Source organism: Sporosarcina sp. Y352 (genome assembly GCF_056786535.1).
Map to the genome: position 1 here is coordinate 1 of NZ_JBXCJE010000011.1, position 57,671 is coordinate 57,671.

The following is a 57,671-nucleotide window of genomic DNA, read 5'->3' on the forward strand; positions in this document are numbered from 1 at the left end:
AAATCGACTTACTTCGAAACGTTTTGCTCAAGTGCGTTCACACTCTCGCGATATCTCATTGATGTTTTGCTGTTCAGTTTTCAAGGTTCATTTGGCGAGGAACTAATTTGCTTTCCTCTTTATTTGCTTGCCGCTTGTTTCAGTGGCAACTCTTACATCATACCAAGTTGCGTCGTCCGTGTCAACAACTTTCTTTAACTTATTTTAAGTTGTTTTCAATATGTCGGATGTGCAACGTTATTAAATATAACATCTTATCTTGTTAATTGCAATGCTAGATTTAAAATAACTACACTTTCTTTTTAAATGGTACTGCAATGCGCTATCTAAAGGGTTTTTCGAGTCTACTAATCCAAAAACTTAGTACTCTCTTCTATTAGAGTACTTTTTCTATAGCTAGATGACGATTGATTGTTAAATCTAAAATAGAATTATCTTCAGTTATTTTAAGCATTGGCCGCAGTCTCGCATCTCGGTGGACAAATATAACCTCTCCTACCACGTCATTTGTCAGTTGTACTTTTGCTCCAATAGATAGATTCCCTACTATATCAAGTAATGCTTGTACGACTTTGATATCAAATTTTCCAAACTCTTCTTCTTTAATCATTTCAATTACCTTAAAAGGTGATTCCTTTGATCTGTATATCCTTTCAGATGTCATTGCGTGAAAGACGTCCGAAACGGCAAGGATTTGTGAATGAACAGAAACTTGATTCATCTTATCACCTCGCGGATAACCGCTACCATCCAGACGTTCATGATGTTGAAGAATCGCCAACTTCATTTCATGACGCAAAAGTGGCGTATCTTGAAGCATTTGATAGCTGTATATTGTGTGTTTTTTCACTTCATTAAACTCATCCTTCGTAAGGAATACTGCCTTCTCAGTTATTGACACTTCAATTTTTGACATTCCACAATCGGCTAACGTACCCGCAAGGCCCAGCTGTAAAATCTCCCCTTTGGGGAATCCGACTTGGGCACCAATGGCTGAAGCTAGTAACCCTACGGCTATAGAATGATGATACATATAGTCATCGGGATTTGAATGTTCATTTAAAGCTGCTAATTTACCTTTCTGTTCACTCCACCTTTCCAATAAAGGTATGACCATTGAACGGACTTTTGCTATATCAGGACGAATGCCTGCACGCCATCCAAGAAATTCTTTTTTATACTTTTGGACAGCTTCACTATACTGTGTTTGTAAATCTGTCTGCTTCAAAGATGTTATCGTAAGAATTTCATCTGGATCCACTGTACCTTCACTGTCGTGTTCAAGCATTTCTTCTTTTTTAACGATTAAGCGTTCTTGAATTTTTACTTTTTTCACGCCAAATGCATTCAAAACTTCCAAGTGCTCTAAGGAGAGTTCTGTGCCCTTCCTAACAATCGGGTATCTCGTATTTACAAATATATCTTCACTTAGGATAATACCTGGACGTAGGTCACTTGTTTTTATATACGTTTCTGTCATTGATGTTACCCGCTTTCATCAGATAGTTATTTCTATTGTACTTTAAATATTTCAAACAAACGATAAAAATAAAAAGGTTATTGGAATGGCCAACTTGGCCATTCCAATAACCTTTTGCTATTTCTAGCTTTTTCACTCATCATCCTCTATAGGCGACGATATTTCATCTTCTGGTATTTCAGAAGGAGCTGTGCCTTCTTCCGTACTACTGTTGTCGTTCTCTAGTTCTTCAAGTTCCTCTTTTTCAACTTTGGCAACAGTCGCAACAAGTTCATCTTCCCCTAAACGGATTAAACGAACTCCTTGTGTACTGCGCCCAATAACAGAAATGTCTTCTATATCCATACGAATCAAAATGCCGTGAATTGTGATTAGCATGAGATCTTCAGTGCCATCTACTGTCTTCATCGAAACAAGTGTCCCATTTCGCTCTGTTACATTTAATGTTTTTAATCCATAACCGCCACGTGATTGGATACGGTAATCTTCTTCAGGTGTCCGTTTTCCGAACCCTTTTTCTGTTACAACTAAGATTTCATCGCCTTCATCCACTGTATCCATACCAACAACGATATCACCTGTTCGTAATCGGATACCGCGGACTCCGCCCGCTATACGACCCATTGAGCGAATATCAGTCTCATTAAATTTAATTAACATTCCATCTTTCGTTCCAATAGCAATGTTTTCCTTACCGCTTGTCAATTTGACTTCAATAAGTTCATCATCACCACGGAGCGTGAGTGCAATTAATCCATTTGAACGGATGTTACCAAATTCATTTATAGGTGTACGTTTAACGACTCCATTACGAGTGGCAAAGAATAAGTAATCATCTTTCTCGAATACATCTACAGGAATCATTGCTGTTACTTTCTCATCTTTGTCGACACCTAATAGGTTAATGATTGGTAACCCTTTAGCAGTCCGGCTAAATTCAGGTACTTGATAGCCTTTCGTACGGAATACCCGTCCTCTGCTCGTGAAGAACAAAATGGTATCGTGCGTGGACGTGTTCAAGAGGTGTTCTACGAAGTCGTCATCATTGGTGCCCATACCTTGTATTCCACGGCCGCCGCGTCGTTGGCTTCGATAAGTGTTAGCAGGTAAACGTTTGATATAACCATTATGTGTAAGAGTCAATACCGAGTTTTCAACTGGGATCAGATCTTCATCCTCAAACATTTCAGCGCCGCCCAGTGTAATTTCCGTTCTGCGTTTGTCCTCAAAACGAGTTTTCACTTCAAGTAATTCCTCACGAATAATCTCTAGCAGTTTTGATTCATCTGCAAGAATGGCACGCATTTCAGCCATAAAGACTAGGAGAGCTTCATATTCACTTTCAATTTTGTCCCGTTCAAGTCCCGTTAATCGTTGAAGACGCATATCAAGAATAGCTTGGGCTTGACGATCAGATAAATTGAATTGATCCATCAATCCTGTTTTTGCCTCATCTGTTGTTTTCGATGAACGAATAAGCGTAATGATTCGGTCGATATTGTCTAGTGCAATACGGAGACCTTCTAGTATATGTGCGCGATCTTCTGCTTTTTTCAAGTCGTACATAGTACGTCTGCGGATAACAACTTTTTGGTGTTCAAGATAATGATATAGAATTTCCTTTAGTGCAAGTACTTTTGGTTGACCATCGACCAGTGCAAGCATATTGACACCAAAGCTTGACTGCAGTGCTGTCTGTTTGTACAAGTTATTCAATAGCACATTGGCATTTGCATCACGTCTGACTTCCATAACAATGCGCATTCCTGTTCGATCTGATTCATCCCGTAAATCAGTAATACCATCTATTTTCTTATCTCGTACTAGTTCAGCAATCTTTTCAATAAGACGTGCCTTATTCACTTGGAATGGCAATTCATGTACAAGGATTGTTTCCTTGCCGTTGGACTGCTGTTCAATTTCAACTCTTCCGCGAATAATGACTGAACCCCGTCCCGTTTCATAAGCTTTTCGGATTCCACTACGCCCAAGAATGATCCCGCCTGTCGGAAAATCCGGACCAGGTATTATTTCCATCAATTCTTCAGTCGTAATAGCGGAGTTGTCAGCCAGCGCCAGGACAGCATCAATCGTTTCTCCAAGATGATGTGGTGGAATGTTTGTTGCCATACCAACGGCAATACCGGTTGTTCCATTGACAAGCAGATTTGGATAACGGCTTGGGAGAACTATCGGTTCTCTTTCCTGCCCATCGTAGTTATCTTGGTAATCCACTGTATCTTTATTGATATCGCGAAGAAGTTCCATAGCAATACGTGACATTCGTGATTCTGTGTAACGCATCGCAGCTGCACCGTCACCATCTACTGAACCAAAATTCCCGTGACCGTCGACGAGCATATAACGGTAGTTGAAATCCTGGGCCATCCGAACCATCGTGTCGTACACAGCACTATCACCATGGGGGTGATACTTACCGATAACGTCTCCGACGATACGTGCAGATTTCTTATGCGGTTTATCTGCGGTATTTCCAAGATCCTGCATTGCATACAGAATACGACGATGGACCGGCTTTAAACCATCCCTCACATCGGGGAGCGCACGTGAAACAATGACACTCATTGCATAATCGAGAAATGAGGTCTTCATTTCTGTACTAATGTTAATCCCCTTTACACCACGTTGAGGCATATCTGCCATGTTATTAGACTCCTTTCAACTCATAAATCCGTAACGATAAACTTAAATTACCTAATGAATCCACTGTGGCGCAAGGGGATGCCTCCCGCTGTAAGCCAAGCAATTTTAGCTAACCCTTGTAAGGCTTTTACGCTATATTTATTTGTTCAACAAAACAAGTTCCATTTGACTTTTGATTTAGCTAACTTATCAGGTATCTATATTTTTCACATACATTGCATTTTCTTCGATGAATTTACGTCGCGGTTCGACTTCATCTCCCATTAGCTGCTGGAACGTCGAATCCGCGTCGAATGCGTCTTCAAGATGAACTTGAAGCAATGTACGTTGATCAGGATCCATTGTTGTATCCCACAATTGTGTTGCATCCATTTCTCCTAGACCCTTATATCGTGTAATGACAGGTTTAGGTATAGCCGGGAGCCGTCCAATAATTTCTTGGAGTTCTTCCTCAGTGTAGCAATACTCCTGAGTTTTCCCTTGTTTCACACGATAAAGAGGTGGCTGGGCAATATACACATACCCCGCCTCAATAAGCGGTCGCATAAAGCGGAAGAAAAAGGTTAAAAGAAGGGTACGTATATGGGCACCATCGACGTCTGCATCAGTCATAATAACAAGTTTATGATAACGTGCCTTAGCAAGGTCAAATTCTTCTCCGATGCCAGTGCCCAGAGCTGTAATCATTGCACGGATTTCCAAGTTACCTAAAATCCGATCTAGACGTGCCTTTTCAACATTCAAGATTTTGCCTCGAAGTGGAAGAATTGCTTGAAAGTGTCGGTCGCGCCCCATTTTAGCAGAACCACCGGCCGAGTCACCTTCAACGATATATAGTTCACTTATAGCTGGATCACGTGAAGAGCAGTCCGCCAATTTCCCTGGAAGGCTTGATACTTCAAGTGCAGACTTTCTGCGTGTAAATTCACGCGCATTTTTCGCCGCAAGACGGGCACGTGCTGCCATGAGACTTTTATCGATGATTTGACGCGATGTTGTCGGATTTTCAAGCAGGAACCTTTGGAATCCTTCAGAAAATAGTGAGTTGGTAATTGTACTCACTTCAGAGTTACCGAGTTTCGTTTTAGTCTGTCCCTCAAATTGCGGGTCAGGGTGCTTAATCGAAATAATAGCAGTTAATCCTTCACGTACATCGTCGCCTGATAAGTTTGGATCGGCTTCTTTCAATACACCGTTCTTCCGTGCATAATCATTGATGACACGTGTCAAGGCTGTCTTAAAACCTGATTCATGCGTACCACCCTCGTATGTGTTGATGTTATTGGCGAATGAAAACAGACTCTCTGCGTAGCCGCTATTGTATTGCATTGCAATTTCAATTGAAATACCATCTTTTTCACCTTCAATGAAAATTGGTTCATCATGAATAGGCTCTTTGTTTTTGTTCAAATGTTCTACGTATGACTTGATGCCGCCTTCGTAGTAATAAACGTCGCTTCGCTCTTCTTCGCTGCGCTTGTCTGTAATCGTGATCCGAAGACTGCGGTTGAGATACGCAAGTTCGCGAAGGCGATGCGCTAAAATTTCATACTCATAAGTTGTTGTTTCCGTAAAGATTTCAGGGTCTGCTTTAAAGCGGATTCTTGATCCAGTTTCATCAGTTTTACCGATTACACTTAGTTCTTTGGTTACTGCACCACGTTGAAACTCGATGAAATGAACTTCACCATCACGTCTAACGAATACCTCTGTTGTCTCGGACAATGCATTTACAACAGACGCGCCAACGCCGTGCAAACCGCCCGAAACTTTATAGCCTCCGCCACCAAATTTACCGCCTGCATGAAGTACCGTCATAATAACTTCAACTGCTGGTCTGCCTGTTGACTCCTGAGTACCTACCGGAATTCCCCGACCATTATCGTCGACACAAATCCAATCATCTTTTTCTATCGTTACTTCGATATGGTCACAGTAACCTGCAAGAGCTTCATCAATACTATTGTCAACAATTTCCCATACTAAGTGGTGAAGTCCTCTAGAACTCGTTGTCCCGATATACATACCTGGACGTTTGCGGACAGCTTCCAATCCTTCTAAGACTTGGATTTGATTTTCATCATAGGCCATCTGCATATCTTTCTCTTCCATTGCCAAACTGTTCACCTTTCCTTTCAGAACGTCTAACACTTTTATAACCTGAATTTATAAAACAGGATTACTGCAATTGTCAATCATCTTTTCTGGCCACTTCACCCGCTGTTACTTCAAATATATCTGCTTGGCGAATTGTGTCATGGTCGATTCCCGCTACGTTCGTCGTAGTAACAATTGTCTGCACTTCTCCTTGAATTGTGTTTAGAAGATGAGATTGTCGGTAATCGTCAAGTTCGGATAAGACATCATCCAGAAGAAGGATGGGTGTTTCTCCGACTTCTTGCTTGACGAGTTCGATTTCCGCAAGTTTAAGGGACAGTGCTGTTGTCCGCTGCTGTCCCTGCGATCCATACGTTTGAATGTCATAACCGTTGACAATAAAGTGGAGATCATCTCTGTGCGGTCCAATTAATGTCATACCTCTATCCAGCTCGCGTTGTCTCACTTCAAGCAAGCGCTGGCCTACTATTGACTGCATCTGTTCCACAGTCTGTCCGGAATCGAGTTCTTTTAGCGTTCCATATGAAACTTTAAGAAATTCGATACCACGGGAAATGCCTTGGTGGATCGGTTCAGCCCATTTCTGTAAAAGTTCCATAAAATAAAACCGTTTGCGAATAATTTGAACGGCCAATTGAATATACTGTTCTGTATAAATATCAAACATGACATCGTTGAGTATCGATTTACCCCGATTGTCTTTTAAAATGGCATTACGTTGTTTCAATATCTTTTGAAATGTTAAGAGATCGTGTAAATAAGTTGGCGAAATTTGTCCGATTTCCATGTCTAGAAACCGTCTTCTCACCTGGGGACTGCCCTTTACAAGATTCAAATCTTCCGGAGCGAACATGACGACATTTAATTGACCGATGTACAAGCTAAGGCGTTTCTGTTCAAGATGATTAACTCGCGCTTTCTTGCCCTTTTTAGAAATAACTAATTCCAACGGTAGTCGTCCGTACTTACGCTGTATGTCCCCTTCTAGTTTACCATATTCTTGTTCCCAACGTATCAATTCACGATCATTGGATGTTCTATGCGATTTTGCCATGGAGAGGACATAGATCGCTTCCATGATGTTTGTTTTACCTTGGGCATTTTCGCCGATTAATACATTAATTTGCGGTGAAAATGAAAGTTCGAGTGATTCATAATTCCGGTAATCAGTTAGTGCCAGACGTTCAATATGCATCCGTTTGACCGTCTAATTGTCCAATTACTTTATATGTGCCTACATCAGGGATTTTGATAATATCTCCGTCACGGAGTTTCTTTCCTCGGCGCTGTTCCTCCTCACCGTTGACATAAACAATGTTTTCTTCTAGGAACCATTTGGACATGCCGCCGGAACTGATTAAGTCAGTCATCTTTAATAATTGTCCAAGTGTTATATATTCTGTATCGATCGTTACATTTTCCAATGCTTCTCAACCCTTCGTCAGTTAGTTTATCCTTCTATTTTAGCTGATTTTCGACCGTAAGTAAAAAGGATAGTCAAATTAGTGACTATCCTTCAAAAATCAGTATGTCCTTACAGGGAGTATTAATTGCAGAATCGAGTCGTCGTCAACCGATTTCAAGATGAATGGGCGCATCGCCCCTGTAAATTGAATGGTTACATCCTGCCCATCGATTGCTTTCAATGCATCCATCATATATTTGGCACTAAATGAGATATTCAGTCCTTCGCCTATTACTCCGATTGCTTCTACCAATTCTTCAACTTTCCCCACTTCAGGAGAATTCGAAGAGATTTCGATGACTTTCCCTTCATCTGCTGAGAAGCGGACAATGTTATTCCTTTCTTCTCGTGCGAGCAGTGATGCCCGATCAATCGCTTGTAGAAGAAGTTTCCCATTCACCGTCACCGATGTTTTGTATTCCAAAGGGATCAGTCGTGAAGTATCTGGGTAATTGCCTTCAAGTAAACGTGAATAAAATAATACACCACGTGTTTTGAATAAAACTTGTTGATCGGCAATAACAATTTCCACTAGTTCAGCATTGTCAGGAAGAATTTTATTTAATTCTTGTAGACTTTTACCTGGGATAACTACACTGAATGGAACTTCCGGCATTTCTTCTGGAATTGTCAATCTTCTTGCCAATCGGTGGCTATCTGTAGCGACACAAGCAAGTCCTCCATCTTTCGCTTCCCAGTGAACCCCTGTCAAAATTGGTCTTGTTTCTTGTTGAGAAACCGCGAAAACCGTTTCACGAATGATGGATTTCATTAAATCTGCAGGCAATGAAAACATATACTCATCTTTTACATTTGGCAGTATCGGATAGTCTTCCGGATCTAATCCAATTAGATGGAATTCCGACTTCCCTGATTGAATATGTGTTTGAAGCCCATTAGTCACTTGGATGGTTACGTCATTCGTCGGGAGTTTTCGTACAATTTCGCTAAAAACTTTAGCTTGCAGCACAATACTGCCTTTCTCCATGACTTGAATAATTTGTTCCCCGTTATCTTCAACAGGTATGAATGTACAAATCGTTATATCAGAATCGCTACCTGTTAAAGTCATTCCTTTTTCGTCCACTTCAATTTTGATACCTGTCAAAATCGGGATCGCTACTTTATGACTTATGGCTTTCATTACATCGCTTAATCCGTCAAGCAGCTTGTCTCTCATAATCTCAAATTTCATTCTGTAACCTCGCTTAGTATATATATTATTAGTTATTAATAGATAGTAGTAATAGTAGTAGGGCCTGTGGATATGTTTATAAGTCTCTTTTCCTTAGTTGCTCGAACGTTTTGCACATGTGTATAACATGTGCAAGTTTTGTATTCTCTATTCTACGTTGTCCACAACTCATCCTCTGCCAAGCACATTACGAATATCTTGAACATCCTGTTGAAGCGCTTGTTCTTCTTTCAACATTTTCCTGATTTTCTCATGTGCATGAATAACAGTTGAATGATCACGACCTCCGAATTCAGATCCGATTTTAGGCAAGGAAAAGTCCGTAAGTTCTCTGGATAGAAACATGGCAACTTGTCTTGGAAATGCAATTGCCCGGGTTCTTTTCTTGGCTGTGAAATCCTCTAATCGAATATTGAAATGCTCTCCAACAGCTTTTTGAATATCGAGAATCGTTACTACACGCGGTCGGGAATTGGGAATGATATCTTTTAATGCCTCAGCAGCAAGATCCGTATTAATATCCGAATTAACCAAAGATGAATAGGCAACAACACGTATAAGTGCGCCTTCAAGTTCACGTATGTTTGAATCTATCTGGTTTGCAATGTATAGCATAACCTCATTCGGGATATCAATAAGCCCATCAGCTTTCGCTTTTTTGCGCAAAATTGCAATCCGTGTTTCCAAATCCGGAGGAGCTATATCTGTAATAAGACCCCATTCAAAGCGGGATCTGAGCCTGTCTTCAAGGGTTGGTATCTCTTTTGGAGGACGGTCACTTGAAATGACAATCTGTTTTGACTCTTCGTGGAGAGTATTGAACGTATGGAAGAATTCTTCTTGTGTTTGTTCTTTTCCGGCTAGGAATTGAATATCATCAATTAAGAGCACGTCCACACTCCGGTATCGATCTCGGAATTCAACGGCCTTGTTATCGCGAATGGAGTTGATGAATTCATTCGTGAATTTTTCAGACGATAAATACATAACTTTTGCCGATGGATTTTGTTCAAGCACATAATGACCGATTGCATGCATTAAGTGAGTTTTTCCAAGCCCGACACCACCATAGATAAACAGTGGATTATAAGCTTTTGCAGGGGCTTCAGCCACAGCGAGCGATGCTGCGTGGGCAAAACGGTTACCTGAACCGATGACGAAAGTATCGAATGTATACTTTAGATTAAGCATACCTGGAGCTGAGGTTAGTGGAACCTTTTCTATTGGTTTAACAGTAGGTTTGGGAAGCATAAAATCATTTTCTTCCATATTTTTAGGGACGACAAACTGAATGATCCGGTCTTCTCCGGTCAGTTCCGATAGAATTCCAGTAATTAGATGTACGTAGTGGTTTTCCAGCCAATCTTTAGCGAATGAATTGGGTGCTGCGATGGTGACATTCTCTTCGCCGTAGGACATTAGCTTCGTGGACTTCAACCAAGTTTCGAAACTGGGCCTTGAAATTTTCTGTTCCACTTTTGATAATACTTCAATCCATAGTTCTTCCAAATGTTCCAAACGTGTGCCTCCTTTGCAGTGTAAATAAAAAGCCTGAAGATATGTATTATACACAGTTTCCACTTACGTGGATAACTTTCATACAAAAGTGTTGAAAAAAGTATCCACAATGTATTAACAACTGTGGATAACAAAATCGTTATAAAAATATGTGCACAACAAATACAATTCATTGTAACAGGAAAAACGATGGATTACAAGGAGTCTTAAACCTTATCCACAGCATGTACAGATGTGGATGAAACCTTTATCCACAGGCATTAATATGTGAAAAAGCTGTCGATAAGAAGTGTGCATAAAAATATGTCCTGAAAAACTATCAACACTCAACTTCTCTATGGCCTAGAGAAACCGTGGATAACTTCCGGGACAAAAATCAATAGATATAATTAGGCAGAATCTCTGTTGAATAAAAAAAGGTTGACTTTTGTGATGGAAAACCGATATACTATTCAAGACTGTCACAGCAATTAAAGGACAATCAATGCAGGAGGTGTCTTAAAAGATGAAACGTACTTACCAACCAAATAAACGTAAGCGTAGTAAAGTTCACGGTTTCCGTGAGAGAATGAGCACGAAAAGCGGACGCAGAATTCTTGCAGCTCGTCGTCGTAAAGGAAGAAAAGTGCTATCAGCATAAGGCCACTGACATTCAGTGGTCTTTTTTCTTGTTTATAATGAAGAACTATAATCATAGATGACGGAGCAGGTGGAATAGATGAACAAACGTCAAAGGATAAAGAAAAATGAAGAATTTCAAGAAGTATTTAAAAAAGGGAAGTCGTTTGCCAATCGGCAATTCGTTGTGTATTCCTATAGGAAGGAAGACCAGTCCGAATTTAGGATTGGTTTATCAGTCAGTAAAAAGGTAGGCAATGCAGTGGCCCGAAATAGGATTAAGCGGTATTTAAGACAATCCTTCTTGGAAATGAAAGATGAATTGCGAAATGACATGGATTATGTCATCATCGCCAGACATCAGGCTGCCACATTAGACTTTCACGAAACGAAGAAAAGTTTACAACATGTCTTACGTATTTCAAAAGTGTTAAAGAAGAAGTAGAAGGAAACCAATGGACATGATAAACTGAAATTATTGGCCAATAGGCTATCTAATTGAATAAGATAAGATTTGGGGGAACTGATTTGAAAAAGAAATTAGCGTTAATCCTCATACTGACAGCATTGTCGGTATTTCTTGCGGGATGTTCGGAGTTCCAACAACCTATTTACGAGGACAGTGAAGGGTTTTGGAATAAATTTGTCGTTTGGCCGTTAGTTTCTTTAATAACGACATTCAAAGAGTTACTCGGAACATACGGTTACGGAATTGTTGCGGTTACGATCATCATCCGACTTGTCTTGCTTCCATTAATGATCAAACAGACACAGAGTTCAAAACGGATGCAGGAAATACAACCCGAACTGAAAGCTCTAAAAGAGAAATTCAAATCCAAAGATGCGGTCACTCAACAAAAGTACCGTGAAGAAACGCAAAAACTCATGTCAGAACGAAAAATCAATCCTGTTGCAGGCTGTTTGCCAGTTCTCATTCAAATGCCAATTCTTTTCGGCTTCTATCACGCTATCAGCCGAATGAATGTAACCTATGATATTGGGAACTTTATGTGGTTTGAACTTGCAGCGCCAAGTATTACACTTTCAATTTTAGCTGGAGCCATGCAGTTCATCGTTCTGCGTACTGGTCCTGCAATGGACAACCCCCAGATGAAAGTAATGATGTACATTATGCCGTTCATGATTATGATCTTTGGTGCATTCTTGCCGGCAGCACTTTCACTTTATTGGGTAATCGGTAATATCATTTCAATCATCCAAAATATCTTCATTTACAAACCATTTAAGAAAAAAGAAGTGGAACCTGTAAAAGTGGGAGGGAAACGGAAATGACAAGGATGACGCGAAGGGGAGCCACTGTTGAAATAGCGATTTCATCGGCATTAACAGCACTTGGAGTTACGCGGGATGAAGTAGAAGTCGAAGTGATCAATCAGGGAAAAAAAGGTTTTCTTGGTTTCGGTGTAAAAGAGGCTGAAGTGGCCGTAACCATTATAAATGTTGAAGAACCTTCCGTCCCTGAAAAAGTGACATTGTTCGAGGAAGCAAACCCTATAAAGGATGTTCTGCTGACCGATATGGAACTTACTACCGATGAATCCATTGGTAAATCTGCTATTGAAATAGAAAAAGTACAAGTTGAAGGACTTCCTGATGAAATAGCCGTCGATGAGACGAAGCACTATTTGACAAAGGTTGCGACTGCAATGGGTATAGATGATATTCAAGTAAATCATGTAATTGAAGGCAAATATGTCACTTTCCATATGGAAAGTGCAAAAGCTGCGCTACTTATAGGTAAGCGCGGGCAAACTTTAAACGCAATTCAACAATTAGCGCAATTAGTCACGAATAAGTCATCCAGTCAATTCAAAGTTGTCCGGGTGGATGTAGGGGATTACCGGGAGCGGCGCGAACAATCACTTGAACAATTGGCAGATCGCATGGCCGACAAAGCAGTCCGAACAGGTCGAAAAGTACAACTCGAGCCAATGGCTTCCTATGAGAGAAAAGTAATTCATAATGCTTTATCAAGACGATTGGATATTGAAACATATTCAGAAGGTGTTGATCCTTACAGGTATCTTGTCATTGAATCAGTTAGATAATAAAATAAAGTCCCGCAAAAGACGGATCCTGTCTCTGCGGGACTTTTTCATGGATTCGTTTTAATTTCGAAAACACTTATCCACAAAAAAACACTTACAGCGCTATGAGAATGAGCGGATTTGTGATAATATATTATGTTAGATAGTCGTGTCCGAAATAGGTTATCCACATGTGCGTAACCAAGCCAGGAAGGTGAATTTCATGCATTTTGATACAATAGCCGCCATTTCCACTCCAATGGGGGAAGGCGCAATTGCCATCGTCAGGTTAAGTGGGGATGAAGCTGTCCAAATTGCGGATCAAATATTTCGTTCGCCGTCCGGCAAGAGGCTGAAAGAAGAATCATCACATACAATTCATTACGGACATTTAATTGATCCGGGAACAAATGAAACGATTGAAGAAGTAATGGTTTCTCTTATGAAAGCGCCAAAAACATTTACCCGTGAAGATGTAATTGAAATAAATTGCCACGGCGGAATCGTCGCGGTTACTCGTGTTCTAAGACTTGTTCTAAAAGAAGGCGCTCGTCTTGCTGAACCGGGAGAATTTACAAAACGGGCATTTCTTAATGGTCGTGTCGACCTATCACAAGCGGAAGCGGTCATGGACTTAATCCGTTCGAAGACAGATCGGGCAATGGATGTTGCGCTCAATCAGATGGAAGGTAAGCTTTCACGATTGATCGGGGAATTAAGACAAGCGCTTATCGAAACGTTAGCGCAAGTTGAAGTAAATATTGATTACCCTGAATACGATGATGTCGAAGAAATGACAATTCCGCTTATGATTGAAAAAAGTACATGGGTGAGAAATGAAATTGATAAGTTGTTACTTACTTCATCCCAAGGGAAAATTCTTCGAGAAGGCCTGTCTACAGTTATCATTGGAAGGCCAAACGTAGGGAAGTCCTCCTTGCTAAATAGCATCATTCAAGAAAATAAAGCGATTGTAACTGACATAGCAGGGACAACGCGTGATATTATTGAAGAGTACGTTAATGTACGGGGTGTTCCACTTCGTCTTGTTGATACAGCCGGAATCAGAGAAACGGAAGACATCGTGGAACGAATCGGCGTCGAAAGATCCAGGAAAGTGTTGAAAGAAGCAGATTTAATTCTGCTTGTACTAAACAGTTCTGAAGAGCTTTCTATAGAAGATGAACGCCTTTTTGAAACGGTAAAAGGAATGGATACGATTTTTGTTATTAACAAAACCGATCTTCCGCAAAGAATTGATATGCAAAAAGTGATGGAACATGCCGGAACAGGCAAAGTCGTCACAACCTCCCTTTTGAAAGACGAAGGGGTGGATGAATTGGAAGAAGCAATTGCTGGACTCTTTTTCGAAGGAAATCTTGAGTCAGGCGATTTCACATACGTTTCAAACGCAAGACATATCGCACTGTTGCACAACGCACGTGCCACAATTGAAGACGCACTCGCGGCTGCAGAAGCAGGCGTTCCAGTCGATATGATTCAAATTGATGTCACTAGAACTTGGGAGATTCTCGGAGAAATTATCGGGGATACGGTCCAAGACGGTTTAATCAATGAACTTTTCTCTCAGTTTTGCCTCGGAAAATAAAAAATAGAAGGAAGGAATAGAACATGCCCAAATTTGAAGCTGGCACGTTCGATGTCATTGTTATAGGAGCCGGTCATGCCGGAGTAGAGGCGGCATTATCCGCTGCTAAAATGGGTGCAACGACGCTTGTACTTACAATGAATCTAGATATGATTGCCTTTATGCCATGTAACCCATCACTCGGTGGTCCTGCTAAAGGGATTGTCGTACGTGAAATTGATGCACTTGGTGGCGCAATGGGGAAAGTGATCGACAAAACACATATCCAAATGCGGATGTTGAATACAGGAAAAGGACCAGCAGTACGTGCACTTCGTGCGCAAGCCGATAAAGTCCTTTACCAATCAGAAATGAAACGTCTTCTGGAAGAACAGGAAAATCTGACACTTCATCAAGGTGTTGTGGAAGAATTGATTGTGGAAGATGAAGAAATTAAAGGAGTAATTACACAAGTTGGTGCCGTCTACCGTGCGAAGACAGTTATTATTACAACTGGAACATTCCTGCGTGGTGAAGTTATTATTGGCGACTTGAAATACTCCAGTGGACCGAATAACCAAATGCCTTCAATCAAACTTGCAGATAATATTCGTGAACTTGGCTTTGACATGGTGAGATTTAAAACGGGTACGCCACCGCGTGTCAACAGCAGAACGATTGATTATAGTAAAACTGAAATCCAGCCTGGGGATGATACAGCATGGGCATTCAGTTATGAAACAACTGAATTCATCACGGACCAATTGCCATGCTGGCTAACATATACGTCACCGAGAACACATGAACTAATTAATGAAAACCTCCACTTGTCCCCAATGTATTCAGGGATGATCAAAGGGAAAGGGCCACGTTATTGCCCGTCCATTGAAGATAAAATCGTTCGTTTTGCAGATAAGTCACGTCACCAAATCTTCCTTGAACCGGAAGGCCGTAATACCAAAGAAGTGTATGTCCAAGGATTATCAACGAGCTTGCCGGAACACGTTCAGAAGCAATTGATCGCAAGCGTACCGGGACTTGAAAACGCGGAGATGATGCGTGCGGGTTATGCGATTGAGTATGATGCAATCGTTCCTACGCAACTTTGGCCAACACTTGAAACAAAAAGAATTCGAAATTTATATACTGCTGGTCAGCTTAACGGCACATCCGGCTACGAAGAAGCTGCAGGGCAAGGGATTATGGCTGGTATCAATGCGGCTTCCCGTGCTTTAGGAAAAGAAGAACGTGTCCTGGGACGTGCTGATGCATATATAGGTGTTCTCATTGATGACCTTGTTACAAAAGGGACAAGTGAGCCATATCGACTTCTTACATCACGTGCGGAGTATCGACTTTTGTTGCGTCATGACAACGCCGATATGCGTTTGACCGAAATTGGCTATCAAATTGGGCTGATTACTGAAGAACGACATGATGCACACGTTTTAAAGAAGCAACAAATTGAAGATGAAATAAAAAGACTTCGGAAAATATCGATAAAACCTGACAGTCACGTACAAGAGATTATACGTGAAACGGGTGGTTCTGAACTAAGAGAACCAATGAAGGCAGCTGATCTTCTGAAACGCCCTGAAATAAAGTATAGCCAAGTGGAAAGAATCGTCCCTCCTACGGAAACGGTTTCCGAGGAAGTGAAAGAACAGGTTGAAATTTTCATTAAATATGAAGGTTATATTGAAAAGTCATTGCAACAAGTAGAGAAAATGAAAAAACTGGAGAACAAAAGAATACCTGACAACATTGATTATGATGCAATATCTGGTATCGCAACAGAAGCTAAAAGCGTACTGAATGAAGTTAGACCTTTATCCATAGCGCAAGCGTCTCGTATATCCGGAGTTAATCCAGCCGATATTTCAATTCTTCTCGTCTATATTGAACAAGGAAGAATTGCTAAAATATCAGTTTAAGCTATTTAACTGGTGCGGAATTCAAGTTCCCACCAGTTTTCCTGCTTTTGCGCCTAGAGGCTAGGGTCATAAGTCGATCTGACAAAGGAAGGATTGAACTGCATCCTTCCAAGGCGGAAAAGCACCGCGACGTCAGCCCGTCTTATGCCTGTCGCCTCTTAACAGGCGCATACGCTTTTCTTATTGGGGGGAATATTGATGGATGTTGAACAATTTATTCAAGCTTTGAAAGACAAAGGTATTGAGTTGACTGAAATGCAAATAATGCAGTTTAGCCAGTATTTCAAACTTCTGGTAGAATGGAATGAAAAGATGAACTTGACGGCAATTACTGATGCGCCATCGGTTTATCTGAAACACTTTTATGATTCCATTTCTGCGGCATTTTATATTGATTTAAATGATAGAAAAACAATTTGTGATGTCGGGGCAGGTGCTGGATTTCCAAGTATTCCTTTGAAAATTTGCTTCCCAAACCTTGAAGTAACAATTGTTGATTCGTTAAATAAGAGAATTGGTTTCCTCAAAGCTTTGGCCGAGGAACTTCAACTTGAAAATGTAAACTTTGTCCATGCACGAGCAGAAGATTTTGGACAGGATCAACAATATCGCGAACAATTTGATATTGTTACTGCTCGAGCGGTTGCACGTCTTTCTGTTTTAGCAGAATTATGTGTTCCACTTGTTAAAAAGGGTGGCGTATTTATAGCGATGAAAGGTGCAGCTGCAGATGATGAATTAGCAGATGCGAAAAAAGCACTTTCCGTTCTCGGTGCTTCCATTAAAGAAGAGCATTCTTTCACATTGCCATTTGAAAATAGTGAACGGAATATCTTTGTTTTCGATAAAGATAAAATTACTCCTAAAAAATACCCTCGTAAACCAGGTGTTCCGAATAAAACACCAATTCAGTAAATTGTTTCACGTGGAACAGCGAGAAAAGGTATACTATCACTATGCATAAATAGTAGAAGTAGGGAGCAGTATTGAAAAGGTGGTGCCGGGAATGAAAAGTCCGTTTTCACGATTTTTTGGAAGTGGGGAGAAAGAATTAGAACCACTCGTTAGCGAAGAAATTCAGCATGAAGTAATAGAGCAAGTGAAAATAGATTCTATTAAGCCCAACAAATATCAACCGCGTACAGTTTTTTCTGAAGAGAAGATTGAAGAACTTGCTAGGACAATCCACACGCATGGTGTCATCCAACCAATTGTCATAAGAAAAATTGACGAAGAGCAATATGAAATTATTGCGGGGGAACGTAGATATCGAGCCATGCAAAAGTTGGGATGGTCGGAAGTTCCGGCAATTATTCGAAACCTTGATGATAAAGAAACTGCATCTATTGCTTTGATTGAAAACTTGCAGCGTGAGGAATTGACTGCAATTGAAGAAGCGTATGCATATGAGAAACTTCTGGAACTTCATTCACTAACACAAGAAGCATTGGCACAAAGACTAGGAAAAGGCCAATCTACTGTTGCAAATAAATTGCGGTTATTGAAGCTACCGGATGAAATAAAGAATGGCTTACTGGCAAAAGAAATATCCGAGCGACATGCAAGAGCTCTAATTCCTGTCAAAGATAGTGAATTGCAATCAAAGCTGTACAATGAAGTGATAGAACTGCAGTTGAATGTGAAGCAACTTGAAAATAGAATCTTACAAGTCCTGCATCCAAAAGAAAGTACCAAAGAGAAAAAAGCAGGACCTAAAAGAAAATCTGTCAGTAAAGATGTACGAATTGCTCTAAATACAATTAGGCAATCGCTTGTTATGGTAACAAAAAGTGGAATTGATGTGAAAACCGAAGAAGAAGACTCGGAGGACTTTTACACAATTACTGTAAAAATTCCGAAAAAGAAATAAAGGAAGACTCTTGCTTGACTCATGCAAGAGTCTTTTTGCTACATAATTCTCTACAAAAAATGCTTTTATTGATAGACTAGAAGAAGTAGATAAATTGATATTAAAAGTGCAGGAAGCAGGTGCAGATTTGGGCAGAATTATAGCAATTGCAAATCAAAAAGGGGGCGTCGGAAAAACGACAACATCCGTGAATCTAAGTGCTTGCCTTGCTCATATAGGCAAAAAAGTTCTTTTGATTGATACTGATCCGCAAGGGAATGCAACGAGCGGAGTAGGTGTCAATAAAGGGGAAGTCCAGCAATGTATTTATGATATTTTAATAGATGATGTTAATATAAAAGATGTAATTCGCTCTACTAAAGTGGAAAATCTTGATATCGTTCCTGCAACAATCTCTTTGGCAGGAGCGGAAATTGAGCTAGTTTCAACGATTTCAAGAGAAGTTAGGATGAAGCATGCCATCCAAGAAGCGAAAGATATATACGATTACATTATCATTGATTGCCCGCCTTCCCTTGGATTACTCACTATAAATGCCCTAACTGCATCAGATTCAATTATCATACCTGTTCAATGCGAGTATTATGCACTTGAAGGGTTAAGCCAACTGCTAAGTACGATTCGACTTGTACAGAAGCATTTAAATGAAAATCTAATGATTGATGGCGTTTTACTGACAATGTTCGATGCAAGGACAAATCTAGGGATTCAAGTGATTGAAGAAGTGAAAAAGTACTTTCAAGATAAAGTATATAAAACCATTATCCCAAGAAATGTTAGGTTAAGTGAAGCACCGAGTCATGGTGAACCGATTATTGTCTATGACTCCCGATCACGAGGTGCTGAAGTGTATTTAGAGCTGGCAAAGGAAGTGGTACTCAATGGCTAAGGGTCTTGGAAAAGGGTTAAATGCTTTATTCCCTGGAGAGTCACTGACAAAGGCAGAGTCGGTCGAACATATTCATGTAAAAAGTATAAAAGCGAATCCATACCAACCTAGGAAAATATTCGATGAAAGCGCTATTCAAGAACTAAGTGCATCAATTAAAGAACACGGTATCCTTCAACCAATCATTCTAAGAAAAGTCGGTACAACATACGAAATCGTAGTGGGGGAAAGACGATTTCGTGCAGCACAAATGGCGGGTCTGTCAGAAATCCCTGCAGTTGTCCGTACTTTAACTGACGTAGAAACAATGGAGTTTGCCATACTTGAAAACTTACAAAGAGAAGACTTAACCCCAATTGAAGAGGCTGAAGCTTATCATAATCTAATGGAGAATCTGGGCCTAACACAGGAGCAGCTCGCATTTAGACTTGGGAAAAGCAGACCTCATATCGCAAATCATGTACGATTGCTATCACTTCCAAAAAAAGTACGAAACTATATTACTGAAGGGAAACTTTCAATGGGCCACGGACGTACATTACTTGGTCTACGTAAAAAAGAACAAATTGCAATTGTGGCAGAACGGGTATTAAAAGAAGGTCATAATGTTCGACAACTTGAAAAACTTGTCCAAAGAATGAATGAAGAAGTTCCACGTGAAACAAAACCGGAAAAAAACAAAGATTTGTTCCTAGCTGAAAGTGAATCTAATCTTAGGGATTATTTCGGTACAAATGTATCAATCAAGAAAACAAAGAACAAAGGAAAAATTGAAATTGAATTTTTCTCAGAGGATGACCTGGAACGTATTCTTGAACTATTGAATGAATAAATATGTACCTATTTTGCCAACTGTGCAAAATAGGTATTATTTTTAACGGGCGGAAGTGAGAATGTGGTTTTGTTCGGAACAATTGTAAATGTCATTTTAATCGTTGCAGGTGCATTCATTGGACGATTTTTACACAATATACCAGAACGAATGAAAGAAACAGTCATGTATGGAATCGGGCTGGCAGTTGCAGTTATAGGTATACAGATGACCTTTGAAAGTACGCAAGTTTTGATTGTTATTATAAGTATCGTCCTCGGGGCTGTAATTGGTGAATGGATGAATTTAGAAAAGAAAGTGAATGACTTAGGTTTATGGATGGAAACTAAGATACCCGCTGGTAAAAAAGGTCCGGGTATTGCACAAGGGTTTGTCACTGCTACGCTTATTTTTGTTGTCGGATCGATGGCGATTATTGGTGCCATTGACAGTGGACTGAGAAATGATCATGATGTCTTAGTAATGAAAGGGATTATTGATGGTTTCACTGCTATCATATTAAGTTCTACACTAGGAATCGGTGTTGCTTTTGCTGCAATTCCTGTACTCCTCTACCAAGGAATTATCACTCTGTTTTCCACTCAAATCAGCAGATTCGTTCCTGATGAATTGCTGGCGTTCTTCATTTCAGAAATGACGGCAACGGGTGGATTAATGATTCTTGCAATCGGGTTAAACTTAATTGGTCTGACGAAAGTGAGAGTTGCAAATCTAATTCCGGGTATTCTTGTAGTAGGTGTAATCGTTACAATCATCCACTATCTATGATCTGTGACGACCATGTGCTAACTGCAAAGCACGAGAAATAATGCGACTCATTTCGAATGGCAGGTATAGTCGTGTACTCTGAAGAACAGCATGTTCCATAAATCCGGCAATATTGACGATGCCTTTAATGGATACATCTCCAACAGGAGGTAAAACTTTACCTACAGCTTTGCCAGGATGGATAGGTCCACTATTAAATAGTAATTGTCCAATGGAACCGCCTTGTCCAAGGCAAGCATCTATTGCTACGATAAATGCAGAAGGATTAGAGCTTCGGGTTTCATCGATATGTTGTTGTAGATTAAGGGCATGTAACGGACTTTCTAACGTTCCGATTACGGTGAATGGGAACAGGGGAGACTCTGATAGAAAAGAACCGGTCAGTGGACCTAATGCGTCTCCCGTGGAACGGTCAGTTCCGATACAGAAAAAAATGAGATCTTGAGCATCAAACGGAATGCGTTCGAGAAACAAAGAACTAAGTTTCCAAACAGCGCCCGTTTCCTTGTAATGAATTCTGTAGTCGTATGGTAATGGAAGAGGATCTCGCATGAAAAAACTCCATTTCTTTTTTTATAACTCAGTCTACGCTCGCAAGTGATTTATTATACGAAAGGAAGAGGATTGTGGCAGTAACCTTAAATGAGGACATTGAAAAGCTGAAAGAAGAAGCTGAAGAAGTAGGACAAATACTGTTTAATACAAAAACTTGGATTGATATTGGTATGCTGGGACTTAAAGTTGTCTTCATTATCCTGCTATCCATCATTGTAGTCAAAATAGGTAAAAGCGTTATTAGCCGCGCATTCAAGGTCAAACTGAAAGGTGCCTTGCGCCATACAGAGCGCCGAGAAACAACGTTGGTTAAGTTGCTTCAAAACACATTGTCATATGTCGTCTATTTCGCAGCAATACTAGCAATTCTTTCCGCATTTGAAATCAATGTTGCAGGAATTCTTGCGGGGGCTGGAGTATTGGGCTTGGCAGTCGGATTTGGTGCCCAAAGTCTTGTGAAGGATATCATCAGTGGATTCTTCATTATTTTTGAAGACCAATTTTCAGTAGGCGATTATGTTGAAATTGGGGCAGCGGTTGGGACGGTCGAAGAAATCGGTTTACGTACGACGAAAATAAGCGCATATGGTGGGGAAATACATATCATCCCAAACGGAAATATTACAGAGGTCGTGAATTATTCAATTAATAATTCACTCGCTATAGTGGATATTAGACTAGGATATGAAACGGATATTGCCAAAACCGAAAAACTGTTGGAAGCGTATCTTGCAAACTTATCTGTTGGATATGAAGCACTGATATCACAGCCGACTATCGTAGGTGTACAAGATTTGGGAGCGTCTGAAATTATCATGAGAATTACAGCAGAAACCCAGCCTGTGATGCAATATGCAATTGCCAGGCAATTACGCAGAGACTTGAAAGTATTCCTGGATCAAAACGGTATTGAAATACCATACCCGAAAATGATTATGCATCAACCGAAAAATGAGGTGTAGATAAATGGTGGAAAAAGTTTATGGGTTAAATGACATTGTTGAGATGAAAAAGCAGCATCCATGCGGAACGAACGCATGGAAAATCATTCGGATGGGGGCAGATATCCGCATTAAGTGTGAGGGATGCGGTCACAGCGTTATGATCCCCCGCAATGAATTTACAAAGAAAATGAAAAAAGTACTTGTCAAAGCGGAGTCTTGACCTTTAACTAGGACCTTGTTCCTCAGGCAGATGGACAACTGAGCCTGCTGTCCTTATAATGGAAGAGTTGCATACAGCATAACTTGATTCAGCAGAAGTCCCCACTTCTATTAGTGGCGTAATTGATATGAATGAGTGAATGAACATATAATGGAGGCTTCTTTAAGCGAAAGTACCGCTTAAAAAGCTCAATGAAAGGTTGTGGGATGAATGGCATTAACAGCTGGAATTGTCGGTCTACCAAACGTGGGCAAATCTACATTATTCAATGCGATTACAAAAGCAGGAGCAGAGGCGGCGAACTATCCGTTCTGTACAATTGATCCGAATGTTGGCATCGTAGAAGTTCCTGATGAAAGATTAGACAAACTAACGGAGCTAGTGACACCGAAAAAAACAGTACCAACGGCTTTTGAATTTACAGATATCGCAGGAATTGTTGAAGGGGCAAGTAAAGGCGAAGGATTAGGAAATAAATTCCTTATGCACATCCGTGAAGTGGATGCAATTTGTCAAGTCGTCCGTTGCTTCGTTGACGAGAATATTACACATGTATCCGGTAAAGTAGATCCAATCGATGACATCGAAATCATTAATTTGGAATTGATCCTTGCTGATATGGAAGCCGTTGAAAAACGATTGGCTCGTGTAACAAAAATGGTGAAACAAAAAGACAAGGTAGCAATGGCAGAAGAACCTATCCTGATTAGATTAAGAGAAGCATTTGAAAACGAAAAGCCTGCACGTTCAATTGACTTCACAGATGATGAATTTGTCTTGGCTAAAGGAATGAACCTTCTCACTATTAAACCGATGCTCTATGTTGCAAATGTTGCGGAAGACGAAGTTGCAGACGCGGAAAACAATGAAAATGTTAAAGCCGTTCGTGAATTTGCTGAAAAAGACAATGCGCAAGTAATTGTTGTCTGTGCAAGAATCGAAGAAGAAATGGCTGAACTTGAAGATGATGAGAAAGCGATGTTCCTTGAAGAACTTGGTATCAAGGAATCAGGACTCGATCAACTCATTAAAGCATCATATAAGCTACTTGGCTTTGCTACCTACTTTACGGCGGGTGTACAAGAGGTTCGCGCTTGGACATTCCGTAAAGGGATGAAAGCACCACAATGTGCTGGTATTATTCATACTGACTTTGAACGTGGATTTATCCGTGCAGAAACAGTTGCATATGATGACCTGGTTGCTACAGGGTCTATGACAGCTGCCAAAGAAGCAGGCAAAGTCCGCCTTGAAGGTAAAGAGTATATTGTTAAAGACGGCGATGTCATGCTGTTCCGTTTTAACGTATAATAACTGAAAAGCCACATTGGGATAATTCATATCCCAATGTGGCTTTTATTAATTTACCAATTCGCTCGACTTGTTGGGCGAATAGACATAGAGCTTTGGCAATTCAGGGTCGTCCTTGACAACCCAGTCGTCTGGTAGCTCCTTCAATTCTTTATACATGGCAAAGTCACCAGCTGCTCCGCCTATCAATAAAGCAGAGAGACTGATTAACAAGCCGCTCCCCATATAAAGGCCGACAACGGCAGGTAGAATACCTGTCATCCAAAAAGGAAGTAGCAGTGCTTTGCGGATAGCCCGATTCGTCATAAGTTGAGTGGTGGTTGCGTATGCAATGCCCAATTTCAGATTGACTCCGACGACCATCTTTCTCCAGGGGACACCTCCGAATAACCGAAAACCTAAAAGATGAAAAAATTCATGCAGAATAATTAGTAAGATATATCCGATAATGAAGAAGACAATCGCCCACCAGCTGAATGAAGAAGGAAAGCTTCCCTCTATACCAATTTTAAGAATCCACAGTAGTAAGAGAGCGGAACCGGTTAAAAGTAAGCTGTTTTTTGCCACCTTAGGTAAATCAATCTCGATTACTTTATCGGGTTCAGGAAATTCAATCAAAAATATCACCTCTTTGTAAAAGTATACAAGAAAATAGTTGAAAGATGAATGAAGTTATGCTAACATGTACTGATGTGAGTAATATAATTACTTACTCCTTGCCCGCTGACATCAGCAGGGCCCAAGTCCATAAGGAGGTGACTACAGATGAGAAAGTACGAAATTATGTACATTATCCGCCCAACAGTAGAAGATGAAGCGAAAAAAGCGTTGATTGAACGTTTTGACGAAGTCCTAACTACAAATGGTGCAGAAAACATCGAGTCGAAAGAGTGGGGCAAGCGCCGTCTTGCTTACGAAATCGACGATCTACGTGAAGGTTTCTATCAACTAATTAAGTTGAATGCTGAAACTATAGCAATCGATGAATTTACACGTCTTGCGAACATCAACGAAGATATCATTCGTCATATGATCGTTCGTATTGAAGACTGATCCATATATAAGTTGAAATCTACAAAATAATGAGGGAGGTTGAATTCTAATGATTAACCGAGTTGTTTTAGTAGGACGCTTAACGAAAGACCCTGAGCTTAAGTATACACAAACTGGTATCGCTGTAACACGTTTTACGTTAGCAGTGAACCGGGCCTTCCAAAGCGCTTCAGGCGAAAGGGAAGCTGATTTTATCAGTTGTGTAGCTTGGAGAAAACAGGCTGAAAACGTTGCGAATTTCTTGAAAAAGGGAAGTCTTGTCGGAGTAGATGGCCGTATTCAGACGGGTAGCTTTGATGGACAAGATGGAAAGCGTGTTTATACAACAGAAGTTGTAGCAGACAGTACGCAGTTTCTTGAACCGCGCAATGCATCTAGCGAAAATAGAGCGGGAGCTGGCGGAGCACCTTACCAAGGTTCTCAACAAAGCGAACAACCGAGCTATCAAGATAGACAGCCAAACCAACAATATCAACAACCGAATCAGCAAAATTACACACGTACGGACGATGATCCATTCTCGACAGGCGGAGGTCCGATAGAAGTATCAGACGACGACCTGCCATTCTGATGATCAAACCGTTTTAAAAAACATCGATAAACTGAAAATGACTAACGTTAGGAGGGGAACAATTATGGCAGTACGTCGTGGAGGAAAAAGACGCCGTAAGGTTTGTTATTTCACATCAAATAACATTACAAAAATCGACTATAAAGATACAGATATGCTTAAGAAATTTATTTCTGAGCGTGGAAAGATCTTGCCTCGCCGTGTAACAGGTACAAGCGCGAAGTATCAGCGTAAACTGACACTTGCAATCAAACGCTCACGTATCATGGCACTTCTTCCATTCAGTTCGGAAGAAAGATAATTTTATTTAGATGACCGCCTTGTCAAACCGGCACAACCGGGATGGGGGCGGTTTTTTTATACAAACGAATCTAGTACATATGTTCCACTTTTGGTCTAAAAACAATAATCATGATACAATTGAAGCAACTGTCCATCTAGAAAATTGGATTAGGAACTTAAACAAGTGGATAGAAATCATCATCCAGTGAAAGACCGGAGGAATCTTATATTATGCAAGACAACTCAAGAAAAATTACGTACGGAGCAATGATGATTGCATTGTTTGCAATCTTACTTGCAGTATCGCTATATGCACCGCTAATCGGTAATATAACGATGTTTTTCATACCGTTGCCAATTATTCTTTACAGACTGAAGTATGACCGCGCCTCGTCTCTTCTTGTGCTTGCAACCGGAGTCATACTGTCCTTACTAATTGGAGGCATCTTGCTTGTACCTTTCGCTCTCATCCACGGGCTCTTAGGCTTTGTTATGGGAGAAACTGTGAGATTGGGAAAAACAAAACTTTATATCTTTATGGCTTCTGGCCTGACACTGCTTATTACATCGCTCGTAATGTACGTGGGTGCTGTTTTGTTATTCGGCATCAATATGATTGAAGAATTAATGAAGGTCATGGAGAGTACGCAAGAGCAGGTAACTACATTTATGAAGCGAGCTGGTGGAGTACCAGACAATTACGATGAAATTGTTGCTTCAACATTTACAATGTATGAAAACACGATTCCTTCCATTTTTATTTTAAGCATCTTTATGTTGGCGTTTATCATTCTCACTTTGAATTTGAGTGTTGCCAAACGGTTGAAATTCGATGTTCCAAAGTTTCCACCATTACGGGAAATGAAATTACCAGTTATAACAGTAATTTTGTACGGAGTCATTCTTCTGACATCCCTATTTGTAGAAATGAAACCGGGTACGAATCTATTTTTAATTACCAATAATGCCACTGTTATACTAAGGACCTTGTTTCTGCTGCAAGGGATTTCATTCATTTATTACTATGTAAATGAAATGAAGTTACCGAAAGTAGCGACTGTCGTTGCCACAATTTTTGCATTGCTATTGACCCCGGTTACAACGTTAATAGGAATACTAGATGCAGGAGTGAATATACGTGCCTGGGTCAAAAAAGACAAGTCGAAGTAAGGAGATGGGACAATGACGTCGTTTTTTAGAAAAAGAGCAATACGTTATCCATTGACAGTATTGTCGATTCTGGGCTTATTGGCGGCAGTGCTCCTGCTTTTATCTCATTTTTGGTCAGGACTTATTTTTGCCGTTTTATTCACGACTGCGGCAGGGATTGCGTGGAAATTAGAAGAACAAACCTATATAGAAACGGAAAAACATATTGAAACGTTATCCTATAGGTTGAAGAAAGTCGGAGAAGAAGCACTTCTTGCATTGCCAATTGGCATCATTCTGATTAACGATAAAAACGTTGTTGACTGGGCGAATCCGTATGCGGCAAAGGTATTCGAACGACAGGAGACTTTAATTGGGAATGACTTGTTTGATCTATCAGAGCAATTTCGCGCGATTGTAAAAGGTGAAAGTCTTGAAAATGGTGTACTGACAGTGGGGGAACAGTCCTATAAGGTCTTTTTCAAAGCTGAAGAGAAACTCATTTATTTGTTCGATATTACAGAACAATTGGTGATGGAATCACTTTACTATGAAGATCGCACGGTTCTCGGTATTATTCTAGTAGATAATTATGATGAACTTTCACAAGCAATGGATGATCAGACGAGAAGTCAGCTTAATTCCCTTGTTACCTCACTTATTAATAAGTGGGGAACGGAGAATGGAATCTATGTAAAACGGATTGCAACGGATCGCTTCCTGGCAGTATTCAATGAAGCAACACTCGTTACCTTGGAAAAAACAAAGTTTTCGATTCTAGATGATATTCGTGAAACAACGGCTAAACAGAGTACTGCACTAACGTTGAGTATTGGTGTAGGAATGGGATCAACTTCATTAATCGAATTAGGGGAACTGGCACAATCCAGCCTGGATTTGGTTCTTGGTAGGGGTGGTGACCAAGTGGCTATTAAGCGATTGGATGGCAAGTTGAAGTTTTTCGGAGGGAAAACAAATCCTGTCGAAAAAAGGACAAGGGTTCGTGCTCGAGTTATATCTCATGCTTTGCGTGACCTTATCCAAGGCAGTGATAAAGTTTTTGTTATGGGTCACAAAATTCCGGATATGGATGCCATCGGAGCCGCCATTGGCGTTCAAAAAATGGCACGTATGAATAATATTGAAGGATATGTCGTCGTTAATTTTAATGAGCTTGACGGAAGTGTAACACGGCTTATGGATGAAATTAAGCGCGATGAGGAACTGTTCAATCAATTCATAAGTCCTGAAGAATCGCTTGCTATGATTACAGAAAAGTCATTGATTGTCGTTGTTGACACACATAAGCCGAGTATGGTCATTGATGAACGTCTCATCGAGAAAGCAGAGAAGGTTGTCGTAATAGATCACCATCGTCGCGGGGAAGAGTTCATCAACAATACGATGCTTGTCTACATGGAGCCATACGCGTCATCTACGGCTGAACTCGTTACAGAATTAATTGAATACCAGCCGAAACATGAAAAACTAACAATGCTTGAGTCAACAGCACTGCTAGCAGGTATTATCGTTGATACGAAAAGTTTTACACTCCGTACAGGGGCTAGAACGTTCGAAGCCGCATCGTATTTACGAACAAATGGAGCGGATACCATACTAGTCCAGCGTCTCTTGAAAGAGGATATTGACACCTATGTTTTGAGGGCAAAATTGATTGAGACTGTTGAATTGTCCAATGGCGGTATTGCAATTGCAAAAGGGAAGGACCAAACTGTTTACGGCACTGTTCTGATTGCCCAAACTGCAGATATTCTACTGACGATGCAAGGGGTTGCAGCTTCGTTTGTCATTGCGTCTCGTTCAGATGGTAAAATAGGTATAAGCGCCCGTTCCCTAGGTGAGTTGAATGTTCAACTTGTTATGGAGGAACTTGGGGGTGGCGGCCATTTGACAAACGCGGCATGCCAGCTCGACGTTGGGTCGGTAGAAGAAGCTGAACAAATGCTAAAAGATGTATTAAATACAATGATAGAGAGGGGAAATTCATAATGAAAGTAATTTTTTTGAAAGACGTTAAAGGCGTAGGTACAAAAGGCGACGTGAAAGAGGTATCTGTGGGGTATGCACAGAACTTTCTATTGAAAAATAAGCTAGCGGTTGAAGCGACTGCTGGTAATATTAGCAGACTTGAAGGACAAAAAAACCGGGTTGCAAAAGATGCTGCTGAAGAGTTGGCTGAAGCAATCGTCTTGAAGGAACAAATCGATAAAATCACAGTTGAAATGAAAGCAAAATCAGGTGAGGGTGGCCGTCTATTCGGTTCAATCACTACTAAACAAATTGCAGAAGCCTTGAATAAAACAGAAGGCATTAAAGTGGACCGACGTAAAATGGACTTACCAGATGCAATTCGTGCACTAGGTTTTACAAATGTGCCAATTAAAATTCACCCTGAAGTTACGGCAACACTTAAAGTACATGTAATTGAAGAGGGATAAGGAGAGATTGGATAGATGAACCAGATGATTGATCGCATCCCACCACATAATAATGAAGCGGAACAATCGGTCATCGGTGCTATTTTTCTTGAACCGCAGGCACTCATTACGGCAGCAGAGCTTCTGATGCCCGACGATTTTTACCGGATGGCGCACCAAAAAATCTTTCAAACGATGATTAGTCTAAGTGATAAAGGTCAAGCGATTGACGTTGTCACGGTTACGGAAGAGTTATCCGCTAAAAAAGAACTCGAAGACGTCGGCGGCATTTCATATTTGTCTGAAATCGCAAGCTCTGTTCCAACCGCAGCAAACATCGTGCACTATGCGCGTATCGTGGAAGAGAAAGCACTTCTGCGACGTCTAATACGTGTTGCGACGTCAATCGTAGAAGATGGTTATGCACGTGAGGATGAAGTAGAGGCACTCTTGTCTGAAGCGGAAAAGAAGATGATGGAAGTATCCAACCGGAAGAACGCCGGCGACTTTCGTCATATTAAAGATGTCCTCGTTGAAACGTATGATAATATTGAACTTCTTCATACGCAAAAAGGCGACGTTACAGGAATTCCAACGGGTTTCCGTGATTTAGATAAAATCACAGCCGGTTTCCAGCGTAATGACTTAATCATTGTTGCTGCAAGGCCTTCTGTTGGTAAGACAGCATTTGCTTTAAATGTGGCGCAAAACGTTGCAACTAAAACCGATGAAAATGTTGCCATCTTTAGTTTGGAGATGGGTGCGGAACAGCTTGTCATGCGGATGCTTTGTGCAGAAGGAAATATCGATGCTCAGGTGCTTCGAACAGGTGCGCTTGAAGCTGAGGATTGGCGTAAACTTACTATGGCAATGGGTAGCCTTTCAAATGCAGGTATTTTCATTGATGATTCGCCTGGTATCCGTGTCAATGAAATTCGTTCAAAATGCCGTCGATTGCAACAGGAACATGGACTGGGCATGATTATGATTGACTACATGCAGCTGATAGCAGGAAGTGGTTCTAAGCCTGGTGAAAACCGTCAGCAGGAAGTATCGGAAATTTCTCGATCGTTGAAAGCACTCGCCAGAGAATTGAAAGTACCTGTAATTGCCCTTTCACAGCTTTCCCGTGGCGTTGAACAACGTCAGGATAAACGCCCTATGATGTCCGATCTTCGCGAATCAGGGAGTATCGAGCAAGATGCTGATATTGTTTCGTTTCTTTACCGTGAAGACTATTATGATAAAGAGACGGAAAATCAAAACATGATTGAAATAATTATTGCAAAGCAGCGGAATGGTCCAACTGGAACAGTTACTTTAGCTTTTGCTAAGGAATATAACAAGTTCGTTAATATCGACTGGAGTCAGCATGAATCATCCGCTTATTAATAAAAACGAGCATTATGAGTTTGCAGACTCATAATGCTCGTTTTTTGTGTTTGATTGACGAGGCAAAACATTTTAAAAGAGGTGTAGATCAACTCAATAGTATTAGGAATTGAAAACCCTGTAGGGAGACGAAGGCAATGGGAAAACTACCAATTTCCATTTAAAGCGTAGACCAATGACTCTGTTGTCTAGTACTGAAGGTATACATGTAGGAAAAAAACATCTCAGAATACCGGGAACTTCCGGTGCTCTGAGATGTTTTTTTTACTTGAACAATCAAACAAAAGAATATTGAACAGTGAAATGTATGAAAAAGTGAAGAAATCGACATTTATTTCATGAGAAAATGATAAAAAATCAAAATATGTCTATTTTATGTTTTAAGTGGTGGTATTTGGATGTAATTCTACAATCTCGTTACAATTGCCTATAATTCTACAAGAGTACATTAGGATATGTTAGATTAGATAAGCATGTAAAAAATAAACTGTAATCGGTCATTCGATTTGAAATTTGGAAGGAGTTACACATATATGTTTTTCAAAAGAAGCAACCAGGACAAGCTTAAGAAAGTCCTGCCAAACTTCAAGCATTCTATCAAAAGGATTCAACTGGTTTCCATCATTACTTTATTGCTGTCAGGCGTTGCAGCACAACCAGGTTATGCAAATAAAACTGAAGATTTATTGACTATATTCCACATCTATTCAAAAGGGGAATATGTAGGGGTTATATCCGACGAGGAGAAGCTTGAACAAATGAAAGAAGATGAGATTCAAAAAACGTCCTCTGAATTTCAAGATCTCCCTCTTATAATAGGAAAAGATTTATCCGTAATTCCTGAAATGGTTTTCACAGCAGAAACGGACGATAGCGAAGTCTTAGAAAAAGTTCAAACCATGATATCGGTTGAAGCGGAAGCGGTTGGTGTTTCAATTGACGGGGAACTGGCATTATACGTCAAAGACATGGACACATACTATGAACTAATTCGTCAACTGAAGATGCAATATGTCACCGAAAAGGAACTCGATGAATTCGAAGCCCGTACAGCATCTACTGAACCTATACCCCCGCTTAAAGAGGACCAAACCCGTATTACAAACATCGTTATCAGTAAAGGTATAGAGGTAGCGAATGGGGAAACAGATCCTGAAAAGGTGAAAAACGTTGAGCAAGCAATAGATTTTCTTGAAAAAGGAAAACGTGTACAAAAGAAATACAATGTAATTTCCGGAGATATTCTAGGAACAATTGCTGCGGAAAACGAAATGACTACATCTAAACTACTAGAACTAAATCCAGGTATGACACATACAACAATTCTCCGTTCTGGTGATGAACTGAATATAACAGCTGTCGAACCGTATATCGAAGTGGAAGTTCATTATGAAACAAAAGAAAGAAAAGTTATTAAACAAACAAACAAGGTTGAAGAGGACGATAGCCTTTTTAAAGGGGAAAAGAAAGTTATAGCCAAAGGTTCGGATGGAGAAAAAGAAGTAACGGAACTTATCCGAAAACGGAGCGGTCAAATTATCGACAAATCTATAACTGAAGAAAGAGTCATTTCTGAGGCGAGTGACAAAGTGACAGTTGTAGGTACGAAAGTGATACCATCAAGAGGATCAGGTACATTTATCAGACCTGTGTCTGGAGGATATATTTCTAGTAAAATGGGCACCCGATGGGGAAGAATTCATCAAGGAATTGATTTCGCCCGTCCGTCGTCCTATGAAATTGTAGCTGCAGATAATGGCGTAGTCACAACTGCAGGGAACCATAGCACATTTGGTAATCGAGTTGTTATCACGCATAACAATGGTTATGAAACGCTCTATGCTCATCTATCTTCAATAGATGTCAAAGTAGGACAAACGGTACCACAAGGAACTAAAATAGGAGTAATGGGATCAACCGGTCGTTCGACAGGTGTCCATCTTCATTTTGAAGTATTCAAGAACGGTTCAAATATCGATCCTATGAACGTGTTAAGATGAATAAACAACTACTGACGGTACACAATGTTGTACCGTCTTTTTTATTAGTTATTCGACAATATCCACGAAATATTGCCCGGGAAATAATTTGGGAAATATAGCCTTAGAACGAGTGAAACGTGCGAATTAGCGACAAGAATGATAGAGTAAAAGGACAGATATAGAGATGCCAACTGGGCTGGAAGGGGAATGTAACATGCAAGATAAAGTAATATTAATAGTCGATGATGAGAAACCAATTGCAGATATACTTGAATTTAATTTGAAAAAAGAAGGATTTACTGTTTACTGTGCATATGACGGAGAAGAAGCGCTAGAAAAAGTTGAAGAAGTGAAACCCGACCTAATGCTACTCGACATTATGCTACCTAAACGGGATGGTATGGAAGTATGTCGAGAAGTCCGGAAGAAATATGACTTTCCGATTATTATGCTGACAGCGAAGGACTCTGAGATTGATAAGGTACTTGGTTTGGAGCTTGGAGCAGATGATTATGTCACAAAACCATTCGGAACCCGTGAACTAATCGCACGAGTCAAAGCTAATTTACGGAGACATATGAAATCTGTCGAAGAAGAGGCGGAAGGTGGGACAAACGATATTACAGTCGGCCACTTAATTGTTCAGCCAGATGCCTACCTCGTGTTAAAAAGAGATGAAAAAATTGAATTGACGCATCGTGAATTTGAATTGCTTCATTATCTTTCAAAACATATCGGACAGGTTATGACACGTGAGCATCTCTTACAGACAGTATGGGGCTATGATTACTTTGGGGATGTACGGACAGTCGATGTAACGATTCGTCGCTTGCGCGAAAAAATAGAAGATACACCGAGCCACCCGACGTGGATAGTCACGAGACGCGGAGTAGGCTATTACTTACGGGATCCAGAACAGGAGTAACCATCATGCAAAAAGTCGGTTTTTTTAGATCTATTCACGTTAAATTTGTTCTAATTTATGTGATGCTTATTCTAATTGCCATGGAAATAATCGGACTCTATTTTGCACGTGAACTCGAAGAAACATTAAAAACAAATTTCACAAACTCAATTTCCGACAGGATGAGTTTGATTGAATTTAATGTTAGTGAAGAATTGATAAAGAAACGATCCCCAGACGACCCGGTGACACTCGAAATGAGTCTCCAGGCCGTCCTTTCGGGTTTCACTTCGGAAGACATCAATGAAATCAGGGTTATTAGCGCAGGGAAGATTATCCTTGCTACATCCGCTCTGGACAAAAAGTCGATGGTAGGACAGCGAGCGATGGACGAAATTGTTAGAAAGGCGACTGCCTCAAAAACCGAGAATGATGTTATCAATTTAGATCGGAAAACTAGAAATCGGATTTTGGTACGTGCAAAGCCTATTCTTACTACTGAGGATGAATTAATAGGGATCCTCTATCTAGAGGCAGACATTGAAAAGGTGTTTACACAGATTGATGAAGTGAATCGGATTCTAGCTGGTGGGGTAGCCATATCGTTGACGATAACAATCATTTTGGGCATTTTAATTGCCCAGACAATGACGAGGCCGATATCTGATATGAGACGCCAGGCGCAGACGATGGCAAAAGGAGATTTCTCCAGAAAAGTGCGTGTGTATGGTAATGATGAATTGGGCCAGCTGGCGGTCGCTTTTAATCACTTAACAAACCAGTTGCAAGAGTCTTATTCAACGACCGAAAGTGAACGACGGAAACTGGCTTCTGTCCTGGAAAATATGACGGATGGTGTCATAGCTACCGATCGAAAAGGGCGTGTTAGTCTTATTAATGACTCCGCTCTTGTGATGCTGAGGCTGACAAGGGATCTTGTCCTCAATAGACCGATTTCTAGCATTTTGGGAGTTGAACAAGAATATGCTTTTGAAGATTTAATACAAATTAGAGATTCAATTGCATTGGACTTTAGTACGAACGAACAGCCTTATATTCTGCGTGCCAATTTTTCAGTCACGCAGAGAGAGACTGGATTTGTGAATGGTTTAATCGTTGTTTTACATGATAATACGGAACAAGAAAAAATTGATATGGAGAGACGAGAGTTTGTTTCAAATGTTTCGCATGAGTTGCGTACGCCACTAACGACAATGCGCAGTTATTTAGAAGCATTGGCTGATGGTGCTTGGAAGAATGAAGAGATTGCTCCATCCTTCCTCCACGTAACACAGACCGAAACTGAACGGATGATTCGTCTTGTAAATGACTTAATGAAGTTATCACGAATGGACAGCAGGGATTATGATTTGAATAAAGAATGGGTCGAATTTAATCACTTCTTCAACTCAATCATAGATCGCTTTGAATTTTCAAAATCTCAAAGTGTTCAATTTATAAGACTGTTGTCTGCCTCCGATTTGTTCGTTGAAATTGATACGGATAAGATGACCCAGGTCCTCGACAATATCATTTCAAATGCACTAAAATACTCTCCAGACGGGGGAAATATCCGCTTTGGAATAATGATGTCTGATGACTTCATTAAAGTAATGATTTCTGATGATGGAATGGGTATACCACAAGCGAACGTGAAGCGGATATTCGATAGGTTTTACCGGGCAGACCGTGCACGATCACGTGCAATGGGTGGAACGGGACTAGGACTAGCAATTGCCCGCGAAATGATTGGAGCGCATGGTGGAGAGGTATGGGCGGAGAGTGTAGAAGGAAAAGGGACGACAATCTTCTTTACGTTGCCGTTTGAAATCCAAGAGGACGGTGAATGGGAATGAAATATATCGAGATTGTCAAGACAACAGTACTTACCTTACTCGTCGCCTTAAGTATGGTATTGACCTTTTCCATTTGGACATACACTCCCGGTTATGACACGATTGAGCAATTGGCGCCTGTAGACGTAGCCATCGCAGATAAAAAGAAATACAATGAAATTATTAAACCATACAAAACTATATTTAACTTCGGAGATGCATTAAAAGGAACCACCAATCCAGTTGAAATCAATAGCTTTGTAGAAGAGTTGTCTGAATGGAAAATAGGTGATATTAGATCACTTAATAATAACTTTAGTACAGATAATCTGAATACCCTCTTACGGAAACCGAACCGATTTACATTATTCTTTCACGGTGAGGTCCCTTTGACTGTCTATGATAATGTCATAAACATTGATGAACCGATACCGACAGTGCCAGAAATTAGTTTCGATCGGATTGTCGTTGATTGGAATACGGACAATAGTGACATGGATATTTATTTTGTCAGCAGGGCAAATAAGAAAATCTACAGTGCAAAAGCAAAACCGGATGACAATCATAAACTTCAACAATCCATATTAACGGACGCACGGGAACTCGCCGATTATAAGGAGGTAGCCCCTGAAAGCTCTTCTTATATCGTCGTTCCAGTTGAACCTGTAGAAACAACCAAGTATACGTTTATTGAAGGTGATATTTCCCCGAATCGATTCCGGGATGCATTGTTCAACGATCCGAATGCAGTGCGGAGTAGCCAAGTGGGACCTAAGATGGAAGAACTAGGGGATAACCATGCAATAATGAAGATTGATAAGGAAAATAAGAAGTTTGAATATGTTTATCCTACTGCCAAAATTCAAGAACTAGCAATTCCATCTGAATTACTCTCGAACACAGTCAACTTTGTTAATGAACATGGCGGTTGGACAGATGATTTCAGGTATACGTACATGGATCCGAAAACAAGGACCGTACGATTCCGCTTATTCCTGGAGGGGCTTCCCGTTTATTCAGACTCGAGTACCACCACAGAAATTGTACAAAAATGGGGAGATAAACAGATATTCAATTATAAGAGACCCTACTATCGCCTTGATTTTTTTATTGATGATGAACCTGCAACACTCCCTTCAGGCGTAGAGATTGCCGAAAGGCTTATTGACTCGAAAATGCTGGATTTTGAAACTGTTGATGAAATTGCTCCAGGGTATTTTATGAAGCGAAATACTGATAGAGGAAATATCATAATGGAACCGGCGTGGTTTTACTTGGTGAAAGGAAACAACACTGAAAATTGGCATCGTTTTTCACCTGAAACTTTAGGAGGTGAGCTGATTGGATTGGAATAAGACGAAAACGATATTCATCATCGTATTTTCAATAGTGAACGTTTTTCTGTACACGCTTTACCTCAACAAGGTTACGCAGGCACAAAATGTTCAAGTGCTGGGTGAAACACCAATCGAGGAATTGCTGAAGATGGAAAACATTACGTATGATAAACTACCACCTTTTAAAAATGAACCCTTTTATGTGTCTGCAAAGCCTATGATATTATCCGATGCAAAACTAGCAGAACTTGAAAATCAAAAAGGCGAAGTTGTCGATGAAACACTTCTAAAATCGACTTTGATAGAGCCGTTCAGTCTACTGAATGTAAAAGGGGAAATTGAATTCACAGAGTTCCTGTCAAAGCATGTAATGGGCGGAGAAAGTTATGTCCAATGGGAAGTTAATAAAGATGAGAGAAAAGCTTTACTCTTCCAAAAGGTCGACGGAGATCCAATTTACCATAGCCTCAATGCGATGTTGATAATCTATTGGAATGAGGATGGGGAAGCGACGAAATACGAGCAAAGTATGCTCGGTGAATTCGATCGTTTCAACCGGAAAAATGATCTTCTATCACCCATTGAAGCAATCGGTAACTTGTATTCACGGGATTATTTGAAAAAGGATTACAAAGTAAAGCAAATGACGCTAGGTTATTCCAGTCTTGTTCAAGTGACAGAAACCCAAGTGTTTGCTCCGACGTGGCATGTTCGTGTAGAATTAAAGGATGGCGAAATTGAAGATTACTTCATTAATGCGATCGAAGGTATGATTATAGAGTTTCAACCTGAACCGCTCGAAGAAGAGAATGAATAAGGAGTTTTTTTAATGCGTTTTAGCGTACTCGCAAGCGGCAGTAGCGGCAATGCGGTTTTTATAGAAAATGACGAACATACATTTATTGTAGACGCGGGATTTAGTGCAAAGAAAATGGATAGTTTAGTTGCTGGCATTGGTCGTTCTATGAAAGATGTCGATGGTATTTTTGTCACACATGAGCATAGTGACCATATAAAAGGGATTGGTGTTGTTGCGCGTAAATACGGTATGCCCATTTACGCAAATGAAAAGACATGGGCGGCGATGGATGGACTCGTAGGCAACATACCTCTCGATCAGCGTTTTCAATTTGATATGGAAACAGTTAAATCATTTGGTTCACTCGACATTCAATCATTTGCTGTTTCACATGATGCAGCAGATCCGATGTTTTATGTTTTCCATGAAAACGGTCGAAAACTTGCGGTTATCACGGATACTGGTTATGTAAGTGACAGGATGAAAGGCTTCATACACGGAGCAGATGCTTTTGTCTTTGAAAGCAATCATGATGTCAGTATGTTGCAAGTTGGCCGTTATCCTTGGTCCGTCAAACGGCGGATCCTGAGTGATGTCGGCCATGTTTCTAATGAAGACGCTGCAGTAGCAATGAGTGAAGTTGTTGAGCAAAAAGATACGAAGATCTATCTATCACATTTAAGTAAAGACAATAATATGAAAGACCTTGCAAGGATGAGTGTTTCACAAACGTTGGAAACATGCGGAATTAGGACAGGTGAATTCGTTCATCTATACGATACGGATGCTGACCAGCCAACTGAACTCGTCACCGTGTAAATAATGAAATAACCTTACCTTCAAGGGATTTTACCTAAATCCTCAATAGGTAAGGTTTTTTATATTGAAATATATGAATTAGGGTAATGTTAACTACAACGTTCTTTTCAGAAAGGGAGAGGTAAATGGATGAATTCAATCAAAATCCAGATAATAGGGAGTTGAGGCCACCTATAGAAGAACCTTCACAGCAGCCAGTTCCACAGCGACCCAGAAAAAGAGGTGGTTTCGTATCGGGGTTTTTGGGTGTACTACTAGGTGCATTGATCGTCTGGTTCATCATGCATAATGGAAATGACATCGCGGAAGACACAGAGAGTGCGACAACTGCCCAGAAAGCTGGTGAGATAGGAGCAGAGCGTGTGTCCTTCGATGTGAATAATGATGTGACAGATATTGTCGAAAAAGTGGCAGATTCGGTTGTTGGTGTAACAAATTTGAAAACGGACCGTGATATCTGGTCGACAACTGAAACAACGATAGAAACAGGGTCCGGTTCGGGTGTCATTTATAAAAAACAAGGGAATACAGCATATATAGTTACAAACCATCACGTAGTAGAAGGCGCAACTGAAATCGAGATATCCTTCGATGATGGCTCAAAGACAGCGGGAAAGATTGTAGGAAGCGATATGTGGACAGATTTGGCTGTTATTGAAATTGATGCTGCAGTTGTAAAAACAATTATCGAGTTTGGTGACTCGGATGCTTTGAAACGTGGAGAACCTGTTATCGCAATCGGTAATCCGCTCGGGCTTGGTTTTTCAGGTTCCGTAACTGTCGGGGTCGTATCCGGGAAGGACCGTTCAATTCCAATCGATTTTGATGGTAATGGATCAGTGGACTGGTTTGCGGATGTTATGCAAACGGACGCTGCCATTAATCCCGGGAACTCAGGAGGAGCGCTTATTAATCTTGCGGGTCAGTTAATTGGCATCAATTCCATGAAAATATCAGAGGCAACTGTTGAAGGAATAGGACTTGCGATTCCAATAAACCTTGCTATGCCTATTATTGATCAACTAGAAAAGTTTGGTGAGGTAAACCGCCCAACGATGGGCGTTACATTACTCGATCTCCGAAGCATTCCAGCACAACAACAGCGGGAAATGTTGAAGTTACCCGAAAGTGTAACAGATGGCGTAGTTATCAATGATGTCATAGCTAACTCTTCTGCTGAAATTGCGGGTGTGAAGCAGTACGATGTTATCGTCGAAATGGACGGCGAAAAGATAGAAGATATGGTCAGCCTGCGCAAACATCTGTATAATGCGAAGGATGTAGGTGACACAATGCAAATGAAAGTATATCGGCAAGGGAAGTTACTTGAAATTGAAATGGTTTTAAGAGACGGAAACTCGTTCTAGTAATAAAAGTTACAAACAATTTACATTTTAGTTTATCCACAGTAGGCGAGGTAGCTAGCTGATAGCTATTTTGCCTACTTTTTTTATTATATTCACTATTTGTGGATAAATCTAAAAATTTGTGAATAACTTTGTGTGTTAGAAAAAGGATGAAAGTAGGGATGAAAAATGAAGATATATAGCTGTGAAACCCATATAAACCATGCACTTGACGTTTTTGTGGCAGATCAGGTAAAGTTTCCAGTAATGGAAGCTGTACGAGATGAAGAAAAGTTATCCACAAAATGCTCCTATTGTGAAGAGCCAGCATTGTATGTTGTGGCGAACGATTAGTCGAACACAACATGTAGATAACTCCTGTGGATATGTGTATAAGTTTTGTTTATAACAAATAAAAAAAGGTGGATAACTTGTGAATATTACAATTGTGACAGTGGGAAAACTAAAAGAAAAGTATTTGAAGATGGGGATTGAAGAGTTTTCAAAAAGACTCGGAGCTTATACAAAAATACAGCTCGTCGAAGTGGCAGATGAAAAAGCACCCGAATCATTAAGTGATGCCGACATGGAAATTGTAAAGAAAAAAGAAGCGGATCGTATTTTGTCGAAAATAGGGACAGATGCGTATGTGATTGTACTTGCGATTGATGGGAAGATGAAGACGTCGGAGGAGTTATCGGCAGACCTAGAGTCATTGATGACTTATGGAAGAAGCAAAGTGACATTTGTTATTGGAGGGTCACTTGGACTCCACGAAAGTGTGATGAAACGCTCGGATGAATCGTTGTCTTTTTCGAAAATGACCTTTCCCCATCAAATGATGAAGCTCATATTGCTGGAGCAAGTGTATAGGGCTTTTAGAATTATGAAGAATGAACCGTATCATAAGTAAATCATTAAATTACCATTTGTGTTGAAAGAAAGAATTTTAGTGAACATTCTAGGTGGCAACTAAAGGTTGCACCTAGATGCGCCTATAACTAGCTTTACTTTATCTACTTACTTCTGAAATACTGTAATTGCTAGGAAAGGCGATGAAAAGTATGATTTTAAGTGATCGTTTAAAAAAGGAAAGAGAAAAGCAGGGTTGGTCACAAACAGAACTCGCTGAAAAGCTTCATGTTAGTCGCCAATCGGTTTCCAAATGGGAGACAGGAAAAAACTATCCGAGTATCGAGGTAATCATCGATTTGAGTGATTTATTTGGTATTACGATAGACGAGCTATTAAGAAGTGATGAAGAGTTAAAAGAGAAAGTAATTCAAGATAGTAAGCAATTGGCATATCCAAAGTGGAAAGTTTTGTTCGACAGTATGTTTTTGATAGGTGTATTTTTATTAGCGTCAAAAGTAATTATTATCGTTTTAAATAACTTTGTGGGTACAAATATTCTTTTACTAGAAGGTTTGCCGAAAGTAGTCACCAACTTTTTACCACTACTTTTAATGGTATTTGGCGGTATTGGCAGTGATCAGTTAAAAGGTAAATATAGTTGATTTTTCGAATCACAGCGGACACTTGGAGAGACATGGTAATAAATTAATGCAATAATAGGGTAAAGGATACACTGATAATGACTATGCAATTAGGAAAGGTTTTGAGGGATAAAAATGACTAATAACGATATATTAATTAGGTTAAGATATGCGTTGGATATAAAGGATATGGATATGGTTGAAATTTTCGGGCTAGGCGGCATTCAAACAACGAAAGAAGAAGTACAAGAAATGTTATCAAAAGCAAAAAATAGTAGTACGAATGAAGTGCAAGACGATGAATATGTTAAAAAAATCGACAACATTACGTTAGAGTCCTTTTTAAACGGTTTAGTTCGTTTAAAAAGAGGAACACAAGATACAAAACCAGAGGATTCCCAAAAACAATTCTTAATGGCAAATAACAATCGGAATGTTAATAATATCCTGCTCAAAAAAGTGAAGATTGCACTTTCACTTACAAGTGAAGACATTCTTGATATCTTAGAAGACACAGGAGTTAATATTTCTAAAAGCGAATTGAGTGCAGTTCTTAGAAAAGAAGGACAACGAAATTATAAAGAATGTGGCGACAGATACGCTAGAAACTTCCTAAAAGGATTGGCAAGTAGATATCGTCAATAATCAATAAATTACATTATGAAAGCACATCGATGGGACTAGTTGATGTGCTTTTTTGTCTGAATTTTTTAGAAATAGATAAGGTCAATTATCTTTTCTCATAATAAAACTAAGATGTCTCCCGCTCTTTTTGTCTTGACGGTACGAAAAACCATCTGAACTTACATACGTACAGGTCTCGTCAATTGTAATCTGCTCAGTCGGAATGCCTGCCAACTCACATTGTTTTTTCACGACTCGCTGATTGTCAATGTGATACTTGTGGGTTTGATCATTGTAATAGATAAAATCATCCGTATAGCCTAGCTCTTTGAATTTTAAGTATACATCTTCATCGACTTCAAACATTTCTTGGCTCAGTGCTGCACCAATCTGGACACGAAAATCACTCGGGTTGCATTGTTTATCCAGTTTCAAATGCTCGAAAACTTTCAAGGAGACTTCTTTTACTGTACCTTGCCATCCTGAATGAATCACACCAATCACACCCGATGCATCATTGTGGAAAATCAATGGAACACAATCGGCAGTAAAGCTACATAATACTAGATTCGGCTCAAATGTGTATAAGGCGTCTGTATCAGCAATAGCGGTATCCAATTGATTTGCGCCTCGCCCTTTGTCATGAAGTGTCACTTCATGGAAATTGGAGCTATGTGTTTGATTGGCACAAACAAAAGCTTCCAACTCACAATTCAAGAAAGTAGCTAATTTTTGCCGATTTTGTCTTACATCATCAGGGTTTATACATGCGTGGAGAGCCATATTATTGTTATCAAGCTCGGTCTCATCCTTCATGGTAATGCCCGCGATTAGTTTTTCATTATTTGTATACAATTTTGTATTCATGTAATCACCTTTTTCTACTATAGGATAATGGGCTATGAAGAGAATTAGAAATCCTGCTATTACCGCTTTTGCGCTTTGTGGATGCCTCCCGCGATAAGCCGGAAAGGAGAGCACTTTCAGTCTTATCGCTCAGGCTACCACGAAGTCGCGCCTTCGCTGGATGACCCAGGTTAGAAATGGAGAGAATTAGAAATCCTGCTATTACCGCTTCTGCGCTTTGTGGATGCCTCCCGCGATAAGCCGGAAAGAAGAGCAGGGAGGGATTGAACTGTATCCCTCCATCAGTCTTATCGCTTCGGCTACCACGAAGTCGCGCCTTCGCTGGATGGTCTTTTTAAGAAAGCATACTTCATTGTTAGGGAGTAGACCTGCAATCTATAGTACGTCTTTCTACAATGAAATTAGTATCAAATAGTAATCACATTATAATCTCAGTGCACACATCTTTGAATTACTTTCAATAATGGGAAACTCCAGCGCAGGGAGGCCACTGAAAAAGCTCTTTATTATAATAAGAACTAGTTGATTGTAGTGGAGAGCGGCGACTCCAGCGGGACCGGCTTTTGCGACCAAAAGCGTTAGCGTTGGGAGCACGAGGCAAGAATGCCTTAATTTCTGCAAAGAACGCAGAAATACGGCAAATCGAACCCTTTGCTGTTCGATTGGCTGAAGCCGTGCCCGCGGAAAGCGTCCGCTCGGAACGGAAATCAACGGGATTGAAGGAAATCCGGCTTTTTCAGTGGCTTCAAAGGCATCCCCAAAGCGCCAAGCGATCTACTTTCCACACTCCGCCTCACAATTCGCTCTCAATAATGAACTCTAAAATGGCTAGCCCGTTTTTTACTGTCTACTTTTCTTAGCCCTTTGGCTGAGATAATACAACAACTCCAAAAAGAGCGCGGTTAAAATCCCCATAAGCATCCCGTTTGAGAGGATTGGTCGTGCCAGTAGTGGAATTGTTGTAAAAACGGTTGCGGGGAGTGACATGATTGACAGTCCCAGTAACGCAGGAATTGCAATGCGGTAGACGGTTCTTGGCTCAAATGTCAGGCCCTCGATATTACGGATTGCTGAACGGAATAGCTGGATATAGGCTACAAAAAGCACCGTATTTCCGACGCTTTGTGGAATGGTCGAAAAAAATGTACTAAGCATTGGATTCATCCCCAGAAGAATGAATAGAGCAGAACCTATGAAAAATGGTGCCCTGTCACGAATCCCGGACGACTGTAATAAACCTAATGAAGAAGTATAGGGTGCATAAGGAACGAGGCCAAGAACACCTGAAGCAGTTGAAAACAGTCCTGTTAGTAGGAAAGAGGACCGATATTGTTTTGGCGTCGTTTCTTTTTCGAAAATATCTTCTGCCCCTTTTAATGTGGCTATCGTATTTGTTGTGTTTAATAGTCCAGTGATAATAACAGTAATCACTATGCCCCATTCGAACGTAGTGGGGGAACCCCATGGAAACCAAGTGAGGAAAGGTTTCGTGTTAATTGTTTCTGTGGCCTCCACTGGAAATAGAATTACAGCACCAATCCAACCGACCGTCATCCCGATGAGAAGGTTCAAACTGCTGATGATTCCTTTTCCTAATACATGAATCAGAATCGTAAGTGTAGCGAGTAGAAACGAAAAAACTGCAACTTTTACATCGATAGAATCTCCTGTATTTAGACCAATCATTCCTTTTAAGAAAACAGTAATAAGCTGATTGGCTAACAACAGAAGAAAAACAAACATCACTACAGGTGTAAACCATTTTTTTAGGACTTCCCCGATGCCGAGCAATCCAAGAAGGGCAACGATTACACCAGAAATCATGACTCCAATTGCAATACTACCGCCAACCGTTGTTAGTTCTAGATTCATTGTACTAGCGGTTGCTGCCAGGCTTAAAATGACGCCCCACCAAAGACCCGATTGGCCCTCCATTAATGCTAAGCGATGCCCGAAGAGTCCCTGCAGAAGACAGGCTACTCCTGTAAAAATGAAAGAACGCTGAATAGCTGATACTATTTCAACAGACTCCAGCTGAAAAGCACTGCCAACTGAGATTGGAATGACCACCGTATTAGCGAACATAAAGAAAAGCCATTGAAATCCAGCTAACACAGTGACAGACATTCGTAATTGTTTTGTGTCCAATTTACCCACCGCTCCTTAACAAAAAAACGTCTTCTGTTCCAATTCCTAAATTTTAAGACGCATAGATAAAGGCGAGTATACCATTACCAGTTAACTAATAATACAGTTAGTTGAACCGAGAAAGAGAATTCAATCAACAGTACCATTATCTTGACTGATATTGATAAAAACGTTAAAACAGAACTATAGCGTTTTTATCGAAAATGCGACTATGTTTATAACAATGCGTAAATCATAATACCAGGCAATGTTTGTTTAACGAAAAAAGGTTGAGTGCTTGTGAAAACATGCTGAATAAACAATGAAAACAAAGACTTTTAAAGTTATCAGGGTTTTTTTCTTATGTTTTGATACAATGTATGTAAACAGGCGGGAGGACTTCTTATGTATGATAAAAAATGCGATCGATCGCTACGTATTAATACCGTCGGTACCCGGGAATGGTTGCATCAGTCCTCTCATTATAACCGGTACGAAGCGACGCCTTATGATGCCTTGGATCAGTTTTTTCAAGTCTATGAACTGACCAAAACGGATAGCGTTGTAGATTTTGGATGTGGCAAAGGCAGACTGCCTTTTTACATACATAATCGATTTGATGTTTCAGTGACGGGGATTGAAATGAGTGGGCAGCTGTATACAGAAGCGCTTGAAAATCAGGCGAGTTACATGAAAAAGGTTAAGCGGACAAATGCATCTATCTATTTTGAACGCTGTCTGGCAGAGGAGTACGAGGTCGATGCGGGAGATAATCGGTTTTATTTCTTCAATCCATTTTCGATTCAAATCTTCATGAAAGTCGTTGATAATATTCTTCTTTCTGTTGAAAAGAATCAGCGGTCTGTAGATATCATCCTTTATTATCCCACTAGTGATTATATTGAATTCCTTGAAAATAATACTCCCTTTGAACTCATTAAGGGAGTAAAAGTATCCGGTATGCGCGAGAAAGATCCCAATGAACTTTTTCTTGTGTTGCGTTTCGGGACCGACAAATGAAAGAAAACCCGCATTCATAGCAGTTGAATGCGGGTTTTCTTGTCATCAATCAGATTATTTCACTGGATTTAAATTCGACATCGTGAATAGGGTAGTGACTTGCTCCTTGAGCAGCGGCCTGTAATAATAGTAGCCTTGTACTTCATCGCAATCCAAGTCTTTTAAAAAACGTGCTTGTTCTTCCGTTTCAACGCCTTCTGCAATAACTTTTAAATTCAAGTTTTTTGCCAGACTGATGATGGTTTTAACAATGGCTTTGTTGCTTGTACTCGTACCTTGTACAAATACCTGGTCGATTTTCAAGTGGGTAATCGGAAAATTACTAATATAACTAAGTGATGAGAATCCAGTCCCGAAATCATCGATGCTGATATTGATGCCGATTTTTCTAAGCTGATAGAGCGTTTTCTGACAGTTCAAAGCGTCTGACGTCATGCTTTCGGTTATTTCCAAGTTTAGATAGTGCGGCTGTAGCCCTGTTTGGACAAGTGTTTCTTCTACTTGCTTGGCAAAATTGGTTTGCATGAACTGGATAAATGAAACATTGACACTGATCTGTAACTTCGGGAAATCAGTTTCTTGCCACTTCTTAGTCTGTGCACACGCTGTTTCGAGCACCCATTGGCCGATTGGGACAATCAAACCAGTCTCTTCTGCAATCGGAATAAAGTCAGCGGGTGAAATTATGCCTTTCGATGGATGATGCCACCGGATAAGAGCTTCCAATCAGGTTATTTCACCTGTGTTGATATCGATTTGCGGTTGATAATAGAGCAGGAACTGATCTCTTTTTAGTGCATGCCGAAGTTCCATTTCCAGTGTCATTTTTTCGACGATGTCACGATGTAAATCCTCTGTGAAAAATTGATAGTTATTTTTTCCTTTTTCTTTTGCAAGGTACATTGCTGAATCAGCATTTCTAGTTAAGGTCTCATAATCATGTCCATCTTCCGGAAAAGTGCTGATGCCGATGCTTGAAGTGACATACAAGTCCATGTTCTGAAGAGTCAGCGGGTGTGTTAGTTCATCGACGATTCGTGCAGCTATTGTATCCGCTTCCGATGGCTGGCAGAAAGGAAGTAAAATGATATACTCATCTCCACCATGGCGTGCAACAAAATCATTTTTCCGAACAGATTTCAGTAATCTTTGTCCTACGGCTATTAGTAGCTGATCTCCGATTGGATGACCCATAGAATCATTGACATTCTTAAAGCGATCGAGGTCGATAAACATAATTGCAAATTGAGTATTTTCTATCTGTGCTTGTACAATTTCTTCATTTACTTTTTTTTGAAAAAGTCTTCTATTTGGCAAACCCGTCAAATGATCATAAAATGCCATATGTTCAACAAGTTTTTCCGCTTCTTTCCGTTCGGAAATATCGATGGCGGTACCCACTACTTCAACCACCTCGCCGTCTACAGAAATCGGTGACAAATAAACTAGAAAAGTATAACCATAGAGAAGCAATTCAAATTGAACAACCTTACCTTCCATCCCTTTCGTTAGATCACGGAATATCTGAGCAAGTTCCTTTTTTGAAAAAGAAGATTCCACTTTGCGCAAATTGATTTTTTCCACAGTAATGCCGAGTTCTTGTGCAATCTTACCCTCCATAAGTGTGAATAGGATTTTTCCTTTGTCATCGTATGTATACTTAAAAATTGCATTTTGTAGGTTTTTTACAGTCTGGCGGAAATCATTTTCTAAAGCAATTTCAAGTGATTGCTCCGCTTCTTTTCTAGCAGTGATATCTGATCGGATGGCGATGTATTGATAAGGTACTCCTTTATTATTAAGAAGGGGGACAATTGTGGTGTTCACCCAATAGCTTTTTCCATCTTTTGATCGGTTTTTCACATCACCCGTCCAAATTCTCCCCTTTCCGATTGTCTGCCACATTTCTTTAAAGAAGCTTTTAGGGTGATGAGCTGAGTTAACGATTCGGTGAGTTTGTCCAATTAGTTCTTCAAGCGGATACTGAGACAGTTCACAAAATTTATCATTTGCATAAGTGATCAATCCTTTTCGATCAGTGATGGCAACAATGGTAGATTGATTGAGTGCATTTTCGATATTATGAAAGTCTAACAGTGCTTTTTTATAATTGTCATCCATCAGTACTTTGCTTGTAATGTCCATATCGAAAGAAATATACTGTATGATTTGGTCATTATCGCCAAGAACAGGGACGATGGTTGCTTGGATCCAGAATGGAGTTCCGTCTTTGGCGTGACTCTTTATTTTTTGATGTGATACTTTATGGTTCATTACTTCATTTTTTATTTCGAGAAGGGTAGTCTCATCGGAGTAGTCGCTATTGAGAAATCCATATGTTTTCCCAATTAACTCTTCTGCCTGGTATTTTGTGATATCGCAAAAAATTTGATTCACATAAGTGATAAATCCGTTAGCATCTATAATAGAAACAGCAAAATTCTCCTCTAGTAGCAGAGATACAGATGAGAGATTTTGAATTCTTGATAACATTATGTAATAGTTCCTTCCCATCCGTCATTTATTTTAATCAGCATTTTTAAGTGCGAAAGAATAGTCGTTCTCCACATAATTTTGATAATCATACAAGCTTTTCTATCATCTATCTATTAGGCATAACCCTATACTATTTCAATACTTTTACATTATAAACAATGCATGGCATTCTCCGCTTCATCCCACGGGACAGGATAGCCTTTCCCTTTCGCACAGAAAATAGAGGTGGATGAGTATTCGGGATCCGCCTCTTTATTATAACCAATTTCATCTATGATGTGCTTCTCATTATGACATTCATCATAGCCACCGAATAACAGACTTAATGTCCCTTTTCCATGCGTAAAAGAAGCTAAGGTGGTGCTGTAATTCATGAAAGTAGCGACGGGAACTCGTCCCTTCACAATCACCAATCCGTGTGTGGTTTCGGGCGGGTCAAAGCTGCCGGATGCCTGTTGAATATCTGACAATACGCGTCCCATATGATCCAGATCCACTTTTAGTTTGAAATTGTAATAAGGTTCCAGAAGCCTATTCTTGGCTTTCTCCAAGCCTTGCCGCAATGCACGGAAGGTTGCCTCTCTAAAATCGCCGCCAGACGTGTGCTCATTATGTCCACGTCCAGTCAGTAACGTTAGTTTCACATCAGTGAGGGGAGAACCCGTTAGTAAGCCGTTATGATCCCGCTCGAATAAATGGCTACGTACTAAGTTTTGATGGCCAATCGAGAGGTCGTTTGCATGGCACTTATTTTCAAATTGGATGCCACTATTTCTAGCTGCAGTTTCGATTGATAGATGTACTTCGGCGTAATGCTTCAACGGTTCAAAATGGCCGTACCCTGTAACGGTCGTTTCAATGGTTTCTTTATACAGTATTTTGGGGTCACCAAAAGAAACGTCTAGGGAAAAACGTTCTTTGACAATTTGCTGAAGGACTTCGAGCTGGATGGTGCCCATGACATGGACGTGTATTTCTTGAAAGTGTTCGTCCCAAGTCACGGCTAGTGAAGGGTCTTCCGCATCCAATAAGTTGAAGCATTGCAGTACTTCTTTGACGTGGATGGATGAATTGAAAATGACTTTCGATTTGAGGGTCGGAATCATATCGTATATCGACTTTTCTGTAAGCGTACCTATCCCGTCGCCGATGGATGCCTGCGTCAATCCTGTAACAGCAAATAGTTCACCTGCATGAATTTGTTCAACTGTCTTAAACTTATTACCATTATAGATACGGATTTGTGTTGCTTTTTCGGTGGTATTGCCATAGTTCACCTCATCTCTAACACTTAGCGTGCCACTCAGGGATTTCAGGTATGTGACTCGATTGCCATTTATATCATGACGGATTTTATAAACGCGTGCAGCGAATTCACTGTCATCGTTGTAAGAAGTAGTGGTCAATAAATCGAGTTTCCTCCAAAAATCAAGAATACCGATGTCTTTTAGTGCTGAACCGCTGGAAACTGCAAAGATGCTGTTTTCTTTAATCATCGTTTGTAGCGTTTCAAGCCATAAGCTCAAATCATAACCGGAATTCATGTAGGTTTCCAGCAATTCTTCATCCCGCTCCGCTACAAATTCGATGAGTTCTTCTTGCATGATTCCTTCATTAAAAGAAGTCGTGAGATCACAAATGTCTTCCGATAGATTGGTCCGTATTTCATGTATGATGTTGTCGACGTTCGTTCCTTCACGATCGGTTTTATTGATGAAGAAAAATGTAGGGACTTGATGTTTTCGAAGCAGCTGCCACACAGTATCAGTATGGCCTTCCACGCCGTCGCTCGCGCTAATGATAATTATGGCGTAATCCATTACTTGAATGGCACGTTCCATCTCGGGAGAAAAGTCGACATGTCCAGGCGTATCGATAATCGTATACATGGAGCCATTATAGGAGATAGATGCCTGATCTGCGAAAACAGTAATTCCTCTTTCTTTTTCAATGGCGTGGCTATCGAGGAAGGCGTCTTTGTGGTCCACGCGTCCTCTTTGTTTAATGCGATTTGTATGATAAAGCAGTTGCTCAGAAAAAGTCGTTTTTCCTGCATCAACGTGTGCGAGTATACCGATTGTTTTATACATGTTGTCGCTCCTGTCCGTTTCTTGCTTCTACCAGTAGTATAGCAAATCTGAATTGGGCGAATGACCTTAAATAGGTGGTATAATGAAAAGACAAATTTAGTGCGAGGGAGGAATCAGTTTATGAAATATTCAAAAGCAAAAATGGAGAAGCTTGTGAAGAACGATCCAGAGCTGTCAAAACGTCTGAAACAGATAATGGCAGAACTTGACTTGGAGAAAAGTTTCGCGTTAAAAGCGTTGTATCATGCAGATGTAAAAGACGGTGGCAACCATCAAAGAAACTATCAAGAGCTGTAATAATTTTGAAAGCGTGTAGAGCGAAATATGGCTCTGGACGCTTTTTTAATTAAAGGATAATAAAACAGCTGATTAATTCGCCGAAAGCGAGCCGGAAATAGTCCAGAGAAAGTGTTGGTATTCAAGCCCTATAATTTACGTACGGTTAAATGATTTACTTGAAAACAAAGGACATTTGTATCATTTAATAGAATACAAATACAGAATAGGCGGGCATAATAACTTACTTGGTATCACAATTAAACAAGTTGAAAGTGGGTGAAACAAATGGATTTTCAGCAATCATTAGATTCAATTAATTATTTTGCAGTGTTAGTATCAGCATTATCTGCTTTCATCATAGGGGGTATTTGGTATTCTGTTTTGTTTACAAAAGCTTGGATGGTTGAAAATGATTTTAATGAAGAAATGTTGAAAAATAGTAATATGGCAAAGATTTTTGGAGGTTCATTTATTTTATCTTTAATCATTTCGTTTATGTTGGCGTTGTTTCTAGGACCTGATAGAAACGCGTTAATTGGCACTTTTACAGGGTTCATGATCGGACTTTTTTGGGTTGCAACTGCAATGGGTATCACTTATTTATTTGAAAGAAAGTCAATGAAATTTTTTTTAATTAATGCAGGATACCATGTTGTCACATTTACAATAATGGGCTTTATATTAGGTGTATGGAAATAAGTATACTTAGTTTACAAAACTGTTTACAAAGAAAGAGGTGTGCATATGAAAGACCACGCGATTACAACCCATGGGGTAGATATTGCGTGTCCAGATTACGGTGCCCCGATAACGCTAGGCGATTCCGCCCGTTATTTACAGCAGTCGAAGTTAGGGAAACAGCTTAAAATGGAATTTAACGTTGATGTTTTATCAATGGAGAATGATTTTCCTGAAAATAGTTTTGACTATATTGTTTTCTCCCATTGTTCCTGGTACTTAATATCAATTGAGGAATTAGAAGACATTTTGAAGAGGGCTAGAAAATGGGGCAAGATGCTTTGTTTTGCTGAATGGGATTCAAGGATTCAAATGATTGAACAATACCCGCATTTCTTAGCCGTGCTTATTCAATCCCAGTATGAATGTTTCAAAGAAAGCAGTCTTTCGAATATACGTACACTGTTTACGCCGACGGATGTTAAACGGGTTGTAGAAAACGTGGGCTGGACCGTTACAAATGAACAATCCATTCATTCACCTCAGCTGCAAGATGCGGAATGGGAAATCGCTATGACGGTAAATGATTTTAAAGAGGAAATTAATACCCTTGTTGATTTGCCTGACAAACTAAAGTCGCTCATTCAATCTGAAGTAATTTTGTTAGAAGAAGCACGAAAGAGTACTGCAGTTCTGCCGATGTCGACATATGTATTCATCGCAGAATAGTGGGTTTACCCCAATTGTAAAATTTAGATTAATCATTATTTTTCAACCTTTCTTATTGTACACTGTACGTAGGGAGCGAAGGGGGATGATGGCATGAAGAAGTACAGCAAACAGGAGAATAGCTGGATTTTCTATGATTGGGCGAACTCGGCATATTCAATTATTATTACGACTGCGGTGTTTCCGCTTTATTATAAGGCGGTTGCTACGGATGCTGGCGTAAGTATGTCAAACTCTACCGCATATTTGGGGTATACGGTCGCCATTGCCACATTCATACTGGCAATGATTGGTCCGCTGTTAGGAACGATTGCCGATTATGAAGGTTTAAAGAAAAAATTCTTCTTGTTCTTTTTCATGATGGGGACGGTAGCAACGGCTTCATTGGCGTTCGTTCCGGGCGATAACTGGCTATGGTTATTAATTATTTACACCATCACCGCCGTCGGTTTTCACGGGTCGAATATATTTTACGATGCATTTTTAGTAGACGTTACGCCGGAAGAACGAATGAACAAAGTATCTTCACGTGGTTTTGGACTCGGGTATATTGGGAGCACGATTCCGTTCATACTTAGTATTGCAATTATAATTCTGGCTCAACAAGAGCTAATCCCGCTGGCAACAGGCACGGCAAGTCGAATTGCTTTCGTTATTACGGCAATTTGGTGGGCTGTATTCACGATTCCTATGGTTAAAAATGTCCATCAAATTCACGGCATTAAACGTGAACCAAATCTAGTGGCGAGCGGTTTTAGGCGTCTTGGTGGCACATTCAAAGAAATACGCAAATACCGAACCGTTTTTTTATTTTTGTTGGCTTATTTCTTCTATATAGATGGGGTTGGGACGATTATTGCGATGTCGACGGCGTACGGAAGTGATTTGGGAATTAGTGCGACGAATCTGCTTATTATCCTGTTTGTCACACAAGTCGTTGCGGCGCCGTTTGCAATTCTCTACGGAAAACTGGCACAGAAATTCACCGGAAAAAAGATGTTATACGTAGGAATCTGTGTATATATCATCGTATGTATTTATGCATTTTTCATGAAAACGACGATGGATTTCTGGATATTGGCAATGCTCGTTGCAACTTCACAGGGCGGTATTCAAGCGCTAAGTCGTTCGTACTTTGCAAGGCTTGTTCCGAAAGAAAAATCCAACGAATTTTTCGGCTTCTATAATATTTTCGGCAAGTTTGCATCAGTTATGGGGCCTTTACTTGTAGGGGTGACTGCGCAGCTAACTGGAAGTTCTGCATACGGAGTGTTCAGTCTTGTTATTCTGTTCATCATTGGTTTGGCAATTCTATCACGTGTTCCAGAACCGGATTTAAAAGCCGTATAAAATAAATGGAAAACGACGTTCACTTTATAGAAAGTGAACGTCGTTTTAAAATAGTGTACTTAGTTGGCTTTTTCAATTTTATCGATTTGTAGAATACGGAATCCTTCTTTTTCAAGCTTTCCTTTTAACTTTTCGATTTCAGCATCCGTTTTGCCATCTTCAAGCGTAATGACAACTCGTCTAGCAAGGACAGAACCATTATCTAGTGTAAACATGCCTTCAATCAGTTCACCACGTAGTGTTTTCGTAAGTTTTTCAATCATACCCTTCGCTTCTGTTGAAGAAATTGTAAGATTGATTCCCCCTGTTTTTAAACCGAAAGCATCACCGAGGACACTTTCCACTTTATTATGCGTTAAAATACCGACAAGTTTCCCGTGTTCAACAACGCTTAGAAAAGGTAGTGCTTTAATTTTTATGAGTGCGCTTAAAAAGGAAGAGCGTTCAGTTATGAATGTATCTTGGTGCATCAGCAAGTGATCAATCTTTTCGCTTTTATCCCCATTTTCTTCATATAGATATTCAATCAAGTGTACCTTATAAATCATTCCTTTATAGTTGTCATCCTGGTCGACAACAGGAATGCATCTGTAGCCGCTTGCGTTAATCGCATCCAGTGCTTCCCCCACAGTTTGATTGATATTCACCGTAGATACACCAAGTCTTTCCATCAGTAAGTCTCTAACGTGCATGTTTAATCCCCTCATTCTTAGGTTTTTCTATTATCACAATTTTTAGTTTATGATAAATTTCATTATAATAGAGATATATAAAGTTGTACAATTAATTATACAGCAAAACCTATAGGGCATGATATACATTGACCACAAAAGCGGTATCAACCTACTTTACTAGACGAATCCGGTATAATAAAAGGAAAGAATCGTTATATGTGAATAAAGGGAGCTATGGAAATGGAGAAGTTAAGTCTTGGTGGACTACTAGATGTTATTGGTGAATTATTTTCTGATGAAATCTCGATTGCGGTGTCGAACACGGAAAAGTACCTTTACTATCTGCCCAGCAAACGAGTGGATTTAAAAATTAGACCGGGTGATCTATTGAAAGAAGGAACGATTGCATATAAGGCAATCTCTCAAAAACAGAAAGTATCTGAGTTTATCAACCGTGATGTGTTCGGCGTTCCTTATCATGGGATGGCTGTCCCGTTTTATAATGGTGAGGTGCTCGAAGGGTGTGTGACCGCAATTTATCCGGCTTACACGGACGGGAAATCTGTGGTTACGGTGAAAACGCATGATGGATGGATTCCTGTGCCTTTTACAGATGTGAAATACGTTGAAGTGAAAGATCGAAAAACGTATGTAGTGGCAGAAGGTTTTTTAGGCACTCATAAAAATACATTGCAAGAATTTGAATATTTATTGCCGCGTGATTCCTTTGTACGCTGTCATCGCTCCTTTATCGTCAATGTCCATCATATTAAAGGGATTTACCCAGACATGCACTCAACTTTTGTATTAGAAATGGATAACGGTACCAAGATTCCAGTCAGTCAAACGTATTCCAGTTACTTCCGCAAACTATTAGGGTTTTAGCAGGGAGGAATGAAGGTCAATTCAGTATCTTGACGCAATCACACCGAGGCATGTTTGAATGATGCTGTTTCAGTCGGATATTTGAATGCCTTAACCGATTATTCTCTTTCCAAACCATAAATGCTCGCTCGTGTTGGCGTGTACGCTAGAATTAACAAAAGGTTATGAAAAGGGGCAGTTGAAGATGGGCAGTCAGATGGATCGAATTAGAAATGTTCAATTGAGGGACGTTGTTGTCTCACCAGAAGAAGCGGCATCTTGGATTGAAGATGGTATGACCCTCGGATTGAGCGGTTTTACACGTGCGGGTGACGCCAAAGCAGTTCCGTTGGCATTGATCAAGCGTGCAGAAACAGAACAATTTAAAGTTAATATATATACAGGAGCTTCTTTGGGCTCGGATATTGATAAATTGCTTGCGGAATCAGGTATTGTCAATAAACGTGGACCATTCCAGGCAGACCCTGTAATGAGAAAAAAGATTAATGATGGTGAGCATTTGTTCGTAGATCATCATTTATCACATACAGCGGAACTCGTCCGCTCAGAAATAATAGGGCCAATTGACTTTGCGATTTTGGAAGCGGTTTCAATAACGGAGGACGGAATGATTATTCCAACGACATCTGTTGGAAACTCTTTATCGTTTGCAAACCATGCAAAATCAATCATTATCGAGATTAATACGGCGCACTCTTTACAGTTAGAAGGGTTACATGATTTATACGACCCCGGCATGCAGGGCGAAAGGACTCCAATTCAGTTAACGAAAGTCGATGACCGTATCGGTACAATGGGTATCCCAATTGACATGAGTAAAGTAAAAGGCATCGTATTCACGCATCAGTTGGACTTTCCTTCAACAATCGATGCACCTGATGATGAAACGGAAATTATGGCGGAGCATTTACTGACATTCTTGCGCAGTGAAGTTCAAGCAGGCCGTCTGACAGAACGTCTTGCACCTTTACAATCAGGAATTGGATCGGTGGCAAATGCGGTTCTGCACGGCATGATTAACTCTGAATTTAAGGACTTAGAGGTGTATTCAGAAGTGTTGCAGGACGCAGTCTTCGAATTAATTGATGCGGGAAAAGTACGTTTTGCTTCTTGCGCCTCGATTACATTGTCTGAAGAAAAGATGAAGCATGTCTATAGTAACTTCGAGCAGTATCGGGATAAATTGATCATGCGTCCACAGGAAATCTCCAATCACCCAGAAATTATCCGCCGTCTCGGCTTGATCTCCATTAATACTGCACTTGAATTGGATATATACGGGAACGTCAATTCAACGCATGTTTCGGGGACAAGGATGATGAACGGCATCGGTGGATCAGGTGATTTTGCCCGCAATGCACGCCTTGCTATTTTTGTTACGAAATCGGTGGCAAAAGGCGGCAAGATATCAAGTATCGTTCCGTTTGTATCGCACGTGGATCATACTGAACACGATGTTGATATTATTGTGACTGAACAAGGATATGCCGATTTACGCGGTCTTGCACCGAGAGAACGTGTCGGGCTCATTATCGAAAATTGCGTACATCCACTGTATCGTGAACAGCTACGTGCGTATTATAGTGAAGCGCTTGAAAGAGGCGGACAAACGCCACATATTCTTGAAAAGGCATTCTCTTGGCATACGAATTTTGCGAAGAACGGTACAATGCTTGAGCTAGTTGAAGAGCTAGTTTAATGAAACAAAAAGAGGGTTACCCAATTAGGGGTAATCCTCTTTTCGTTTTTAGAGCGTTGTTGGTCAATCATACAAACAGTGATCAAGTGAATGAGTGAACAAGTGAACAATAGGGAGTTATAAGAGAAATAATGAATGGTAGTTAAATATTTCCAGATAGTATAGCCTGAAATATAACGGTATACAAGTTTCTGGTATACTGGAGGTGAAATGGTGAAGAAATGAGCATTCTTTATAGTTATAAAAGAACTTTCTAACAAAATGTTAATGAGGTGGTTGGGATGAAAATAGCACTATTTGGTGCCACAGGACGTATAGGCGGAGATGTACTAAAACGCGCTCTTGCGGAAGGTCATGATGTAGTGGCACTTGTTCGTTCGCCAGAGAAATTGGCATCGTCAGACCAGTTAACGGTCATTCAAGGGGATGTCTGTGATGCTGAAGTAGTGTCGCGTGCCGTTACAGGCGTCGACGCGGTATTTAGTGCTCTAGGTACGGATAGAACGACAACGTTGACTGAGGCGGTCCCACATATGATTAAAGCGATGGAAGAGAATGGCGTCAGTCGAATAGTCACAATCGGGACGGCGGGTATCTTACAAAGCAGAGACAATCCTGCAAAGCTACGCTATGAAGCGGGGGATTCGAATCGGAAGCTGACTTTCGCGGCTCAAGAGCATCATAAAGTATATGACATGCTTCGGCAGTCTGGGCTAACGTGGACGATTGTTTG

55 protein-coding genes (1 of these 55 running past the window's edge) are annotated in these 57,671 nt (G+C 40.3%); 40 read left to right on the forward strand and 15 right to left on the reverse strand.

Annotated features, from left to right (window positions below; all coding sequences use genetic code 11):
* Positions 1–376: 376 nt before the first annotated feature.
* The 7 genes from AC1TO6_RS15915 to dnaA form a co-directional block, all read right to left on the reverse strand.
* Positions 377–1,480 (reverse strand): HD-GYP domain-containing protein, encoded by a 1,104-nt coding sequence (locus AC1TO6_RS15915; RefSeq protein WP_482102606.1) that lies wholly within the window; start codon positions 1,478–1,480, stop codon positions 377–379.
* A 132-nt stretch (positions 1,481–1,612) separates the two neighbouring features.
* Complete coding sequence (gene gyrA, locus AC1TO6_RS15920) at positions 1,613–4,144, reverse strand: DNA gyrase subunit A (RefSeq protein WP_482102607.1); 2,532 nt, start codon at positions 4,142–4,144, stop codon at positions 1,613–1,615.
* 189 nt (positions 4,145–4,333) lie between these two features.
* On the reverse strand, positions 4,334–6,256 hold the full coding sequence (gyrB, locus tag AC1TO6_RS15925; protein ID WP_482102608.1) for a DNA topoisomerase (ATP-hydrolyzing) subunit B: 1,923 nt from the start codon (positions 6,254–6,256) through the stop codon (positions 4,334–4,336).
* A 79-nt stretch (positions 6,257–6,335) separates the two neighbouring features.
* Entirely contained in the window at positions 6,336–7,457 is a 1,122-nt protein-coding gene (recF, locus tag AC1TO6_RS15930) for a DNA replication/repair protein RecF (RefSeq protein WP_482102609.1), read from the reverse strand.
* The gene (yaaA, locus tag AC1TO6_RS15935; RefSeq protein WP_482102610.1) at positions 7,447–7,686 is read right to left on the reverse strand and encodes a S4 domain-containing protein YaaA; all 240 of its coding nucleotides are present in this window, start codon (positions 7,684–7,686) and stop codon (positions 7,447–7,449) included. The genes recF and yaaA overlap by 11 nt, the downstream gene beginning before the upstream one ends.
* Positions 7,687–7,785: 99 nt before the next feature.
* Positions 7,786–8,922, reverse strand: coding sequence for a DNA polymerase III subunit beta (gene dnaN, locus AC1TO6_RS15940; protein WP_482102611.1), 1,137 nt, complete (start codon positions 8,920–8,922; stop codon positions 7,786–7,788).
* A 168-nt stretch (positions 8,923–9,090) separates the two neighbouring features.
* Positions 9,091–10,440: a chromosomal replication initiator protein DnaA gene (dnaA, locus tag AC1TO6_RS15945; RefSeq protein ID WP_482102612.1), complete on the reverse strand. Its 1,350-nt coding sequence runs from the start codon at positions 10,438–10,440 to the stop codon at positions 9,091–9,093.
* A gap of 505 nt (positions 10,441–10,945) precedes the next feature.
* Between dnaA and rpmH the strand changes: the two genes are divergently transcribed.
* From rpmH to AC1TO6_RS16000, 11 genes are all read left to right on the forward strand, one after another.
* On the forward strand, positions 10,946–11,080 hold the full coding sequence (rpmH, locus tag AC1TO6_RS15950) for a 50S ribosomal protein L34 (protein WP_067204080.1): 135 nt from the start codon (positions 10,946–10,948) through the stop codon (positions 11,078–11,080).
* Between the two features lie 78 nt (positions 11,081–11,158).
* Positions 11,159–11,503, forward strand: a complete 345-nt coding sequence (gene rnpA / locus AC1TO6_RS15955; protein ID WP_482102613.1) for a ribonuclease P protein component — start codon at positions 11,159–11,161, stop codon at positions 11,501–11,503.
* A gap of 83 nt (positions 11,504–11,586) precedes the next feature.
* A complete protein-coding gene (gene yidC / locus AC1TO6_RS15960) occupies positions 11,587–12,351 on the forward strand; it encodes a membrane protein insertase YidC (protein WP_482102614.1) in 765 nt (254 codons plus the stop codon).
* Positions 12,348–13,127 (forward strand): RNA-binding cell elongation regulator Jag/EloR, encoded by a 780-nt coding sequence (gene jag / locus AC1TO6_RS15965; protein WP_482102615.1) that lies wholly within the window; start codon positions 12,348–12,350, stop codon positions 13,125–13,127. The genes yidC and jag overlap by 4 nt, the downstream gene beginning before the upstream one ends.
* A gap of 202 nt (positions 13,128–13,329) precedes the next feature.
* A complete protein-coding gene (mnmE, locus tag AC1TO6_RS15970; RefSeq protein WP_482102616.1) occupies positions 13,330–14,715 on the forward strand; it encodes a tRNA uridine-5-carboxymethylaminomethyl(34) synthesis GTPase MnmE in 1,386 nt (461 codons plus the stop codon).
* A 23-nt stretch (positions 14,716–14,738) separates the two neighbouring features.
* Positions 14,739–16,628, forward strand: a complete 1,890-nt coding sequence (gene mnmG, locus AC1TO6_RS15975) for a tRNA uridine-5-carboxymethylaminomethyl(34) synthesis enzyme MnmG (RefSeq protein WP_482102617.1) — start codon at positions 14,739–14,741, stop codon at positions 16,626–16,628.
* 198 nt (positions 16,629–16,826) lie between these two features.
* Positions 16,827–17,543, forward strand: coding sequence for a 16S rRNA (guanine(527)-N(7))-methyltransferase RsmG (gene rsmG, locus AC1TO6_RS15980; protein ID WP_482102618.1), 717 nt, complete (start codon positions 16,827–16,829; stop codon positions 17,541–17,543).
* Between the two features lie 91 nt (positions 17,544–17,634).
* The gene (noc, locus tag AC1TO6_RS15985) at positions 17,635–18,498 is read left to right on the forward strand and encodes a nucleoid occlusion protein (RefSeq protein ID WP_482102619.1); all 864 of its coding nucleotides are present in this window, start codon (positions 17,635–17,637) and stop codon (positions 18,496–18,498) included.
* A 127-nt stretch (positions 18,499–18,625) separates the two neighbouring features.
* Positions 18,626–19,387, forward strand: coding sequence for a ParA family protein (locus tag AC1TO6_RS15990; RefSeq protein WP_482102725.1), 762 nt, complete (start codon positions 18,626–18,628; stop codon positions 19,385–19,387).
* Positions 19,380–20,219, forward strand: coding sequence for a ParB/RepB/Spo0J family partition protein (locus tag AC1TO6_RS15995; RefSeq protein WP_482102620.1), 840 nt, complete (start codon positions 19,380–19,382; stop codon positions 20,217–20,219). The genes AC1TO6_RS15990 and AC1TO6_RS15995 overlap by 8 nt, the downstream gene beginning before the upstream one ends.
* A gap of 63 nt (positions 20,220–20,282) precedes the next feature.
* A complete protein-coding gene (locus AC1TO6_RS16000) occupies positions 20,283–20,987 on the forward strand; it encodes a DUF554 domain-containing protein (RefSeq protein ID WP_482102621.1) in 705 nt (234 codons plus the stop codon).
* On the opposite strand, the gene yyaC is transcribed toward AC1TO6_RS16000, so the two are convergent.
* Complete coding sequence (gene yyaC / locus AC1TO6_RS16005) at positions 20,982–21,539, reverse strand: spore protease YyaC (RefSeq protein WP_482102622.1); 558 nt, start codon at positions 21,537–21,539, stop codon at positions 20,982–20,984. The two genes, AC1TO6_RS16000 and yyaC, sit on opposite strands and share 6 nt — an antisense overlap.
* Before the next feature lie 74 nt (positions 21,540–21,613).
* Between yyaC and AC1TO6_RS16010 the strand changes: the two genes are divergently transcribed.
* The 3 genes from AC1TO6_RS16010 to ychF all read left to right on the forward strand — a co-directional run bounded on the left by AC1TO6_RS16010 (position 21,614) and on the right by ychF (position 24,017).
* Positions 21,614–22,504, forward strand: coding sequence for a mechanosensitive ion channel family protein (locus AC1TO6_RS16010; protein ID WP_482102623.1), 891 nt, complete (start codon positions 21,614–21,616; stop codon positions 22,502–22,504).
* Positions 22,505–22,508: 4 nt separating this feature from the next.
* On the forward strand, positions 22,509–22,706 hold the full coding sequence (locus AC1TO6_RS16015) for a DUF951 domain-containing protein (protein ID WP_482102624.1): 198 nt from the start codon (positions 22,509–22,511) through the stop codon (positions 22,704–22,706).
* Between the two features lie 210 nt (positions 22,707–22,916).
* A complete protein-coding gene (gene ychF, locus AC1TO6_RS16020) occupies positions 22,917–24,017 on the forward strand; it encodes a redox-regulated ATPase YchF (protein WP_482102625.1) in 1,101 nt (366 codons plus the stop codon).
* Positions 24,018–24,065: 48 nt separating this feature from the next.
* Here ychF and AC1TO6_RS16025 read toward each other — a convergent pair whose 3' ends face one another.
* Positions 24,066–24,644 carry a DUF3267 domain-containing protein gene (locus AC1TO6_RS16025; protein ID WP_482102626.1) on the reverse strand — a complete coding sequence of 193 codons (579 nt, stop codon included), beginning with the start codon at positions 24,642–24,644 and terminating at the stop codon, positions 24,066–24,068.
* 138 nt (positions 24,645–24,782) lie between these two features.
* On the opposite strand from AC1TO6_RS16025, the gene rpsF reads away from it, so the two are divergent.
* The 18 genes from rpsF (at position 24,783) to AC1TO6_RS16115 (ending at position 42,065) form a co-directional block, all read left to right on the forward strand.
* Positions 24,783–25,070, forward strand: a complete 288-nt coding sequence (gene rpsF, locus AC1TO6_RS16030; RefSeq protein ID WP_482102627.1) for a 30S ribosomal protein S6 — start codon at positions 24,783–24,785, stop codon at positions 25,068–25,070.
* A gap of 49 nt (positions 25,071–25,119) precedes the next feature.
* A complete protein-coding gene (ssb, locus tag AC1TO6_RS16035; RefSeq protein ID WP_482102628.1) occupies positions 25,120–25,641 on the forward strand; it encodes a single-stranded DNA-binding protein in 522 nt (173 codons plus the stop codon).
* Positions 25,642–25,702: 61 nt separating this feature from the next.
* Positions 25,703–25,942, forward strand: coding sequence for a 30S ribosomal protein S18 (rpsR, locus tag AC1TO6_RS16040; protein ID WP_482102726.1), 240 nt, complete (start codon positions 25,703–25,705; stop codon positions 25,940–25,942).
* Between the two features lie 212 nt (positions 25,943–26,154).
* The gene (locus AC1TO6_RS16045; RefSeq protein WP_482102629.1) at positions 26,155–27,093 is read left to right on the forward strand and encodes a YybS family protein; all 939 of its coding nucleotides are present in this window, start codon (positions 26,155–26,157) and stop codon (positions 27,091–27,093) included.
* A 12-nt stretch (positions 27,094–27,105) separates the two neighbouring features.
* A complete protein-coding gene (locus tag AC1TO6_RS16050; RefSeq protein ID WP_482102630.1) occupies positions 27,106–29,082 on the forward strand; it encodes a DHH family phosphoesterase in 1,977 nt (658 codons plus the stop codon).
* A complete protein-coding gene (rplI, locus tag AC1TO6_RS16055; protein ID WP_482102631.1) occupies positions 29,082–29,531 on the forward strand; it encodes a 50S ribosomal protein L9 in 450 nt (149 codons plus the stop codon). The genes AC1TO6_RS16050 and rplI overlap by 1 nt, the downstream gene beginning before the upstream one ends.
* A 15-nt stretch (positions 29,532–29,546) precedes the next feature.
* The gene (dnaB, locus tag AC1TO6_RS16060; protein WP_482102632.1) at positions 29,547–30,902 is read left to right on the forward strand and encodes a replicative DNA helicase; all 1,356 of its coding nucleotides are present in this window, start codon (positions 29,547–29,549) and stop codon (positions 30,900–30,902) included.
* A 533-nt stretch (positions 30,903–31,435) separates the two neighbouring features.
* On the forward strand, positions 31,436–32,902 hold the full coding sequence (locus tag AC1TO6_RS16065; protein WP_482102633.1) for a peptidoglycan DD-metalloendopeptidase family protein: 1,467 nt from the start codon (positions 31,436–31,438) through the stop codon (positions 32,900–32,902).
* A gap of 196 nt (positions 32,903–33,098) precedes the next feature.
* On the forward strand, positions 33,099–33,809 hold the full coding sequence (yycF, locus tag AC1TO6_RS16070) for a response regulator YycF (RefSeq protein ID WP_482102634.1): 711 nt from the start codon (positions 33,099–33,101) through the stop codon (positions 33,807–33,809).
* A 5-nt stretch (positions 33,810–33,814) separates the two neighbouring features.
* Positions 33,815–35,644 (forward strand): cell wall metabolism sensor histidine kinase WalK, encoded by a 1,830-nt coding sequence (walK, locus tag AC1TO6_RS16075; RefSeq protein ID WP_482102635.1) that lies wholly within the window; start codon positions 33,815–33,817, stop codon positions 35,642–35,644.
* On the forward strand, positions 35,635–36,978 hold the full coding sequence (locus AC1TO6_RS16080; RefSeq protein WP_482102636.1) for a YycH family regulatory protein: 1,344 nt from the start codon (positions 35,635–35,637) through the stop codon (positions 36,976–36,978). The genes walK and AC1TO6_RS16080 overlap by 10 nt, the downstream gene beginning before the upstream one ends.
* Entirely contained in the window at positions 36,965–37,777 is an 813-nt protein-coding gene (locus AC1TO6_RS16085; RefSeq protein WP_482102637.1) for a two-component system regulatory protein YycI, read from the forward strand. The genes AC1TO6_RS16080 and AC1TO6_RS16085 overlap by 14 nt, the downstream gene beginning before the upstream one ends.
* Positions 37,778–37,789: 12 nt before the next feature.
* Positions 37,790–38,578 (forward strand): MBL fold metallo-hydrolase, encoded by a 789-nt coding sequence (locus tag AC1TO6_RS16090; RefSeq protein ID WP_482102638.1) that lies wholly within the window; start codon positions 37,790–37,792, stop codon positions 38,576–38,578.
* A 125-nt stretch (positions 38,579–38,703) separates the two neighbouring features.
* On the forward strand, positions 38,704–39,945 hold the full coding sequence (locus tag AC1TO6_RS16095; RefSeq protein ID WP_482102639.1) for a S1C family serine protease: 1,242 nt from the start codon (positions 38,704–38,706) through the stop codon (positions 39,943–39,945).
* Positions 39,946–40,113: 168 nt separating this feature from the next.
* Positions 40,114–40,278, forward strand: a complete 165-nt coding sequence (locus tag AC1TO6_RS16100) for a CxxH/CxxC protein (protein ID WP_482102640.1) — start codon at positions 40,114–40,116, stop codon at positions 40,276–40,278.
* 79 nt (positions 40,279–40,357) lie between these two features.
* Positions 40,358–40,837: a 23S rRNA (pseudouridine(1915)-N(3))-methyltransferase RlmH gene (rlmH, locus tag AC1TO6_RS16105; RefSeq protein WP_482102641.1), complete on the forward strand. Its 480-nt coding sequence runs from the start codon at positions 40,358–40,360 to the stop codon at positions 40,835–40,837.
* Positions 40,838–40,988: 151 nt separating this feature from the next.
* Complete coding sequence (locus AC1TO6_RS16110) at positions 40,989–41,441, forward strand: helix-turn-helix domain-containing protein (RefSeq protein ID WP_482102642.1); 453 nt, start codon at positions 40,989–40,991, stop codon at positions 41,439–41,441.
* Between the two features lie 108 nt (positions 41,442–41,549).
* A complete protein-coding gene (locus AC1TO6_RS16115) occupies positions 41,550–42,065 on the forward strand; it encodes a YehS family protein (protein ID WP_482102727.1) in 516 nt (171 codons plus the stop codon).
* Positions 42,066–42,146: 81 nt separating this feature from the next.
* On the opposite strand, the gene pgeF is transcribed toward AC1TO6_RS16115, so the two are convergent.
* Both pgeF and AC1TO6_RS16125 read right to left on the reverse strand, forming a co-directional pair.
* On the reverse strand, positions 42,147–42,911 hold the full coding sequence (pgeF, locus tag AC1TO6_RS16120) for a peptidoglycan editing factor PgeF (protein WP_482102643.1): 765 nt from the start codon (positions 42,909–42,911) through the stop codon (positions 42,147–42,149).
* 840 nt (positions 42,912–43,751) lie between these two features.
* Positions 43,752–45,059: a uracil/xanthine transporter gene (locus AC1TO6_RS16125; protein ID WP_482102644.1), complete on the reverse strand. Its 1,308-nt coding sequence runs from the start codon at positions 45,057–45,059 to the stop codon at positions 43,752–43,754.
* Between the two features lie 384 nt (positions 45,060–45,443).
* Here AC1TO6_RS16125 and AC1TO6_RS16130 point away from each other — a divergent pair, with 384 nt between their 5' ends.
* Complete coding sequence (locus tag AC1TO6_RS16130) at positions 45,444–46,058, forward strand: class I SAM-dependent methyltransferase (protein ID WP_482102645.1); 615 nt, start codon at positions 45,444–45,446, stop codon at positions 46,056–46,058.
* Positions 46,059–46,112: 54 nt separating this feature from the next.
* On the opposite strand, the gene AC1TO6_RS16135 is transcribed toward AC1TO6_RS16130, so the two are convergent.
* From AC1TO6_RS16135 to AC1TO6_RS16145, 3 genes are all read right to left on the reverse strand, one after another.
* The gene (locus AC1TO6_RS16135) at positions 46,113–46,784 is read right to left on the reverse strand and encodes a putative bifunctional diguanylate cyclase/phosphodiesterase (RefSeq protein WP_482102646.1); all 672 of its coding nucleotides are present in this window, start codon (positions 46,782–46,784) and stop codon (positions 46,113–46,115) included.
* Positions 46,785–48,551, reverse strand: a complete 1,767-nt coding sequence (locus AC1TO6_RS16140; protein ID WP_482102647.1) for a diguanylate cyclase domain-containing protein — start codon at positions 48,549–48,551, stop codon at positions 46,785–46,787. It lies immediately after the preceding gene.
* 152 nt (positions 48,552–48,703) lie between these two features.
* Positions 48,704–50,644: a GTP-binding protein gene (locus AC1TO6_RS16145; RefSeq protein ID WP_482102648.1), complete on the reverse strand. Its 1,941-nt coding sequence runs from the start codon at positions 50,642–50,644 to the stop codon at positions 48,704–48,706.
* 120 nt (positions 50,645–50,764) lie between these two features.
* On the opposite strand from AC1TO6_RS16145, the gene AC1TO6_RS16150 reads away from it, so the two are divergent.
* From AC1TO6_RS16150 to AC1TO6_RS16165, 4 genes are all read left to right on the forward strand, one after another.
* Positions 50,765–50,941: a hypothetical protein gene (locus AC1TO6_RS16150; protein ID WP_482102649.1), complete on the forward strand. Its 177-nt coding sequence runs from the start codon at positions 50,765–50,767 to the stop codon at positions 50,939–50,941.
* 267 nt (positions 50,942–51,208) lie between these two features.
* Positions 51,209–51,622 carry a DUF1761 domain-containing protein gene (locus AC1TO6_RS16155; RefSeq protein ID WP_482102650.1) on the forward strand — a complete coding sequence of 138 codons (414 nt, stop codon included), beginning with the start codon at positions 51,209–51,211 and terminating at the stop codon, positions 51,620–51,622.
* A gap of 45 nt (positions 51,623–51,667) precedes the next feature.
* Entirely contained in the window at positions 51,668–52,330 is a 663-nt protein-coding gene (locus AC1TO6_RS16160) for a class I SAM-dependent methyltransferase (RefSeq protein ID WP_482102651.1), read from the forward strand.
* Positions 52,331–52,423: 93 nt separating this feature from the next.
* Positions 52,424–53,680, forward strand: coding sequence for an MFS transporter (locus tag AC1TO6_RS16165; protein ID WP_482102652.1), 1,257 nt, complete (start codon positions 52,424–52,426; stop codon positions 53,678–53,680).
* A gap of 59 nt (positions 53,681–53,739) precedes the next feature.
* Here AC1TO6_RS16165 and AC1TO6_RS16170 read toward each other — a convergent pair whose 3' ends face one another.
* On the reverse strand, positions 53,740–54,372 hold the full coding sequence (locus AC1TO6_RS16170; RefSeq protein WP_482102653.1) for a CBS domain-containing protein: 633 nt from the start codon (positions 54,370–54,372) through the stop codon (positions 53,740–53,742).
* A gap of 222 nt (positions 54,373–54,594) precedes the next feature.
* On the opposite strand from AC1TO6_RS16170, the gene AC1TO6_RS16175 reads away from it, so the two are divergent.
* From AC1TO6_RS16175 to AC1TO6_RS16185, 3 genes are all read left to right on the forward strand, one after another.
* Positions 54,595–55,239 (forward strand): LytTR family DNA-binding domain-containing protein, encoded by a 645-nt coding sequence (locus AC1TO6_RS16175; protein WP_482102654.1) that lies wholly within the window; start codon positions 54,595–54,597, stop codon positions 55,237–55,239.
* A 184-nt stretch (positions 55,240–55,423) separates the two neighbouring features.
* Positions 55,424–56,938, forward strand: a complete 1,515-nt coding sequence (locus tag AC1TO6_RS16180) for an acetyl-CoA hydrolase/transferase family protein (protein ID WP_482102655.1) — start codon at positions 55,424–55,426, stop codon at positions 56,936–56,938.
* Between the two features lie 281 nt (positions 56,939–57,219).
* On the forward strand, positions 57,220–57,671 hold the 5' portion of the coding sequence (locus tag AC1TO6_RS16185; protein WP_482102656.1) for an NAD(P)-dependent oxidoreductase. Its footprint extends 166 nt past the window's final position; 452 of the gene's 618 nt are visible here — the first part of the coding sequence; its start codon is at positions 57,220–57,222; its stop codon lies off the right edge, out of view.

Bases quoted from the DNA above. Each gene is read 5' to 3' on its own strand.
- AC1TO6_RS16045 (WP_482102629.1), top strand. From the start codon at position 26,155: ATGCAAGACAACTCAAGAAAAATTACGTACGGAGCAATGATGATTGCA.
- AC1TO6_RS16180 (WP_482102655.1), top strand. From the start codon at position 55,424: ATGGGCAGTCAGATGGATCGAATTAGAAATGTTCAATTGAGGGACGTT.
- AC1TO6_RS16165 (WP_482102652.1), top strand. From the start codon at position 52,424: ATGAAGAAGTACAGCAAACAGGAGAATAGCTGGATTTTCTATGATTGG.
- AC1TO6_RS16100 (WP_482102640.1), top strand. From the start codon at position 40,114: ATGAAGATATATAGCTGTGAAACCCATATAAACCATGCACTTGACGTT.
- gyrA (WP_482102607.1), bottom strand. From the start codon at position 4,144: ATGGCAGATATGCCTCAACGTGGTGTAAAGGGGATTAACATTAGTACA.
- mnmG (WP_482102617.1), top strand. From the start codon at position 14,739: ATGCCCAAATTTGAAGCTGGCACGTTCGATGTCATTGTTATAGGAGCC.
- AC1TO6_RS16170 (WP_482102653.1), bottom strand. From the start codon at position 54,372: ATGCACGTTAGAGACTTACTGATGGAAAGACTTGGTGTATCTACGGTG.
- ychF (WP_482102625.1), top strand. From the start codon at position 22,917: ATGGCATTAACAGCTGGAATTGTCGGTCTACCAAACGTGGGCAAATCT.
- AC1TO6_RS16140 (WP_482102647.1), bottom strand. From the start codon at position 48,551: ATGTTATCAAGAATTCAAAATCTCTCATCTGTATCTCTGCTACTAGAG.
- AC1TO6_RS16130 (WP_482102645.1), top strand. From the start codon at position 45,444: ATGTATGATAAAAAATGCGATCGATCGCTACGTATTAATACCGTCGGT.
- rpsF (WP_482102627.1), top strand. From the start codon at position 24,783: ATGAGAAAGTACGAAATTATGTACATTATCCGCCCAACAGTAGAAGAT.
- AC1TO6_RS16175 (WP_482102654.1), top strand. From the start codon at position 54,595: ATGGAGAAGTTAAGTCTTGGTGGACTACTAGATGTTATTGGTGAATTA.
- yycF (WP_482102634.1), top strand. From the start codon at position 33,099: ATGCAAGATAAAGTAATATTAATAGTCGATGATGAGAAACCAATTGCA.
- rsmG (WP_482102618.1), top strand. From the start codon at position 16,827: ATGGATGTTGAACAATTTATTCAAGCTTTGAAAGACAAAGGTATTGAG.
- jag (WP_482102615.1), top strand. From the start codon at position 12,348: ATGACAAGGATGACGCGAAGGGGAGCCACTGTTGAAATAGCGATTTCA.
- AC1TO6_RS16155 (WP_482102650.1), top strand. From the start codon at position 51,209: ATGGATTTTCAGCAATCATTAGATTCAATTAATTATTTTGCAGTGTTA.
- mnmE (WP_482102616.1), top strand. From the start codon at position 13,330: ATGCATTTTGATACAATAGCCGCCATTTCCACTCCAATGGGGGAAGGC.
- AC1TO6_RS16050 (WP_482102630.1), top strand. From the start codon at position 27,106: ATGACGTCGTTTTTTAGAAAAAGAGCAATACGTTATCCATTGACAGTA.
- noc (WP_482102619.1), top strand. From the start codon at position 17,635: ATGAAAAGTCCGTTTTCACGATTTTTTGGAAGTGGGGAGAAAGAATTA.
- AC1TO6_RS15915 (WP_482102606.1), bottom strand. From the start codon at position 1,480: ATGACAGAAACGTATATAAAAACAAGTGACCTACGTCCAGGTATTATC.
- walK (WP_482102635.1), top strand. From the start codon at position 33,815: ATGCAAAAAGTCGGTTTTTTTAGATCTATTCACGTTAAATTTGTTCTA.
- pgeF (WP_482102643.1), bottom strand. From the start codon at position 42,911: ATGAATACAAAATTGTATACAAATAATGAAAAACTAATCGCGGGCATT.
- rpmH (WP_067204080.1), top strand. From the start codon at position 10,946: ATGAAACGTACTTACCAACCAAATAAACGTAAGCGTAGTAAAGTTCAC.
- AC1TO6_RS16110 (WP_482102642.1), top strand. From the start codon at position 40,989: ATGATTTTAAGTGATCGTTTAAAAAAGGAAAGAGAAAAGCAGGGTTGG.
- AC1TO6_RS16065 (WP_482102633.1), top strand. From the start codon at position 31,436: ATGTTTTTCAAAAGAAGCAACCAGGACAAGCTTAAGAAAGTCCTGCCA.
- ssb (WP_482102628.1), top strand. From the start codon at position 25,120: ATGATTAACCGAGTTGTTTTAGTAGGACGCTTAACGAAAGACCCTGAG.
- AC1TO6_RS16145 (WP_482102648.1), bottom strand. From the start codon at position 50,644: ATGTATAAAACAATCGGTATACTCGCACACGTTGATGCAGGAAAAACG.
- AC1TO6_RS15995 (WP_482102620.1), top strand. From the start codon at position 19,380: ATGGCTAAGGGTCTTGGAAAAGGGTTAAATGCTTTATTCCCTGGAGAG.
- AC1TO6_RS16160 (WP_482102651.1), top strand. From the start codon at position 51,668: ATGAAAGACCACGCGATTACAACCCATGGGGTAGATATTGCGTGTCCA.
- recF (WP_482102609.1), bottom strand. From the start codon at position 7,457: ATGCATATTGAACGTCTGGCACTAACTGATTACCGGAATTATGAATCA.
- AC1TO6_RS16080 (WP_482102636.1), top strand. From the start codon at position 35,635: ATGGGAATGAAATATATCGAGATTGTCAAGACAACAGTACTTACCTTA.
- rplI (WP_482102631.1), top strand. From the start codon at position 29,082: ATGAAAGTAATTTTTTTGAAAGACGTTAAAGGCGTAGGTACAAAAGGC.
- AC1TO6_RS16090 (WP_482102638.1), top strand. From the start codon at position 37,790: ATGCGTTTTAGCGTACTCGCAAGCGGCAGTAGCGGCAATGCGGTTTTT.
- AC1TO6_RS16095 (WP_482102639.1), top strand. From the start codon at position 38,704: ATGGATGAATTCAATCAAAATCCAGATAATAGGGAGTTGAGGCCACCT.
- gyrB (WP_482102608.1), bottom strand. From the start codon at position 6,256: ATGGAAGAGAAAGATATGCAGATGGCCTATGATGAAAATCAAATCCAA.
- dnaB (WP_482102632.1), top strand. From the start codon at position 29,547: ATGAACCAGATGATTGATCGCATCCCACCACATAATAATGAAGCGGAA.
- yyaC (WP_482102622.1), bottom strand. From the start codon at position 21,539: ATGCGAGATCCTCTTCCATTACCATACGACTACAGAATTCATTACAAG.
- rnpA (WP_482102613.1), top strand. From the start codon at position 11,159: ATGAACAAACGTCAAAGGATAAAGAAAAATGAAGAATTTCAAGAAGTA.
- AC1TO6_RS16015 (WP_482102624.1), top strand. From the start codon at position 22,509: ATGGTGGAAAAAGTTTATGGGTTAAATGACATTGTTGAGATGAAAAAG.
- AC1TO6_RS16150 (WP_482102649.1), top strand. From the start codon at position 50,765: ATGAAATATTCAAAAGCAAAAATGGAGAAGCTTGTGAAGAACGATCCA.
- dnaN (WP_482102611.1), bottom strand. From the start codon at position 8,922: ATGAAATTTGAGATTATGAGAGACAAGCTGCTTGACGGATTAAGCGAT.